Consider the following 55,316-nt stretch of genomic DNA (forward strand, 5'->3'; position numbering starts at 1 on the left):
GACAGGCTGTCCATCAAAACTTGCGGTGGAGACGCTGATCGGCTCGCGATTTTCTTCCTTGGAAATCGTAAGCCAACTTAACTTCAACATGTCCACGGCGCCGATCAAACCGGCGCCTAGGCAGCCGTCGTAACCGAGGACGATAACTTCCATGGTCGAGCCCGTTGCAGCCCGAAGCTGCGCCAGCGGCCCCTCCCTCCTCAGCGGCAGTTACCGCGGACGAGTTCAGGGGCGGCCTGGAGTTTATCGGCGAGAACGTCTATTTTCTCGATCGACGGCGGTTTGGCAAGGAGCTCCGGCGCTTTCGCCATCAGCGCTTTCGCGACTTCGCCGGAAAGATGCGCCGCGCGGCCCTCTTCGTCAGGAAAAACGTCGAAGATGGCGAAGGTGGAGGGCCCTGTGCGAACCGCGAACCATGCGGTGGTGTCGGGTTCTGCCTCGACCAGTTCCAAAGCGCCGATGAGAAACTGCGCCAGCTGCATTTCTTTTCCGTGTTGCGCCTCGAGCGTCACAAACAATCCAACCTTGGTCATCGCCTTACTCCCGCCGGTTGCGCGCCTCTTTGCCGCCCAAGCGCTTGTAGGCGACAAAAAACTCTCTAAGGGAAAAAGCCGTCATCAATCCCGCCGTCGCGAGACTGGCGGCGAGGAGAAAGCCGTTGCCGCCCACGCCCGCCGATTCATCGGCGATCGCATCGCTTGCGACGTAATAGGCGCATGCCCAGACGACGACGATCCAGATCAAGACGCCGGCCGCATACAAGGCGTCAACATTGATCCACTGGCTTCTGGCGTGTTGTTGTGACGCTTTGACCATCGCAACCTCCGCAGATGAATGAGGGGAACTGGCGTGGCGCGATCCTGTGTTTCAACGCCTTTCGGCGCAGTACGCCAGTTCTGCCAAAAACGGTGCAGAATGCGCCACTGCGAACTCGGGTCAGGAGTTTGGGCCTGCGCCGTTGAATTCTTTCGAGATGTTGCAGCCGGGGAGAAGGCCTACGGGAGCCTGTGCCCTACGGGAGCGCCTGTGCTATGGCGTCACTGCAATTCAGCGCAGTCAAAATTCCTTGGTCTAGCTCAATAGCTTTTGCTGTCGCAGAGCCCAAAAACGCAAAAAGCCCGCACTAAGCGGGCTTTCAAAGACCGACAAAGCGGCGGGATTAGCGAACCAAAGTATCGAGCGCGACGTCCATAGCGCGGACGAGCGCCACATTGCCGAAGAGAATGACCGCAATCGCGAGCGCGACGTAAAACACGTCCGTCACCGCAAGATGTCCAGCCGCACGCTCGGCGACGTCCCGTTCAGTCGGCTGCACATTCATCTGATCTTCCTTCCAGCGTAAAAATGTATCGTACTGGTCGCTTTTTGCACAAAACCCGCCCGCTTGATGTGCGAAAACACACAAGCGATGCTCAACGCTTCAGCAGCCGATTGGTTGCCTTAATAAACCCACAAAGATTGAAATTTTGTGACATTCGACCTCAAACTTCATCGCCAAGCGGTTCGCGTCCGCGACATGCTGCGACCGGCCCGGCTTTCGTTTCGGCGGAAAGCTCTATAAGTTCAGTGCTCGAACCGGCTGCAGGCTTATGCTTAGAACGGCCGGGCAAGGGTGGACAGCGCCACAGAGCGAAAGAAGGGAAGGGCCACACGTGAGCGGAAGCCTGAACATCAGCGGCCGTACGACCGAAAGCGTCAACGCTCTCGCGGGCGCGCTGGTCGACCGTCTCGTCGCCGGCGCGGCGAAATATCGAATCGCTGTTGAGCGCGGCAGTCTCGGCGAATTGCTGATCGACGCCGGCGCCAAGGTCCCGGGCGGCATAGAGGCCGGCCTGCTGCTGACCGAGATCTGCATGGGCGGACTTGGGCGCGTCGCCCTTTCTCACGCGCCGGCCGCGCCCAAATGGCCCTTTTGGCTGACTGTCACGAGTTCTGATCCGGTCGTCGCCTGCCTCGCCAGCCAATACGCCGGCTGGAGCCTGAGCCACGAGAAATTCTTCGCTCTCGGGTCGGGCCCAGGGCGCGCCCAGGCGCGGGCCGAAAAGCTGTTCGACGAGCTGACGTATCGCGATCTGGCCGACCGCGTCACCATCGTCCTCGAAAGCAGTTCGCCCCCGCCCAAGGAAGTCGTGGAAAAAGTCGCCGCGCGCTCAGGCTTGACGCCGGACAAAGTCGCCTTCATTTATGCGCCGACGCAGTCGCTCGCCGGCGGCGTGCAGGTGGTCGGCCGGGTGCTCGAAGTCGCATTGCACAAGGCGCATGAGCTGCATTTTCCGCTCGACGACATTATCGACGGCGTCGCCACGGCGCCGCTCTCGCCGCCCCACCCCGACTTCGTGCAGGCGATGGGCCGCACCAATGACGCCATTATTTACGCCGGGCGCGCGCATCTTTTCGTGAAGGGTTCGGCGGCGGCCGCCAAGGAACTCGCCGAAAAGCTGCCGAGCGACACCTCGCGCGACTACGGCCGGCCGTTCGCCGAAATCTTCAAGGCGTATAAGGGCGACTTCTATAAGATCGACGGCAGCCTGTTTTCGCCGGCCGAAGCGCTGGTGACGGCGGTCGAGACCGGAGAAACCTTCCGCGCCGGCGAGATCAATCTGGCGCTCTTGGATAAATCGTTTGGCGGGTGATCGCCGGGGCGTTTTGTGACTGCGTTCGACCTGCTCGATAGATCCGACCCTACCGCTCCTCCGCATGAGGATGGAGGGCCGCCGCCGCGCGTGGCGGTCTTCACCGACAAGCTCGACTGGCATGTGATCCGCACGCTCCGCGCCTTGCGCAGGCAGCGCGCAACGGCCGTCGCCGTAAGGCTCTCCGCCTGCAAGATCGAGACGGGCCGCGCCCAGGGCCTCATCATGCCCGGATTTCGCGACCTGCCCGATCTCGCCATCGTTCGCGCCATCGGCGACGGCTCGCTCGAAGCGATCACCATGCGGCTCGGGGTCCTGCACGCCCTAGAGGCGCTTGGCGTCCCTGTCGTCAACAGCGCGCGCGCGATCGAACGCTGCACCGATAAATCCATGGCGAGCTTTCTTCTGGCGCAGGCCGGACTGCCGACGCCGCAGACTTTCGCCGCGCAGACTCTCGCGCAGGCGCGCGCCATTGCGCGGCGCGAATGCGCCAAAGGCCCGCTCGTGTTGAAGCCGCTCTTCGGGGCGCAGGGCTGGGGCCTGCGATTGATCGAAGACGAAAGCGATCTGCCGTCGCTACAGGACGCGCGCGGCGTGTTTTATCTCCAGCGCTTCGTCGGCCCGGCGCGGCCGCCCTTCGAAGACATGCGCATTCTCGTCTCGGGCGGCGAAACCATCGCCGCCATGCGCCGGCGCTCGAGCCATTGGATCACCAATGTGCGGCAGGGCGCAAAGCCGCTCGCCGTCGAGCCATCAGAACGGGAAGCGGAGATCGCGCTCGCCGCGGCCGCGGCGCTCGGCGTCGACTTCGCCGGGGTGGACATCATCAATGATGAGCGCGGCGCGCCGCTTATACTTGAAGTCAACAGCATGGCGGGCTGGAGCGGACTGCAGCGGGTGACGCCCTTCTCGATCGCCGACAGAGTCGCCGCCGACGCGCTTGCGCAGATGACGCGCGCGCGACTTCGCGCCTGACGTGGCGAATTTCGCGGCCGACCCGCAGGAGATCGCGACCGCCTTCATCGCCGCCTGCGAGGCGGAGCTGCAGGCGCCCAAGCCTGGCAACGTCCATGTCTTCGCCGACGGCCATGGCATGACCACGGCGGATTTCCTCGCCAGCGCCGAGTCCGCCGCGCCTTTTCTCGCCGCGGCGCAATCGAGCGTCGGCGCGCGCATCGCCGGGGCGATCGAGGCGACGCGGGCGCGCGTCGGGCAAAACACCAATCTCGGCATCGTGCTGCTCTGCGCGCCGCTGGCGCAAGCCGCCGCGACCGCGCAAAGCGTCGATCTGCGCGAGGAGACCGGGCGCGTGCTGCAGGCGCTCGACATCAACGACGCGGACGCCGCCTTTCGCGCCATCGCCCATGCGCGGCCGGCGGGGCTTGGAGATGCGCCGCAGCATGACGTCCATGCGCCGGCGCAAACGACTCTCCTCGGAGCGATGCGGGCCGCCGCCGACCGCGACCGCATCGCCTGGCAATACGCCAATGGCTTCGCCGATATTTTCGACCTTGGCCTTGAGACCCTCGCGGAGGCGCGCGCGCGAAGCGCCGATGCGGCGCTCGCGACGCTCGCCGTCTATGCGGCCTTTCTCGCCGCTTTTCCGGATAGCCATATTGCGCGCAAGCATGGCCTCGCCGCCGCCGAGGCGGTCCGCGGCGAGGCGGCGCCTTTTACAAAGAGTCTCAAGAGCGCCAAAGGCCGCGCGGCGGCATTCGAACTGGCGTTGGACTTCGATCGCGCGCTGAAGCAGCGCGGGTTGAATCCCGGCACGAGCGCCGATCTGACCGTCGCGGTTCTTTTCGCCGATTATCTTGGGGCCATCTTGGCAAGGCCGCGCAAAAATGGTTGAGTCCGCCGCGCGCGGGATGGACTCGCGGCTATCTGACCACCGGTCGGATCGGGCTTTTTCGCTCGGCGCCGAAGAGGGGATAGAGTCGCTCGGGGCCGAATGGCGCGCGCGATCATGAGGAATTCTGGGAGGAACACATGGCTTTAATCAACAAAATGCTGGTCGGCGAGTCGCTTGTCGGCGACGGCAATGAAGTTGCGCATATCGACCTGATCATGGGGCCGCGCGGCTCGGCGGCCGAACTCGCCTTCGCCAATGCGCTCGTCAACAACAAGGACGGCTTCACGACGCTGCTCGCGGTCGTCGCGCCGAACCTGCTGTGCAAGCCCAACACGATCCTCTTCAACAAGGTGACGATCAAGGGCGCCAAGCAGGCGGTGCAGATGTTTGGCCCGGCGCAGCATGGCGTCGCCAAGGCCGTTGCGGATTCGGTCGCCGAGGGCGTGATCCCGGTCGACGAAGCCGACGACATCTTCATTGCGGTCGGCGTGTTCATTCATTGGGACGCTTCGGACGACAAGAAGATCCAGGACTACAACTATACCGCGACGAAGGAAGCGATCGCGCGCGCCGTCAAGGGCGAGCCGAAGGCTTCGGAAGTCGTCGCCAAGCGCAACGAAGCCAAGCACCCCTTCGCGCCGAACTGAACCACGTAGGAACATGCGCAGCGGGGAGCGGAACGCTCCCCGCCGCCGCGCTCGCAGCCGACCGACGCCGCCGCTCAAGCGGCCAAGCATCGACGCTGCAAAATGATGACGCCGCAGAGTTCTAGAGTCTGGCGCGCGGGGGCGGCCGCCAGCAGAAATTTCGTCTTCCCTGAGGGGAGACGCAACGAGCAATAGGGGCATTCCGCGCGCGCAAAGTCGAAGACGCCGCAGGGACGCGAACGCACCGGAAGGGATGGATTATGGCTTCGTTCTTTGAGAAAATACTGGGCGCGCTTTTTCCGAAGCCGTCATCCGGCTTCACGTCGAGCACCGGCAAGACCAGCGTCGGCGAATCGCTCGTCGGCGACGGCAATGAGGTCGCGCACATCGACCTGATCATGGGTCCGCGCGGCTCCGCCGCGGAGAAGGCCTTCGCCAACGGCCTCGTCAACAACAAGGACGGCTTCACGACGCTGCTCGCGGTCGTCGCGCCGAACCTGTTGGTGAAGCCCTATACGATGATGTTCAACAAGGTGACCATCAAGAACGCCAAACAGGCGGTTCAGATGTTCGGCCCGGCGCAATATGGCGTCGCCAAAGCGGTCGCCGACAGCCTCGCCGAGGGCGTCATTCCGATGAGCCAGGCGGATGATCTCTTCATTTGCGTCGGCGTGTTCATCCATTGGGACGCCAACGACGATCAGAAGATTCAGGACTTCAACTACACGGCGACGAAGGAAGCCATCGCCCGCGCGATGAAAGGCGATCCGAGCGCGCGCAGCGTGTTGTCGGCCCGCGTCACCGCGAAACATCCTTTCGCCGCCAACTGAGCTTTGGCGGTTCGCTTGCCAAGGGAGCCTCAGGGCTCCCTTTTTTTTTGTGCGCCGACGCAAAACGGTCGAGGTCGGCGCGCGTCAGAGCGCCATCGTGCAGCGCCGTCGCGACAAGCGCGCCAGCGGCGCCGATCGCCTCAAGCCGTTCAAGATCGCCCGCGCCGCGAACGCCGCCGGCGGCAAAAACGCGCCGATCGCCCGCACGCGCGATGATCTGCGAAACCCGCGCAAAATCGGGACCCGCGCCGACGCCGACGCGCGTGAGCGTCATGACGATGACCCGACGCGGCCACAGCCTGGGGCATTGGTCGAGCGCATCGGGACCCAAAAAAAACTCGTCGCGAAAATCAAGCGAGAGAACGACATTGGGGTCATTCTTGGCGACATGCAGGGAGTCACTGTCGGACAAAGATTCGCTGCCGATGACGCGCTCGACGCGCGCTGCGCTGCGCCGGTCGCAGGACGCGGCGCCGGCGTCGACCATGAAGCGCAGCGCAGGGAAGCGTTCGGTCAATGCGCCGATCTCGTGGCGATTGTCGCCGCGTCCCTCGATCGCGTCGAGATCGGCGATATAGATTTTTTCAAATGGATGAAGCGTCAGGAAACCGGCGACGACATCGGCGGGCGCGCTTGTCGACGCAAGACGCGTAGAGATTGGCTTGTAGCTGTCGCGGTCGCCGGCGCGGGCGCGCATGACCGCGCCGCTGCGAATATCGATGACGGGGATGATCTGCATGGGGCATTATAGCGCGTCGCGATCCTGCGACGTCCGGCGAGCCTCATGATTCATCGTAGCCTGCTTCTTGCGCTTTTTTTGCTCGTTTTCGCCGACGCCGCTGCGGCGCAGGCGCCGCCCCAACAAAGCCAGCCGGATTGGCCGTGCCGACAGGTGCGCGTGCCCGAGCTCGCGGTCGGGGGCGTCTGGGCCGGTCCGCCGCTCGACGCCGCTATGAAACATTGGCGCGATGATGCGGCGATCGCCGATCTCGTCACGCGCCTCGCGCAGCGACGCACGCAGATCGACGAAGCGGAGACGCTTATCGCGCAATTCGCCAAATCGGCGGGCGACAAGCGCAAGGAGCGCCTGACGACGCTGTTCGCCGGCGTCTATGAGCGCATGAATGACGAGCGGCGCGAGCTGGTCAACGGCCTCGATCGTTTTGGCCGGCGCCTAAAAGCCATGGCGGAGACGGCGCGCCAGGAGACGCAGACGCTGCGCGACCTGCAGGATCAAAAGCCGCCGGACCCCGAAGCGATCAAAAAGGCGAGCGAAGCCGTGCAGTGGCGGCTGCGGCTCTTCGAGGAGCAGCGGCGAATGGTCGGCTATGTGTGCGAGAGCCCGGCGCTGATCGAGCAGCGTTTCGGCGCGCTCGCGCGCGCCATCCAGCAGGCGATGGAGTGAAAGCTCCCTCATTGCGAGGAGCGTAGCGACAAAGCAATCCAAAAAATCCGCGCCAATCTGGATTGCTTCGCTGCGCTCGCAATGACGGCTGCGAGGCGCCCTACTCGCGCGGCTCGGGCTGGCGCTCCTCGAGCGGATGGCCGGCCTGCTCCCAGGCGTCGGCGCCGGGCGGATACCACAGCACATGCGTATAACCGAGGGTGAGCGCGCGTTTCGCGGCGTTCCAGGACGCCCAGCAATTGGTGCGGCAATAGAAGACGAGCGGCTTCGATTTGTCGCCGCCGCTTGCGCGCGCCACGCCTTGCTCGAAATAGCGCGCCATCGGCTCGGAGAGTTCGCCAAAGCCGGTGTCGGGAAGCCAGATGCTGCCGGGAATGTCGAAGCGCTTCGGATCGCGCCAAACCGCATTCTTCGGCAGGCCTTCCGGCTTTGGCGGCCGCGAAAGCGCGTCGATGAAAACCGCTTTCTTGCCGCTCCACAGGTCAAACGCCTGCGGGGTGTCGAGGACGGTCGCGCCCTTGAGCGTCGCCGGCGTCGGCGCGTGATAATTGTCGAGGCGGTAGCCTTCCGGCTCCGGCGGCGTTTGGGCGCTAGCCGACGCGGCGCAAAGCGCGACCGCCGCGCAGAGCGCGAGAACGCCGCGAGCCAAATGTTTCGCCGAACTCATCATGGAACCGTGATCGCATGTCCCGACTCGTCGAGCAACGGGACTCCATAATCGCGAAGAATGCGCTCCAGCTCGATCTTGTTTTGGGCGATCAGCGTATTGAGTTCGCGCTTCCAGTTCTGATCGGAATGGCGAACCCCGAAACCGATGCGGAAGGCCATGCGGGCGCCAGGCGTCTCCGGCAGCGGCGTCACATTCAGCTTCTCGCTCGAATGTTTGGCGTAGTAGCCGGCGATCGGCCCCCACAGCAGCGCCACGTCAATCTCGCCCTTTTCGAGATCATGCATCATCGCCGCGCCGGAGGATTCGACGCGCGTGTCGACCATCAGCGCATAGGGCTTCACCGACGCCATCAGACCATTCATCGCCAGAACATTGCCGGGCGGCGTGTTGGCGACAAGGCCGATGCGACGCGGCTTTTCCTTCAAACGGGGATCGTCGAGCGCCTTGACGCCGTCAAGCTCCGAGCCCGCCCGGGTCACGATGGCGTAGGTCGTCCGGTAATAGGGATTGGTGGTCTGCACGAGGTCATTGCCCTGCGGCATGCCGAGGATGACGTCGCAAAGATGCGCGTTAAGCGTATTGCGCACAAAGCCCGTGGCGCCCGGATAATAGGTATAGGCGAGATCCTTGCCGAGCTTCTTCGCCAGGAGTTCGGCGATCCTGTTCTCGAAGCCTTCGCCCTTGTCGTTGGAAAAGGGAAGATTGTTCGGATCGGCGCACACGCGCAACGTCTTGGGATCGACGAGTTCGATCGAACCCTGATTATCGTCGCCCTTGGCGCCGGCGTCGGGCCCCATATGCTGCGCCGAGGCGGGGGCCGCCACAAAGAGGATTGCGGCGGCCCAGCCCGTCGAGAGCAGCGCGGAAAAACCGCGCCGATGCGTGAAGCGGATCATGCGATCGTATGACGCTCTTACTTCTGATTCATGCACTCGGTCTCGGCCTTGGCGAAGGCCTCCGGGCGGTCTTCCTTCTTCCCCGGACGGCCGGGCTCGATGGCGCCGGTCGAGAGGGCGCGCAGATAGACGTAGAGATCGTCGATGTAGCAGGAGGCGTTCTTGTTTTCGGCGAAGGCCGGCATAACGCTGTTGCCGTTCTGGCGGCCGCCGATGACGATGCCGGCGAATTCGGCATAGTCGAACCGCTTCACCGAATCCTTGAGCGCCGGCGCATAGGTCGAGCCGCCGCCATTGGGGCCGTGGCAGACGTGGCATTCCGCGTGATAGCGGCGATAGCCGGAGAAGGTGTACCAGTCCACCTTGCCGTCGGGGCCGACGTTGAAGGTGGGGTCGCCTTTGGCGTCGAAATATTTGCCGTCGGTCGATTTGACGGCCTTGGGGTCTCCCGGCGCGTCGGCCATTGCGGAGCTTCCCACGCACATGATGACGCCCAGAGCTAACGCTCCGGCAAGCGACGATCTCATTACCTCTCTCCTTGGTCTCTTTTCTTCCCACACTGTGTAAACGCCGACGCTCGGCGGCACCTTGACGGTGCGCCGAGCGCCGGCTTTTAATTGCTTCGCGTCTCGCTTAGTTCGGCAGAGCGAAGACAGTCAAGACGCCGCCAAGAGCCGTATAGTTGGCCAGCGACGCGTAGTTGCCCACGGCGCCGAGTCCCTCGTTGCTCTTTGAGAGGCCAGCCGCCAAGCCGATGCCGGCCCAGCCGCCAACGCCCGAGAGCACCGCGACATACTGCTTGCCGCCGGACTCATAGGTGGTGACGTTGCCGATGATTCCCGACGGAGTCTTGTACTTATAGAGCTCCTTGCCGGTCTTGGTGTCGACAGCCTTCAGATAGCCCTCGAGCGTGCCGTAGAAGGTGACGCCGCCGTCCGTCGACGTCGCGCCGCCCCAAACCGAGAACTGCTCCTTATTGGACCAGACGATCTTGCCGGTCTTGGCGTCCCAGGCGATGAAGTTGCCGGTGTGGGTCTCGCCCTTGTCCTTGCCCGCCGGGAACATTTCCAGCGTCGCGCCGACGTAGGGCTGGCCCGCCGTGTAGCTCACGCGGAAGGGCTCATAGTCCATGCAGACGTGGTTGGTCGGGACCAGGAACAGGCCCGTCGCCGCGTCATAGGTCGCCGGCTGCTGGTCCTTGGAGCCAAGGGCCGCCGGGCAGACATATTGCGTGTTGACGTCTTCGCCGTTGTGCTGCGTCGAATATTTGTCGACGACCAGCGGACGGCCATAGGTCTTGGACGACTTGTCCATGTCGACCTTGCTCGCCCAGTTCACCGCCGGATCATATTTTTCGGCGACGAGCAGCTCGCCGTTGGTGCGGTCCAGCGTGTAGGCGAAGCCGTTACGATCGAAGTGGACGAGAGTCTTGCGCTTCTGGCCGCCCATGTCCTGGTCGGCGAGAATCATCTCGTTGATGCCGTCATAGTCCCACTCGTCGTGGGGCGTCATCTGGTAAACCCACTTCGCCTTGCCGGTGTCCAGGTCGCGCGCCCAGATCGTCATCGACCAGCGGTTGTCGCCCGGACGCTGCGAGGGGTTCCAGGTCGAGGGATTGCCCGAGCCGTAGTAGACGAGATTCAGGTCCGGATCATAGCTGTACCAGCCCCAGGTGGTGCCGCCGCCGATCTTCCACTGCTCGCCTTCCCAGGTCGTGATCCCTGAGTCCTTCTCGACCGGCTTGCCAAGATGGGTGGTCTTGCCCGGCTCGATCAGCGTGTCGGCGTCGGGGCCCATGGAATAGCCGCGCCACACCTGCTGGCCGGTCTTCACGTCATACGCCGTGATGTGGCCGCGCACGCCGAATTCGCCGCCGGCGATGCCCACGAACACCTTGTCCTTGAAGACATGCGGCGCCGCGGTCGAGGTCTGGCCCTTGGAGGGATCGCCGTTCTTGACCGACCAAAGGAGCTTGCCGGACTTGGCGTCGAGCGCGACGAGCGTGGTGTCGGCCTGCGCCAGGAAAATCTTGCCGTCGCCATAGGCGAGACCGCGGTTGACCGTGTCGCAGCACATCACCGGCACGACCGACGGATCTTGCTTGGGCTCATACTTCCAGAGGATCTTGTGGTCCGGATCCTTCAGGTCGAGCGCATAGACGTTGTTGGGGAACGGCGTATGCAGATACATGACGTCGCCGATGACGAGCGGCGCGCCTTCATGGCCGCGCAGAACGCCGGTGGAGAACTGCCATGCCGGCGCGAGCTTGCCGACGTTCTCGGTCGTGATCTGCTTAAGAGCGGAATGGCGCAGGTTGGCGTAATCACCCGTCGGCATCACCCACTGCTTGGGGTCTTTCTGCAGGGTCTGCAAATCGTCGGCCTTCGCCGCACCGGCGAGCGCGAGTACGGCCACCGAAGTCGACAACAACAGTTTATGCATGAGCTTTTCCTCCTGACGACGCCCGGGGCGCATTTTTATGCGCCGCCGCCGACGTCGTGCCTCCTAGGCGCCTCGACATTGGGAAGGCGATTTCCGTTTATGTCTCATGCCGGCGGGACAAAACGTCCGCCAGCGGCGAGAAGCTCCCGGTTCCCGTCCGGAAGACATCTTTTAACTCGGAAACGGCGGGATAATATGTCGCTAGCTCTTGAATCGCAATCGCAAAAAACAATGGCGTCGCCGTGCGATGCAGCGCATCGGCCTGCCCATGAAACAGTCAAGGCTAACAACATGTTGCGTCGCTTACTGGCGCTTGTCGCGGCGCTGGCGCCGCTTATCGCCGCGACCCCCGCCCGCGCCTTCTCCTTAAGTGAAATCGCCCCCGGCGTTTTCGCGCATCAGGGCGAAACTTCCCTCATGACCCGGGAAAATGCGGGCGACATCGCCAATCTCGGCGCCATCGTCGGGGACGAAGCGGTCGCGGTGATCGATACCGGCGGCAGCCTGGTCGAAGGCCGCGCCTTCCTCGCGGCGCTGCGCGAAAAGACGCGAAAGCCCATTCGCTACGTCATCAACACCCACGCCCATCCCGACCACACCTTCGGCAATGGCGCCTTCGTCGAGACCGGCGCGACCTTCGTCGGGCATAAAAATCTGCCGCGCGCACTCGCCGCCCGTGGCCCGCATTATCTTTCGGCCTTCCGCGCGCAGATGGGCGACGCGCTCGACGGCGTGACGATCGTGCCCCCGACGCTGACCGTCGACCAGACGCTGACGCTCGATCTCGGCCATCGCGAGATCGTGCTGCAGGCGTGGCGCACGGCGCATAGCGAATGCGATCTGACCATTCTCGATCCGAAAAGCGGCGTGCTCTTCTCCGGCGATCTGCTCTTTCTCCAGCATGTGCCGGTCGTCGACGGCAGCCTCCTCGGCTTTCTCGACGTCGCCGAGAGGCTCGCGGCGATCAAGGCGACGCAGGTCGTCGCCGGGCATGGCCCCCTCCCCGCGCCCTGGCCGAAGGCGCTCGAAGACCAGCGCGCCTATCTGATGCGGCTGACCGCTGACCTGCGGGCCGCGATCAAGAAGGGCGAGGGCGTCGCCGCCGCCGCGAAAACCGCCGGGACCGAGGAGCGGGAGAAATGGCGGCTCTTCGACGATTACAACGCCCGCAACGCCACGGCGGGATTCGCCGAGCTGGAGTGGGAGGGGCCGTGAGCATGACTTTGTCACGTGACGGCGAGCGTGGTTCGCGCTTATTCTTGCCAGTAGATCAGCGCTCCTGCCGTCATTGCGAGGAGCTTTATTCGAAGTCGGGTATACCCGACTTCGCAAGAAACCGACGCAGCAATCCAGAGCCGGGCGCCTTTCAATGGATTGCTCCGCTACGCTCGCAATGACGGACTTGTTTGGAGGATGCCGGATATGAACACAGCAGCCCGTTCCGCCGCCGGCGCCCTCTTCGCTCTCTTTGCGACCGCGGCCCTCGCCCAAACCGCGCCCGATCCCTGGCCCGAACTTGTCGTCGACATCTTTCACAGCCGCCCGATCGCGGCGGCCGACGGCGTTATCGCGCTCGACGCGCCGGCGCGGGCCGAGGACGCGGCGATTGTGCCGATGACCATGCGCTTCGCCGATCCCTCGCAGATCAAGGTGGCGACGCTGGTCATCGACCAGAACCCGATGCCGATGGCCGCGGCCTTCACGCTCGGCGACAAGTCCGGCGTCGGCTTCATTGAGACCCGCGTGCGGGTCAATTCCTACTCCAACGTCCACGCGGTGGCGGAAACGGGCGACGGCAAGCTTCGCGCCGACGCGAAATTCGTCAAAGCCTCGGGCGGCTGTTCGGCGCCGGCGGTCAAGGATCAGGACGAGGCGGTCGCCAATATCGGCAAGATGAGGTATCGCGAGTTCAAGAGCGCCGATCCGGCAAAACGCGAGGCGCAGATCATGATCCGCCATCCCAACGCCTCCGGCATGCAGATGGACCCGGTCTCGCGCGCCTATCTGCCGGCGCATTTCATCGACTCTGTCGAAGTCTTTCAGGGCGAGACGCCGATCTTCAAGATGGAAGGCGGCATCTCGCTCTCGGAAGACCCGACCTTCCGCTTCACCTATGCGCCGAATGGCGCGAAGACGATCCGCGTCGAAGCTCATGACAACAAGGGCGGCGTCTACAAGGGCGAATGGCCGATCGGCGAAGCGTCATAGAGCGCTTCCCGATCACATCGAACAATGTGATCGATAAGGAATCGCTCAAAATCATTGGAGCAGGTTCTCATCGAAAAAGTCTGTCAACTTTTTCGGTACCTGCTCAAGGCGGCGCTCAATAGGTCGCGGCGAGATAATCGACGATCGCGGCGGCGTCGGGCTCGTCGATCTGCGCATGATAGGACGCGACCATCTTCTTCACGACGCCTTCCCAGAACGCGCGGCCCATCTTCGGCGGCTGACGCTCGATATAGTCGACGGAGTGACAGACGGCGCAATTGCTCTGGGCGGTTTCCTGGCCCGGTCCGGGGCGCAGCGTCGCCGTCTCTTCCGGCAGCGAATAGGTCAGCGTCTCGGCGGCGCAGAGCGCCGGCGCGAGTGACGCGGCCGTCGCCATCAGGATGAGCGTTTTGCGAAAGCGCGGCATGTTTTCGTTAGACCGCCTCTATCCGAACCGTCTCCACCACGTGCCGCATATAGCCGGCGTGATTCCATAAGGGCGCCAAGGGCTGCGACTGTCCGGCGCGATTGACGGCGCGGGATTTCAAATGATGCACGCCGGGCCGCAGCGACAGCTCTGTCCGCCATTCGCGGAAGGAATATCGGCCGAGATCCTCGCCGAGCCGAGCCGCGGTCCAGCTCGCGCCGTCATCGGCTGAGAGCAGCACGGCTTCGATCCCATGGCCGCCGTCGAAGGCGATGCCCCTGACCTCGAAGGCGACATGCGCCGCGACTTTCCCGTCGTCGGCCGGCCGCGTAATAAAACTGCGAACTGTGAGGCGCTTGATCGGACGAGTCGCCCCCTTCGGCGCGCCGGGCGTGACGCAGGCGCAGTCATTGTCGGGGATACGATAGGCGCTCGACATCCAGAAGCCGCTAAAATCGCTGTCGAGCACCTCGATGTCGTTGAGGTGCTTCACCCAATAGGTCCCGTAACAGCCGGGAACCACCAGCCGCAACGGAAAGCCGTTGAGCCATGGCAGGTCTTCGCCATTCATGGCGTAAGCGAGCATCACCTCGCCATCGCCGGCGTGGCCGAGGTCGAGCGCCTTGACGAAATCCGGCGTCTCCGGCGCCACTGGAGAATCGAGTCCGTTGAAGGCGACGGACTGAGCCCCCGGCTTCGGGCCGGCCTTTTCAAGCAGCGTTTTGAGCGCGACGCCGCGCCAGCGGGCGTTGCCCATCGCGCCATGGCCAAACTGTCCGCCGCCGACGCGCGGCTCGACGAAGCCGCGGCTGTTGCCCGAACATTGATTGACGGCGACGATCTCAACCGGCTCGAAGTCGCGCTTCAGCGCTGCAAGCGAGAGCGACAGCGGCGTCTCGACATGGCCCCGCATCTCGAGGCGAAAGGCTTCCGGATCAATGCTGAGCGGAACGCCGGCGAGGTGATAGCGAACGAAAAAGGCGTCGTTCGGCGTCAACACGCCTTCGTCGTAAACGGAAAAAGGCGTTTCGAGCTGAGGCGGCCTGACGGTCTGCTCGATCAGCGCCCGCTTTCCGGGGTAGCGCACGAGGGGCCGGTCGCCATTGGCGAATCCCAGTCGCGCGCCTTCCGCCGAATACGCGCCCCGTCCGTCAAAAGAGGACAACGCTGCGAGGCCAAGGCTTGCGCCTCGCAGAAATGATCGCCTGCTCGTGACTCGGGGCATCATTCACGCCGCTCGCGGCCGGTCGCCTTGCAGCGACTGCGCGGCTAGACCGTCAGGAGCCCCAAATCGTCAGCGCCGCGCATAGCGCGAACGGCAGCGTCGCAAGCGCGAGAACGCTGGTAACGCACAAAAACCGCGCCGTTTCGCTCGCTTCTCTCGGAGCCGCCTTGTCCTGCCAGTTGATGAACGCCATCACGATCCCCTTACAATTCCACACGGGGCCGCTGCCTTTGGCTCAGCTAAAGACGCGCCCGCATAGAAACGCGCGAGGCGGCGAATCGTTGCAGCATCGTTAAAAAAGCTGAAGCGCCGGCTCTGTCACCGACGCGCGGCGGCGACCGGCGACCGGGTGCGGCGCTGGGTCGGCGGCGGCGCGGGCGCGGCGCTTTCGCTGAACAGTTCGGCGAGTTTTTCAGTCATGGCGCCGCCCAACTCCTCGGCGTCGACGATCGTCACCGCGCGGCGGTAGTAGCGGGTGACGTCATGGCCGATGCCGATGGCGATGAGTTCGACCGGCGACTTGCTCTCGATCTCGTGGATGATTTGGCGCAGGTGCCGTTCGAGATAGTTGCCGGCGTTAACCGAAAGCGTCGAATCGTCGACCGGCGCGCCGTCCGAGATCATCATCAGGATGCGCCGCTGCTCGGAACGCGCGAGCAATCGGCGATGCGCCCAATCGAGGGCCTCGCCGTCGATATTCTCCTTCAACAGCCCTTCCCGCATCATCAGGCCGAGGTTGCGTCTGGCGCGGCGCCAGGGCGCGTCGGCGGCCTTATAGATGATGTGGCGGATGTCGTTGAGGCGTCCGGGATTGGCCGCCTTCCCTTCGGCGATCCAGGCCTCGCGAGACTGGCCGCCCTTCCAGGCGCGGGTGGTGAAGCCGAGGATCTCGACCTTGACGCCGCAGCGCTCCAGCGTGCGCGCCAGAATGTCGGCGCAGGTGGCCGCGACCGTGATCGGGCGTCCGCGCATCGAGCCGGAATTATCCAGAAGCAGCGTCACCACCGTGTCGCGAAAGTCCATGTCCTTTTCGCGCTTGAAAGACAGCGGCTGCTGGGGGTCGATGATGATCCGCGGCAGTCGCGCGGGGTCGAGCATGCCCTCCTCGAGGTCGAACTCCCAGGAACGGCTCTGCTGCGCCATCAGCCGGCGCTGCAGCCGATTCGCGAGCCGTCCCACGACCGAGGAGAGATGCAGCAGCTGCTTGTCCAGATAGGCCCGCAGCCGGTCGAGCTCCTCGACGTCGCAGAGCTCCTCGGCGCGAATGATCTCGTCGAAGCGGGTGGTGTAGGCGTGATAATCGGCGCCGGCGCGCTCGGCGGCGTTCGTCGCCGGGTGAAGCGCCTCGGCGGCCTCTTCGGCGTCTCCGGCGTCGGCCTCTCGCTCGGTCTCGCCATAGGGCGCTTCCGCGGAGTCGCTTTCGCCTTCCTGCTGGGCGTCTTCGGCCGCGAGCGCCGTATCCATCTCGGCGGCGCTCTTGGACTCTTCGTCGTCCCGATCGTCGCTCTCGCTCTGGTCGGGATTTTGCGGCGCATCCTCGCTTTCCTCGTCGGCGTTCGTCTCGTCGGGCGCTTCGCCGCTCGCCATATCGAGATGCGAAAGCAGCTCGCGCACGATCTGGGCGAAAAGCTTCTGGTCCTCCACCGCCCCGGACAGTCGGTCAAGATCTGCGCCGGCGCGCTCTTCGACGGTGTCGCGCCACAGCTCGACGATTTTTTGCGCGTGCTGCGGCGGATTGAGTCCGGTCACGCGTTGGCGCGCGAGCAGCGCCAGCGCGTCTTCGAGCGGCGCGTCGTCGCGGCCTGAGATTTCATCGGCGTGGCTGCGCTGATAGCGGTCGTCGAGCATCGCGCTGATATTCGCCGCGACGCCGGGCATCCGCATTGCGCCGATCGACTCGCAGCGCGCCTGCTCCAAGGCGTCAAAGGCGGCGCGGGCGGCCGCCGGTTCCGGCGCATAGCGCCGATGCAGAGCGTCGTCGTGACAGGCGAGGCGCAGCGCCAGAGAATCCGCCTGGCCGCGCAGAATCGCGGCGTCCTTCACGTTCAGCTTGCGCGGCGGCTCCGTCAGCCGCGCCTTCGCCCCATCGGCCCCGGCGATGAGCGAGGGTCGCTCCGGGGCGAAATTCACTTCGAGCGCGGGCGAACGCGCCATGGCGCGCATGGCGCCGGCGACGGCGCGCTTGAACGGCTCCTGCGGCGGCTCTTTGGGCGAGGCGGGCCGTCGGTTTGTCGGTGCTGGCGGCATAACGGAACTATATGCGCGTGGCCAGGGGGAGCCGCAAGTCGAAACGCCGTATTGGCGGAAAGCTTACAATTTGCGTTCGGCCTTGCTGAAGTTCGACAGATCGCCCTCCGCCGCGGCGCGCCGACGCCAGGATTTCGCGATCGCGGGATATTTGATTTCCTTGGAGATGCGGGAAACCTGCTGTTGCAATTTCTCGCTTCCACAGGCGGGACAGGCTGGAACGTCCGATCCGCGCACCAGCAGTTCGAATTCCGCCGCGCAGGCGTCGCAGACATAGGCGTAAAGCGGCATGAACCCCTCGCGTCATATGCATTCGCCTCTACGCGAGCAATTTTCGTTCCGCATGTGAGGCTCGTGCTACGCGCTCGCGAGGTGTCGGTGCGCCTGTCGCGATTGGCGGCGGCGTTTCCAACCAAGCGGCTACTCGGTTGAGCGCGTCATGCCCCACCCCGCTTCGCGGGAGAGGGAGAAGATTGCGCATTTTACAAGAGATTGCGCGTAACGCCCGCCGGCCCCCTCTCCCGCTTCAGCGGGGGAGGCAGGGGGCCAAGCAACGCTTCTCTATGTCATCACCACATTCACGGCGCTTTCCGGCAGCTCCTTGCCGAAGCAGCGCTGATAGAATTCGGCGACGAGCGGACGCTCGAGTTCGTCGCATTTGTTCAAAAAGGTCATCCGGAAGGCGAAGCCGATGTCGCCGAAAATCTCGGCGTTCTCGGCCCAAGTGATCACGGTGCGGGGACTCATCACCGTCGAAAGGTCGCCGGCCATGAAAGCGTTGCGGGTGAGGTCGGCCACCCGCACCATCTTATTGGCGATGTCGCGGCCTTCCTTCGTGGCGCCATAGGATTTCGCCTTGGCGAGGACGATGTTCGTCTCTGCGTCATGCGGCAGATAATTCAGCGTCGCGACGATCGACCAGCGGTCCATCTGCGCCTGGTTGATCTGCTGCGTGCCGTGGTAGAGGCCCGACGTGTCGCCGAGCCCGACGGTGTTGGCGGTCGCGAACAGGCGGAACGCCGGATGCGGCCGGATGACGCGGTTCTGATCGAGCAGCGTCAGGCGGCCGGAGACTTCAAGCACGCGCTGGATCACGAACATCACGTCGGGCCGCCCGGCGTCATATTCGTCGAAACACAAAGCCACGCAGTGCTGCACCGCCCAAGGCAGGATGCCGTCGCGAAACTCGGTGACCTGCTTGCCGTCCTTCAGGACGATGGCGTCCTTGCCGACGAGGTCGATGCGCGAGATGTGGCTGTCGAGATTGACGCGCACGAAAGGCCAGTTGAGCCGCGCCGCCACCTGCTCGATATGCGTCGACTTTCCCGTGCCGTGATAGCCGGTCACCATCACGCGCCGATTCCTGGCGAAGCCGGCGAGAATGGCGAGCGTCGTCTGCCGATCGAAGAGGTAGTCCGGGTCGAGGTCCGGCACATGTTCGTTGCGCTCGGAAAAGGCGGGAACCTCCATATCGGAGTCGATTCCGAACACCTGGCGCACCGAGATCTTCATGTCCGGCGTGCCGTCAAGGCCCGTTGCGGCGTATTCTGCAGCGACCAAAATGCGTCCTCCTTGCGCGGACCGTTTCGTCCCCGCATGATTGCGCCGAATATGTCTGCGCCGCCGCGGAAAGCTTCGCGCGCGCGACGAGCGCTCAGACCAGGCGAGCGGCCCTCAGCGTCTTATAGGCATGGATGATTTCCCGCAATTTTTCCTCGCGGGAGCGGTCGCCGCCATTGGCGTCGGGATGATGGCGCTTGACGAGCTCTTTGTAGCGCGCGCGGATCGCCACGGCGTCCGCCGTCTCCTCAAGCCCCATGGCGACGAACGCCCTGATCGTCACGGGCGAATGTTGCGGCGCGCGCTGGGCGGCGGCGGGGTGCGGACGGCGGAAGCGCTGGCGATAGACGCCAAGCGGATCGGCCGCCGTCATCGTGTCCTCGCGAAAGCCCGCCTGTCCGCGCTTCGTCCCCATGGACCAGGTCGGGCGGTGCCCGACCGTCGCATCCTTCATGTAGCGGGCGACCGAAGCGTCATCCATGCCGTTGAAATAATTGTATGTGGCGTTGTATTCCCGGACATGTTCGAGGCAGAAGCAGAGATACTGCCCCTCACGCAGCCGGCCCATCGGCGCGCGGTGGACGCCCTCCGCCTCACAGCCGGGAGAATCGCACCGCGTCACGGTCTCGCGCCGAGTTTCGCGCGGTTGACGCTTGGTTCGGATGCGGTCGAAGAGGGGCGAATTCAGGTCCATTTCATTCCATTATGATGGCGCCGCAGCGCGCCGCAAGCGCAACCAAGCGCCAATGTGCTAAATCGGCGATCGAACCGGAGATAAACATGACGGATCAGGGTAAAGGCGTCGTCAAGACGCGCATCGCACAGAAACTCACCAAAGCCCTTGCGCCAGCGGCGCTCAACGTGATCGACGAATCGCACAGCCACGCGGGGCACGGGCATCACCATCCCGACGGCGAAACCCACTTCAGAGTGGAGGTGGTGAGCGCGGCTTTCGAGGGCAAGAGCTTGATCGAGCGGCACCGTCTCGTCAATGCGCTTCTCTCCGACGAGTTGGCCGACCGCGTTCACGCTCTGGCGATCAGCGCCAAAACTCCGCACGAAGCCGCGCCCGTCTAAGGCCGTCAACTGCGCAGCGGGCCGCCGTCAGCGCCGCAGTCAATCTCGGAAACGTCCTCGCCCATGGCGATGCGGGCGCGCGCCAGCGCGCCGCCGGCGTCATAGGCGTAATCGTGGCGCAGCTCCACTTCGCCATAAACGAGCTTCTCGCAACTGATGATCCTGCCCTCGGCGTCATAAGTCGCGCGAAAATACGTATTGCGGTTCTTAAGCTCGCTCGCCTCGAGCGGCCCCAGGAGCTTCAATGGCAACCGAACCCCGGAATAGGAAAGAAAATACCGGCATTCTTCTTCATTAGGCGCTTCATTAATCTCCGACATCATCGCTCTCCCCGGTCCCCGGCGTTTCTTTAAGCGACGCCGCGCAAGCTGGTACGAGAAAATCACGCCAACCTCATGGCTCCCCGACATGGCTCCCCGACATGGCTCCCAGAGTGCGCGACTGAAGCCAGCGGCTCTTGACGGTCGGCGGGGCAGCGCGTAGCGCGGACAGCGGCGGCGCCGCGCCGCAATGGAGAGGGCTGCATCATGGCCGCCGCCGACAAAATGGCGAAACCCGCCGCCAAGCCGGCTAATCCCAGCTTTTCTTCCGGCCCCTGCGCCAAGCGCCCGGGATGGGCGCTTAGCAATCTCGCCGGGGCGGCGCTCGGACGTTCCCACCGCTCGAAGGCGGGCAAACAGAAGCTGGCGCAGGCCATCGCGCTGACGCGGGAGATTCTGCGTGTTCCCGCCGATTACCGCATCGGCATCGTGCCGGCCTCCGACACCGGCGCCGTGGAGATCGCGCTCTGGTCGCTTCTCGGCCCCAGGAGCGTCGATGTCGTCGCTTGGGAGAGCTTCTCGAAAGACTGGGTCAATGATGTCCTGAACCAGTTGAAGATCGAAAAGGCGCGAAGCCTCGCCGCGCCGTATGGCGAATTGCCCGATCTGTCGCAGATCGACTTCGACAATGACGTCGTCTTCGCCTGGAACGGGACGACGTCGGGCGTGCGCGCGCCCAACGCCGACTTCATTGCGGCGGATCGCAAGGGCCTGACGATTTGCGACGCGACGTCGGCGGCCTTCGCGCAGCCGCTCGACTTCGCCAAGCTCGATGTGACGACCTACAGCTGGCAAAAGGTTCTCGGCGGCGAGGCCGCGCATGGCATGCTGATTCTCTCGCCGCGCGCGGTCGAGCGGCTCGAGAGCTATGCGCCGCCTTGGCCGATGCCGAAGATTTTCCGGCTGACCAAAAAAGGAAAGCTGAACGAAGGGATTTTCCAGGGCGAGACGATCAACACGCCCTCGCTTCTCGCGGTCGAAGATTATCTCGACGCGCTTTCCTGGGCGCAATCGATCGGCGGGCTTGAGGCGCTGTTTGCGCGCTCGAACGCCAATGCGCAGGCGGTTGGCGACTGGATTGGAAAGACGCCCTGGGTCGACTTCCTCGCCAAGGACCCCGCCACCCGCTCCAACACCAGCGTCTGCCTCATCTTCTCCGCGGAGAGCGCCGCGACAGACGCCGACGCGCAGGCGACGCTCGCCAAGAAGATGGTCGCGATGATTGAACAGGAGGGCGCGGGCTATGATTTTGGCGCCTATCGCGACGCGCCGCCGGGCTTTCGCATCTGGTGCGGCGCGACGGTGGAAACCGCCGACGTGGCGCTGCTGACCGAATGGCTCGACTGGGCCTATGCGCAAGCTTGCGCCGACGCCGCGCAAGCGGGGTGAGTTGATCACGCCCTTGGCGTGATATATTCGTTTAAGATATATCAGGAGGGGCGCGTGGATAAAGCCAAGGTTTTTTGGTCGGGGCGCTCGCAAGCTGTCCGTTTGCCTAAAGACTATCGCATCGAGGCCGATGAGGTGCGGATCAGTCGGCGCGGGGACTCAATTATCCTCGAACCTATTCCGAAAGATTGGTCCTGGCTCGATGCGATCATCGGAACCATGTCCGAGGACTTCATGGAAGAGGGTCGCGAGCAGCCGCCGATGCAGGAGCGTCCGCTACTCGATAAACTTTTCTAAGCGTGCGTTTTCTCCTTGATGCCAATGGGGTGATCGCAATTCTAAAGGGCGACAACTCGTCCCTGGCGTTGCGCCTGCGCCAACATCGGCCAGCGGACATATGCCTCTCGTCGGTCGTCACACATGAATTGTATTTTGGCGCATACAAGAGCGGGCGGGTTGAAGCCAACCTCGCTCGTTTGCGCGCGCTGCGGTTCGAGGTTTTGCCCTTCGATCTCGAAGATTCAATCGTCGCTGGCGAGATTCGTGCAAAGCTGCGCGCCAAGGGCGTTCCGATCGGTCCTTACGATCTCCTGATTGCCGCCCAGGCGCTCGGACGCGGATTGGTCCTCGTTACGGCCAATGTTAAGGAATTTTGTCGCGTCGACGGATTAAAAATCCAGGATTGGACCAACGCAGGCTAACCCCCAAGTGCGATCTACTCCTGAGATGCATCCTCTTACCGCGAGTATTTCCATGCCGCCGCGCGTTCTCATCTCAGACTCCCTTTCGCCGGCCGCCGCACAGATTTTCCGCCTGCGCGGACTGGAGGTCGATTTCGAACCGACGCTGGGAAAAGACAAGGACAAGCTTGCCGCCGCGATCGCCGACTATGACGGACTCGCGATCCGTTCGGCGACGAAGGTGACCGCCGACATCTTTGCGCGGGCGCCGCGGCTCAAGGTCGTCGGCCGCGCCGGCATCGGCGTCGACAATGTCGATGTCGCCGCCGCCACCGCGCGCGGCGTCATCGTCATGAACACGCCCTTTGGCAATTCCATCACCACCGCCGAACACGCGATCGCGCTGATGTTCGCCTTGGCTCGCGAAATTCCCGCCGCCGACGCCTCGACCCAGGCCGGCAAATGGGAAAAGAACCGCTTCATGGGCGTCGAGATCACCGGCAAGACGCTTGGCGTCGTCGGCTGCGGCAATGTCGGCGCGAATGTCGCCGAACGCGCGCTCGGCCTGAAGATGCGCGTGATCGCCTTCGATCCTTACCTCACCCAAGAGCGCGCCAGTGAGCTTGGCGTCGAAAAAGTAGACCTCGACGAACTCTTGGCGAGAGCCGACTTCATCACCTTGCATACGCCGCTCACGCCGCAGACGAAGAATATCCTCTCGGCGGAAAACCTCGCCAAGACATGCAAGGGCGTGCGCATCATCAATTGCGCGCGCGGCGGGCTGGTCGACGAAGACGCGCTGCGCAAGGCCCTCGACGACGGCCATGTCGCCGGCGCCGCCTTCGACGTGTTTGCGCAGGAGCCGGCGAACGAAAACCCATTGTTCGGGCATCCGCACGTCGTCTGCACGCCGCACCTCGGCGCTTCGACGAGCGAGGCGCAGGAAAAGGTCGCGCTGCAGATCGCCGAGCAGATGGCGGATTATCTCACCAGAGGCGCGATCGCCAACGCCGTGAATTTCCCCTCGATCAGCGCCGAAGAGGCGCCTCGGCTGAAGCCCTTCGTCGAGCTCGCCGAAAAGCTCGGTCTCTTCGTGGGTCAGGTCGCCGTCGCCGGCGTCGACACATTGTCGATCGTCTACGAAGGCGCCGTCGCGTTGCAGAAGACGCGGCCGATCTCGGCGGCTGCGATTTCGGGGCTGCTTCGCCCCATTCTCGAAGACGTCAATCCGGTGTCGGCGCCGATCCTCGCCAAGGAGCGCGGCCTGGCCATTGAGGAGATCACCCGCGAGGCGCAAGGCGACTATGAATCGCTTGTCACGCTCAGCGCGCATACCGCGCAGGGCGAAATTTGCGTTTCGGGTACGGTTTTCCACGACGGCAAGCCGCGTATTGTCGGCATCGGCGACATCGGCGTCGACGCCGAATTCGCGCCGTCGATGATCTATCTGACGAATGAAGACAGGCCTGGATTCATTGGCAGATTCGCCGGCGTGCTCGGCGAGGCCGAGGTCAATATCGCCACGTTCGCGCTCGGCCGCGACAGGCCCGGCGGCGGCGCGGTCGCGCTCGTCGCGATCGACGGCGAACTGCCGCCGCAGGCGCTCACCGCCCTGAAAAGCCTGCCCGGCGTGAAACAGGCGACGACGCTTAAATTCTGAATAACGCTCTTTGTTGATAATCCGTCGGCGCGCGGCGGCAGTGTTGCAAGTCTGCAACTATCCGGGAAGAAACGCGGCTTGTCCTGAGTTTCGCGCGTCCGCCCGCTTGCTTGCGCGAGCGGCCTGCGGGACTAATCATCAGCGCGTCTACGTCGCGAATTCGGATCGGCGCGACGTCAGCCCACACTTGGACAAGGGAAAATCATGCGGCGTCTTGCTCTTGCACTGATTTGCGCATTCGGCGCGCTCGGCGCCCTTTCGTCTCCGGCATCCGCGCGCAGCCCTGCGCCGCAGCCAGCGCCGGCGCCGGCGCCCGTCGTCGACCCTTTCACCGCGCTATTCGGCGGCGGCTCCTTCGCCCCGCAAACCAGCGACGGCCGCCCGCAGGCGGTCGCCGTTCCGCGCGAGACCGTCGCCTTCGACGCCAGATATGCGCCCGGCACGGTGATCATCGCCACCAATGAACGTCGACTCTATTATGTGCTCGGCAATGGCCAGGCGATCCGCTACGGGGTCGGCGTCGGCCGCCCGGGCTTCGAATGGGCCGGCACCCGCTTCGTCGCCCACAAGCGCGAGTGGCCCGATTGGACGCCGCCGGCGCAAATGCTGCGTCGCCGCCCCGACCTGCCGCGGCACATGGAGGGCGGCCTCAACAATCCGCTCGGCGCGCGCGCCATGTATCTCTCCGGCACGCTGTACCGCATCCACGGCTCCAACGAGCCCTGGACCATTGGACAGGCCGTGTCGTCCGGCTGCATCCGGATGACCAATGACGACGTGGTCGACCTCTACAACCGCGTCAAGGTCGGCACCCGCGTGGTCGTGACGCGGTAAATTTTTTACTGCTACGTTTTGAACGGCCGGCGCTCGCGTCGGCCGTTCTTATTTTTGATCATTTTTCTCCGGGCCGGTCGCGATCCAGCCCCTTCGCCGCAAGCTCTTCGAGATAGGATGAGAAGCGCTCCGACGCCGTCTCGCCAAGCTCGCGCAGATATCGCCACGTGTAGATTCCGGTGCGGTGCATGTCGTCGAAGTCGAGCCGCACGGCGTAATTGCCGACCGGCGCGACCGCGATGATCGTGACATTGCGCTTGCCCCCGATCGTTATGCGCTCCGCCGCGGAATGGCCCTGAACTTCCGCGCTCGGACTCTGCGTGCGCAACAGCTCGGCGCTGAGCGCGAATTGCGCGCCATCGTCGAAGGAGACGTTCAGCATCCGCCCGCCTTCCGAGAGGCGCAGTTCAGTTGGCCAGGGCTCCTGCCCCATGTGCGTCTCCAGGATTCTTGTTGGCGCGAGGCAATTTGCAGGCCGAGCTCCGGCCGTCGCCAAAGATTTCTATCGCCTTCGCGCCAAGAGCGCCAACATGATCCTCACTGAGGGCCAGCTTTCTCGCGCCACCAGTTCTCCAAAGTGAAGCCGAAGGGAAACATCGGAAAAAGCGGCGTGTGCGCGGGATGGCGGATCGCGGCGCTGTGCGCGCACCAGATGGCGTTCACATGCTGCAGCGGCACGAAATAGAATCCGGAGAGCAGTATGCGATCGAGCGCCCGCGCCGCCGAAATGCTGTCCGCCTTCGTCCGGGACGCGAGCAGAGTGTCGATCGCGGCGTCGAGCGCGGGCGACGCCGCCCCCGCGAGATTGAGCGAGTCTTCCCGGTCGAGGCTCGCGGCGCTCCACCGGTTCATCTGCTCCTGTCCCGGAACGGCGGCCGGCAGCCATTGCCCGGTCATCATGTCATATTCGAAGCGCTGACGCCGGCGCTGGTACTGGACTTCATCATAGACGCGCGGATTGGCTTCGATCCCGATGCGCTTCAACGAGGCCGCGAAATTGAGCGCAAGCCGCTCTTCGTCGCGATCTCGGATCATGATCTCGAAGACGAGAGGAACGCCATTCTTCTCTAGACGCCCATTCACGACGCCATAGCCCGCTTCGGCGAGAAGCGCTTGCGCGCGCCGCGCGACCGCGCGATCGCGTCCCGAACCGTCGTTCTGAACAGGTCGCCAGCGGCCTTCAAGAACATCGTCGCGAACGGCGCCGGGAAACTTCGAAAGCAAAGCGCGCTCGGCCGCGCTCGCGGGACGCCCGACCGAAGAATAATCCGATTCGCCGAAGTAGCTTTCCGTGCGGACGTATAGTCCGCTGTAGAAATTGGCGTTGATCCAATCGAAGTCATACATCATGGCGATGGCTTCGCGCAGCCGCACGTCGCGAAAGACGCCCTTGCGCAGGTTGAAGACGAAGCCTTCCATTCCCGTGGGGCGGCCGGGCCGCAGAGTTTCCTTCACAACGGAGCCGTTGCGAACGGCGGGGAAATCATAGCCCGTCGACCAACGCGCGGCGCTCGTCTCCTCGCGATAGTCGAGAAGCCCCGCCTTCAGCGCCTCGAACAACGCCGCGCTGTCGCGATAATAATCGACGTCGATCTCGTCGAAATTATAGAGTCCGCGTTGGCTGGGTATGTCGCGGGCCCAGTAGTCGGGGTCGCGGCGGAGAACCAGACGCGCGCCGGCTTTCGCTTCCGAGATCACATAAGGGCCTGAGCCAAGAGGAATCGTCATATCGAGATCGTCGAATCGCTCAATTTTCGTGGTTCTCTCCGACAGAACCGGCATCGCGGCGAGAATGAGCGGCGCTTCGCGATCCTTCACGCCAGTCAGATCGAAGCGCACGGTATGGCCGTCGAGCGCCACGGCGGACTTCACTAACGCAAAAATCGCGCGATGGTTCGGCCGACCTTTCGACTTGAGCAATTCAAAGGAAAATAGAACGTCCGACGCAAGGATGGGCGTCTTGTCGGAAAAGCGCGCCCGAGGGTCGATGTGAAATGTGACGTGTTCGCGCGCCTCGTCGATTTCGACGGATTGGGCGATCAGCGGATAGAAGGAATAGGGTTCGTCCTGCGAACGCATCATCAGACTTTGCAGCACATTGTCGATGATGAGTTGCGGCGCGTCCCCAAACCTCGCGTTGAACGGATTGAGACTCGCAAATCCGCCGCGCTGGCCGAGCCGCAGCCTCCCGCCTTTCGGCGCCTCAGGATTGGCATAGGGAAGATGATCGAAATCCTTCGGCAGCGCCGGGTCGCCATAAAGCGCCAGGCCATGCGTGGCGAAAGCTTGCAGAGGATTATCGGCAAGCGCCGAAACTGACGGCACCGCGATGACATGGATCAACGCCGCGAGCCCTGCGGCGCCGATCATGCGTCCGACTGCGTGGCCAGCGCGAAGCATTGATCGCTTCCTTCGCCAGATCGGCGGACTGAAACTATTCGGCCCGGGCAGACTCCAATTCGAAAAAAATGCTGATCGCGCTTCGCCGATAGGCGCGCGCCTGGCGGGCGTCGCCCCGAATGAACGAGGCGACGCCACACCGCGTCAGAACCTGAACTTCACGCCTCCGGTGAACGCGCGCGGCTGGCCGGCGATAATGCCTGCGCCTTGCGCCGTCACCAGGCCGCCGGTCGGCCAGACCAGCGGCGTTTGTATCGGTGTGCCCGCGAGAAGCGAATTGGCCACCACGAATGCGCCGGCGACGTAGGTCCGATTGAAGATGTTCGAGGCTTCGAAATACAGCTCGATATTCTTGAAGTAGAAGTTGTCTATGTCGCGATTATAGTGCGCATTCAAATTGAACACGCTGTAGCTCGGTAGAGTGGTGAAATTGGCGTTGTCGATCGTATAATCGCTCTTGAAAATATATTCGGCGTAAGCGCCGAGACCGGCGAGATCGCCATAGGGTTGATCATATCCATAGCGCATCGTCACAGTATGCGCCGGCACGTTGGGAATTCTGTTGCCGGCGCGGTTGTAACGAGCAGCAGCGCCGCCAGCCAGAGCAACGGGTGGGAAGCCGGCCGTAACCGACCCGAGATCGTCCCAAAAATTGGTGAAGAACTGATTGTTGAACGTATAGGCCGCGATCAGCCGCCATCCGTCAAAAGGCCGCCAATCGGCGTTGAGTTCGACGCCGCGGTGGAGAGTGGAGGGAATATTTTGCGAATAATTGGTGAGCCCATTGTTCAGCGTCAGAATCTCATTGCGATGCCATTCGTTGAAGCCGGTTACGCTGACGGTGAGGTCGGGGCGCGGCGTCCAGTCGATCCCAAGATCGACGCCCATGTTCGTCTGGGCCTTCAGGGGGTTCTGTCCGACTCCGTTTCGGGTAGTGGTGAGAAAGACGAATGTCGGCGTGCTGTAGCCCGTCGCATAGCGGGCCCTCACTTGCCACTCGGGGCTATAGCGATAAGTGAGCGACGCTTCCGGCGCCGTGTTCCAATAATCATTGTCGACGGCGACCTGAGTCGGAAATCTGGGCGCCAGATTGGCGGGGTAGTTATAGGCGGTACTGACGCCCCAAACGCGATTCCAATTGGAGCTGAACCCGATGACGCCAGTCAGACCGGGAGCAAGAGCAATCTCTTCACGCGCGCGCAGACCGATGTTTGACGTATAGTAATCCAACTTGCCGACCTGGGCGCCGATTGCGCCGCTGTACCATCTATTCGCGATCTGATTAAACAGCGGATTGGTGGTTTTGGCGTTGTTATAGAAGAACTGGAGAAAATGCGTCGCCGGGAAGCCAAACAGATCGGTGTGGCTGGTAATGTCGGTCTGCGCGGTGATGCCCACCGTTGGACCCCTCAAGCCGACCGGGCCGCCCTGGCCGCCCGGGCCAATGATCGGCGGCGGCCAAGCTCCGTTGATGTTATCGAGATAGTCGTAAGTGAATTGCGATCGCCAGGTGGTGGCGTTGTCGAAGTCATGCTCGAACTGAACGCCGCCGATCTGTCTGAGAGAGTTCGTATGAGTGCCAAGCTGCCAGACGCTTTGACGGAGGAGCGCGCCGGATATGCCATTCGCCGGCACGTTCAGATTGTTGCACAAGTTGAGATTCAGAGAGGTCGGGATGGCGCAGCCTTGTTGAAAGGGATTGAGGTAGAACACATTGATATTTTCTCGGTTGATGAACTCCGATCTCAAATTGTTGGCGATATATTTCACGATGACACGATCGGTAGGGGTCACGTCCCACCTGCCGAGAATCTTCGCTTGTTTGCCTGAGAAAGAATTGCGGGTATAGCCGGTGCTGTTGGCGTCGGAGGCGAAAAACGACAGATCGAAGGCGCCGAGCACGCTGTCCTTCACCGCCTTGCCGACCCGGACGTAATTGTTGACATAGCCGAAGCTGCCAAATTCCGAACCGGTGTGGACGCCGTCGATTTCGGCGCCGGAAAAGGTGCGGAAATTGATCGCGCCCGCATAGGCGTAATTGCCGAAGAGAGCGGACGATGGCCCTCGGTAGACGTCGACGGCGGCGTAGGAATGCGGATCAAGCAGGTCGGTGCGGCCATTGCCGTCGGCCGTCGTGATCGGGAACCCGTCTTCGTACATCATGATGTTGCGAACGCCAGTTGGAAAACCGACGCCAAGCCGATTGCCGGAGCCGCGAATCGAGATGAACAGATCGCGCGGATTGTTGCCTTGCTGTATGGAGACGCCGGGGCTGTATTCCAGCACTCTCCGGACATCTGCTAGGGGCGTCGGGCTCAGGAACTTTGTGTTGACGGTCGTGACCGTCTGCCCAGGGGGGTCGCGGTAGATTGGCAATTTTGCGCGGATGGGATTGAACCCCGGCGCATATCCGGGATCGCCCGTGCTCGCCTCGCTCACGGCCGGCGTCGCCACGGCCGGACCGCGAGGAGCGATTCGGACCGGACCTGTGCGGAGCCGGCCGCCGATGTCGATCGTGGGAAGCGACTGCTGCGCATGGACAATGGGTGCGGAGGACAATAGCGCGAGGGCGCCGAGCGCGACTCCGTGCATCAATTTCGACCGGGAGCTCATTTTCTTTGCTTTCCTGATGGGGTGAAACTCAGTGGGAGGACGCACGCGATGGCCCGCTTGCCGTCGACGCCGGTTTCCAGGGGTCGGCGAAACGTGGAGATGTCAGCAACGACTCGTCGGTCAGCGTTTTCAGAAAGGCGATCAGATCGCTCTTTTCCTGAGGCGACAGATCGATGGGAACGATCAACGCGCTTTTGTTTGCGTTGTATCGACCGTCGCCCTTGAGTGGACCGCTCGTGACATTGCGTCCGCCGGCCGCGTAAATGTCGATCACGTCATCGAGCGTCGCGACGCTGCCATCGTGCATGTACGGCGCGGTGACAGCGATATTGCGCAGGCTCGGCGCGCGAAACGCGCCCATCTCAGCGGGGTTATGCGTGTTCTCGAAAACGCCGCGATTGGGCTCGGGATAGGCGCCCTTTCCGTCGAGATCATAGAGGCCGGTGTTGTGAAACGGCGTCTCGATCTCGCGCGTTTTGGCGTGGTAGAACTGATCGTCGAAATTCACGCTGCCGTGGCAGTGATGGCACTCGGCCTTCTCGCCAAAGAAGAGATCCTTGCCGCGCGTCTCTTCAGGAGAGAGCGTCGCCTTGCCTTCAAGATAGAGATCATATTTCGAGGACGCCGAGACGACGCCGCGCTCGAAGGCGGAGATCGCCTTAATGACGTTGCCGAAGCTGATCGAGTCAGCCTCGCCGGGAAAGGCGGCCGCGAAGTCGCGGCGATATTCCGCGTCACTGTCGAAACGCGCGAGGATCTCTTTGCGGTTCTTGTCATTGACGCCCATCTCGATCGGCTCTTCGCCAAAGAGCGGGCCTTCCATCTGCCTTTCGAGGGTCACCATCGCCGGATTCGCCCAGGTGAGCGTGGCGCGCCAGGCGGCGTTGGCGATGCTGGGCGAATTGCGCGGCGTATGCTGGCCCGTGGCGCCGACGGCGACCGGGCGGCCATCGGTGAACGCCAGGCGTTGCTCGTGGCACGAGGCGCAGCTCTCCTTGCCGTTTCCGGATAGACGCGGGTCGTAGAAGAGTTTGCGCCCGAGCTGAAAACGCGCCTCCGACATTGCGTTGTCAGCGGGAACCCGTGGCGGCGGCATGAAGTCGGGCAAGGTCCAGCGCCAGGACTCCGCGCTGGGGATGGCGTCGCCTTGCGCGCCGCCTGCGATCAGACTCGCAGCGAAGAGGAGAATGAGAGCTTCGCGCTTCATTTCGTGACCTCCGCGCGGAAAATCTTCGTCGACGCGCCGGAGGACTGGCCGGCGTCATTGGCGTCGGGCGCGGTTTCCTTGAGCCGAAGCCCGAGATTTTCGAACATCGGCGTGCATTCCGGATCGGCCGGACCGCTCATGCAGCCGGTCGAGAATCCCTGGTCTTTGCCAAGATCGATGCCGGCGAAGAGCGGCTTTAAATCGAGCACGACGCGCTGCCGCGCGGGGTCGAAGGACGCGAGCTTCACGGGAACGCGATTTGGATTGGCGCAGGAGGTGATTTCGCCCTTCGTCGCGTCGCCGCGACAGCCCGTCGAACCGAGGTGCAGCATCCAGGTGGAGACGGTGATCGTCCCATCCGAGTTGACGCGCAGCGGCGCCGTCTTCGGCGCGTCCGCCATCGGCGGCGGACCGTCAGTCTTGTCGCCGGCGGGCGCGCCGGGGCCATTGGCGGCCAGGGCGGGGTTTTTCGCTGGGGGCGGCGGTCGGGTCACGCCGCCATCGGGATCAACTTCGATCTTTATGAATTTGCGGCCCGCCTGCCAGTTCCACGTCATCGACTGAAGATCGAGCGGCGCGGGAGCGGTGGCGAAATTCGAGTGGTTGAGAATAACGTCCTTGCCTTCCTTGTCCTGGACGACGCTCGGCACGCCAACGACGAAGCTGAATCCTTTGTAACGGCCGCGCGGCGCCGATCCCTTGATCGTGTCGTTGACGTCGGCGCTGCCGACGCATTTGCCAGTCTTGTTTTCGAAATCGAGCAGCGCGAGATTGGCGTATTGCCAGTCGTTTTGTTCCAGTTCGATGGGAACTTCGCGCCCGGCGGCGTCGATCAGCGCCGGCGCGGCGATGTAGAACCTCGCGTCGTGGAGCTGCGCCGGTTGTCCGCCGGTTCCAAGGCCCGCGATGTCGCGGCCGCATTCGACCGGCTGATCGCCCGCCGTCAGCGAAAAGCGTATCGCGACCTGCTGCCTTTCGGCGCCGTCGCCCTTCGCCGCCGCCTGCGCGCCGCCAACGGCCGCGAGACCGGCGATGACGGCCGTAAATCGAGTGAATGCGCGCATGATTCCTCTCCTGTCAGCACGATTTTTTTGAGATGTGTGTTGGCCGCACGCGTTCGCGACGCGTGTCGGCGACGCGCGTCAGAGACGCGCGCGAAAATCAAACGCGAGGGAAATGGCGAGTGAGGGGTCGAAGACCCGGCAGCCGACCGTTAACGCGCTCTCTTAGGAGAGAAGCGACGGGGGTGCGCGAGAGAGCCTGTTGCGGGGCCACTGCGTGGTCGACGGCGCGAGATCGCGCTCTTCCGGCCAAAGAGGAGGAGCCTCAGACACGGGCGCCAGCACGAGGACGACGGCGGATAAGAGAACCTTTGCTCCGAGGTCGTCGTTTCGGTCGCTTAGAAAGCAAGCCATGCAGTGCATGTGCTGAACATGCGGGGCCTTGCCGTCGCCATTGGCTTGATCGGCGCAAAGCTCGTTCGCCATCGCTACGGGAGAGCTTAGGAACGCGCCGAAATCGCCGCCGTAGCGGCCGTGAGAAAAAATAAGACCCAAAGCTTGCTGAAACAGCAGACAAGCGACAGCGGCCGCCACGATCGGACGCATGAACCGCCGCATTTTTGTCTTGTCTTGCCGCATAACGAATTCTGAGTGCACGAGGATTAACTTGTCAACGACGGTTAGCGCCCAAATTTTGCAATAATTTAAACTGTTGCGCTGCAGCCACACTTGGTCTTTGCAATTTCGCTTTGTCTTTCAGTTGGCGGGCGCGAAGACGCCTTGCGCTCCGACATCAATCCAAATGGCGCGCGCGACGGCGGGCTGAGCGCGCACCGCAATGAAGATGCTGTGGCGGCATGAGACAGTGAAGCAGGCTCGCCGATCCTTGCCGTTTGTCAACGCGCCTTCGCCTCACCGGACCCTCGTCGTTCCGCCATGCGCGCGTCGTATAAAGAGTTTTCGTATTGCCGCAAGATTGTTTCGCGCCTATGATCCGCGCACCGTAGGCAATGGTTGGCGGCAATCCATGCTCGTTCGGGTCATTCTTTTCGTTGCGATATTGCTGCAAGTCGCTGGCGTTTCGACTGTCGCCGCGCGCGCGCAATCTCATTCTTTGGCGTTCCGCGCCCTTGTCTGCAAAAGCGATGCGAGTCCCGCGGCGCCTCACGCGCCGCGCGAACACGATGGCTCTTGCTCGGACTGTATCGCGTGCTGCGACGCTCAGCCGCAGATCTTATGCGCCTATGATCAGATTGCGCGCCTGTCCTTTCCAACGGCGCGACTCATCGTTCGCGCTCTTCCCATCCATCCCGTGTCCCGAACGGGATCGGCGACCCCGCCGGCGCGCGCCTCCCCCGTCTAAAGACACGGCCGCACATCCGCGCGTTCGGAAGCAATGACGTCCGCGGATCGAAACCACGCATCGCCGATGCCCTAGGGGCCGCTCGGCGTGATGCGTTTTGGATAATCGGCGCGCTTGGAGACAAGCGGGGAGGCGCTGATGCAGAAGTCCCATGAGACGATCGACCGACTGTTTAGAAGCCATCATCGCGATCTGATAACGCGGGCGCGCCGCGTGATCGGCTCGGGAGACGCCGAAGACCTGGTCCAGGAAGCCTATCTAAAAATGCTGGAGAGCGACCGCGGCGAACTGATTTCGAATGCGCGCGGCTATGTGACGAAGATGACGTGCACGCTCGCGATCGACAATCTTCGGAGGCAAAGAACGCATGCCAGAGCGCTGGCCGAAGACGGCGCATGGTTCCAGTCGCCCGCCGCAGACACGCGTATCACGTCGGCCCTCGACGCATTCGGCCTGGCGTCTGACGTTCAAGCGGCCTTGATGCAATTGCCGCGATGTTGTCGTCAGATATTCTTGATGAGCCGAATCCTGGGCTTCAGCCATTCCGAGATCGCGCAGGAAATCGGCGTTTCCTTGAGAACGGTCCACCGCAGCCTCGGTCGAGCGCTCGAGCATTTCGATCGCGCCTTCGAGGTCGCGCCCTCAAGCGTCCTGAAGAACGCGCCTTACGAGTCCTCTGCCAAAGTGCCCGTGCCGCGCCCTCGACATGCGCCAAACATCGAAATCTCGACGTCTCGAAAAAATTCTCTCCCCAAGTTGTCCGATTTTTGCGGCCTCGCTCGTCATACCATTCGGGTCCCGCGTTCTGCGGAGCCCGTCTGGTCTCTCCAGACGAAATCAAAACAGGAGGCCTTCATGACCATCCGTATCGCCAAGCGCATCACCCTCAATGTCATTGGCCGCGCCAGCGCCCGCTGCGCGTCGACCTGCGCCGCCACCAACGGCTAAGGACGATTTGTTTGCGCCGTTGGCCCCCCGGGCCAGCGGCGCAAACGACGTTCGGCGCGTCAAGACGAAGGCGACAAAGAGATGCGACTTGGCTTCAATTTCACGCTCGGCGACACCTATGACATGGCTCAGAGGCTGATCGCCGAAGGGCACATCGATTATTGCGAATTTCTTATCGACAATTTTTTCTGCGTCGATCCAGACGAATTAGCCAAGGCGTTCGATTGTCCAGTCGGGTTGCACATTATGTATTCGAAGTTTCTCGAAGCCGATCGGCCGACGCTCGTCGATTTCGCCGCTCGGCTTCGAGATTACATCGACGCGCTGAACCCGATTTACGTCTCCGACCATATTCTGCGCTTTTCTCACGAGGGGCGCGCCTTCTTTCACTTAGGCGAAATCGACTATGCCGCCGAATATGAATCGGTGCGCGACAAGGTCGTGCAATGGCAGGAGATCGTCGGACAGCGCATTCATTTTGAGAATTACCCGTCCATCATGGATGGCGGTCTGGAAGCCCCCGCTTTCTTCGAGCGCCTCATGAAAGAAACGGGCGCGGGCGTGCTGTTCGACGCCTCCAACGCCGTCTGCGCCCATCGCAACTGCGGGACGCCGTTCGAGGCCTGGCGCAACGTCATCGCCAAAGCCCAGCATTTCCACGTCGCCGGCTACCGGCAATCCTTGATCGAGCCCTTCATTTCGCTCGACACCCATGCCGAGGCGCTGGCCCCGGACACGCTGGCCTTCCTTCGCAATTTTCGATCGGTCTTCGACAAGCCGGGCGCAACGATGACCTATGAGCGCGACGATCAGATCGAGTTCGACGATATCGTCGTCGATCTGAAGGCGTTGCGCGATCTGTTCGGCCAACCAGAAGAAACGCGTCATGACCTTGCTCTCACTGCCTAGTCGGACTGATCGCGACCTCTACCCTGCGCTGATGTCGCCGCAGCTGAACGCAAAATATCCTGCGGACCACAAGGCGTTCGTGCGGATCGACGTGAGCCTGCGCATCTATTGGCACACGCTCTTCGACATTTGCCCAGAACTGCTGGAGCTTTCCGGTCCGGACGGCATGTCGATTTTCCGGCCTTTCATGGCCTGGGCTGAGGAAAAGAAGCTCGCCTTCGACTGGTCCTATTATCTTTGGGTCTATGTTTGGCTGCGCCAATCGCCGTTCAAGGAACGGCTGTTGGCGGACGACAAATATCTCCGATCGATCATGGCGGCCTCCGCCGCGCGGTGGGCGATCCTCGATCGTGGTCGAAGCCGCGGGATCGTGATCGGATGCGCTGATACGGCGGATCTCGTCATCGGCTGGAAATGCCGTAACGTTCGCCTCGGACGAGAGATCGAGCTTATCGAACCCGAGGAGCCGTTGCCGGCGCCTTCAGACCTGTTCGGCTATTTTACGCTGCCGAGCTTCGAACTCGACATATTTCCGGGGTGGCAGAGCCTCGCGCGATGACAAGCGCGCCATTGTGGCGCGGATACTGGTTCCTGTTCGCCAGCACGTCCGCAGCCGCCTTCATCATGCAGATCGATCTCGCCATGGTCGCGAGATTGGGCGGCCGTGCTTCAGGGGCCTATGCGATTCTGATGCGCATCACGCTGCTGGATGTCGCGGTCACCATCGCTTCCGCGGCCGTTGCCGCCATCGCGCTCGGCCATGCACAAAAGAAGGGCGAGACGGCCGACGCGATCGAAAAGAGCTGCGCGCTCTCCCTCGCGCTTGGCGTCGCGACAGCGATTTTCGGCTTCTTCGCCTATCCGATCTTCCTCGACGCTCTGATGGGCGACGCCGCCGCCGCTCCCTATATCGGCGCCCCGATCCTTTGGCTCGTCGCCGGCGCGCCGTTCCGCGTTCTTTCGAACACGCAAGGATTCCTGTTGCACGCCCTCGGCCGCGGCGGCTCGGTTCTCACATGGAAGCTCACCGAAATTCCAGCCAAAGTCGGAGCCAACGTCCTGTTCATGCAGACCTTCGGATTGGGTTTTACCGGCTGCTTTCTCGCGAGCTGCATCGTCGCCGCCGCCTCGTCTTTTTGGTTATGGACTCGGCTGCACGCGCATGGCGCGCGCAAATTGCGCCTTCCCGAACTCGCCTTTGCGCGCTCCTTTATGAGCGGAACCTTCTGGGAAGCGCTACGGGTGCTGTCGCCACAGGCGGCGATGCTCTTCTCGCTGACGCTCTTCTCACTCCCCTGGCATTACGCCGCGAACGGCCAACGCCTCGACTCCTACGCGGCCGCGCAAACCTTCATGCTGTTCATTCTTGGGCCGCTCATTACGCTGATGCGCTATCTCGCCATTTACCTTCCCAAGCAATCTCTTGAGGATTGGACGCCAGCCCTTGCGCCGGTGATGCGCGTCGGCGCGCCAATCGCGCTGACGGCCGCCGTCTTGCTGCTCTTCGGGCGCGACTGGGTCGGGGACGCTCTCTACCGCCAACACGGACCCTGGTGGTCCGTTTTCGTCGCCTGCTTGGCGCTTTCCATACCCATCCGATTCATCGGAAGCATCGTCCGAGGACTAACGCTCGCTCGGAGCGCCTTCGCAGAGCTGACCTCCGTCGATGTGCTTGCGCAGTGGCTCATCGCGCCGCTGTTCATTCTGTTCGGTCTCTCGGTTAACCGTCCGGAGATCGCCTACCAATCACTGATCTGGCCTGAAATCGTCGCTGTTTTCTTGCTCTGGCGCGGACTTCGATCCGCGCCCGAAGAGCCTCTTGGCGTCTCGTGGCCCTCCAAAGGACATGTGCAATGAGCGTGGAGCGAGTGCCGGTTCTGATTGTCGGCGCCGGCTATGCCGGTCTGACTGCGGCGACGCTGCTTGCATGGCGCGGCGTCCCCTGCCGTCTCGTCGAGCGACGCGCCTCAACGTCGCGACTGCCGAAAGCGCATGGGATCAACCGCCGCAGCATGGAAGTTCTGCGCGTCGTTCCCGGCTTGGAGGATGCGCTGTTTGCGGCAAGCCGCGCCGGCGCCAATGAGTCCACGCTCATCGTCGCGGAGTCGGTCACGGGCCCGGCGATCGAAACGCTCGTGACCAAGACCTCGCTCGACGCAACGCCCGTGTCTCCCAGCAAAATATGCACAGCCGGCCAGGACCGGGTCGAACCCGTGCTGCTGCGCTTCGCCCGCGAGAACGGCGCCGACGTTCGATTTTCGACGGCGCTGGCGCGCTTCTCGCAGCGAAGCGACGGCGTCGAAGCGATCCTGCGCGATGAAGCGTCGGGACAAGAGACGGCGGTTTTAGCCGACTACATGATCGCGGCGGACGGCGCCGGCGGAACGATCCGCGACGCGGGCGGCGTCAAGATGGAAGGCCCCGGCGCTCTCGCCGATACGATTTCTGTGCTGTTTGAGGCCGATCTCGACGCGATCCTGCCGAGCGACGGTTTTGCGCTCTATTATCTGCGCAACCCGGCGTTCAGCGGCGCCTTCGTCACCTGCGACGACCCCAATCACGGCCAGATCAACATCGAATATGATTCCACGCGCGATCAGGCGTCCGATTTCGACGAAGAACGATGCGAAGCGCTCGTGCGACAATCTCTTGGCGTCGCCGACCTTGCGGTGAAGATTCACGACATTCGACCCTGGCAAATGGCCGCTCTTCTCGCCGATCGCATGTCATTTGGCCGGGTGTTTCTTGCGGGCGACTGCGCGCACATCACGCCGCCCGTGGGCGGGCTCGGCGGACAGACCGCGATCCAGGACGCCGCAGATCTGGCGTGGAAACTTGCGCTCGTCATCAAGGGCCAGGCCGCGCCATCGCTGCTCGACAGCTATGCGATCGAGCGTAGGCCCGTGGCGCGGATCGCGATCGCGCGATCCATCGCCAATTATGTCGAACGCCTCCTGCCCGATCGGCAGGACATCCGCATTCGGGAAGACGAATACGGTCTTCTCGAAACCTCTATGGGCTATCGCTATCGCTCCGACGCAATCATCGCTGATGAATTCGACGACGGCGCATGCGTCGAGGATCCTCTTCGCCCGAGCGGCGCGCCCGGAACGCGCCTCGCGCATGTCTGGTTGCGGCGCGGCGAGGAGACGATCTCCTCTCACGATCTGATCGGACGCGATTTCATGCTTTTTACCGGTCCCGACGGCGGCCCCTGGATTGAAGCGGCGCGGCGCATCGCCCTGCGTTCGAAAGCGCCGCTTGGCGTCTGCCGGCTCGGCTTCGACGTCGATGATCCGGAAGGGCTGTTTCTGCCGCGCCTGCGCATTTCGCCTGAAGGCGCGCTCCTCGTGCGTCCCGACGGCTACATCGCCTGGCGTTCGCGCGGCGGAAACCCCGATCCGCTCGCCACGCTCGAAGCGAGTTTTGCGCGCGTGCGCGGTTTCGACACGCGCCAATCCAGCGGCGGTCATGCGGCGACGTTCGCCGACGCAAGCTAGGCGCACCGCCTCATCCTGCTCCAAAAATCTTCGTAAAGGAGAGTGGTCGAATGTCCATGCTTTCGCCGGAACTCCACGCGCCTTTCCGGTCAGAACCGATCCTGGCGGTTGATCCGAAGCGGCTCGAAACGATCCAGGCTCCCTACCAGGACTTCAACCGCCTGTCGCGGGCCAGCGGCGTTTTGGACGCCCTGCCCCTTCGGGCGAAGCGTCAATTCCGCTCCTATTATTTTTTCAATCCGCCAAAATGGCGGGTCTGGGCGCGTTCGGTCGGCTCCGGCGAACGCATGGCGCCGTCCTTCGCATCGATCGGCGCGGTGCGCTCCGGCACGTCTTTCCTCTCCTCTTATATTTTCCAGCATCCGCATGTCGTGCTGCCGCTATCGAAGGAAATCTCCTTCACGGAGACGATGCGCGAACTCATGGCGCATTTCCCGACCATCGCGGCGCAAAGGGCGGCGGAGCGGCGCAACGGCGGCGCGATCACCGGCTACTGCACGCCGGTCATGCCCAATCCTCTTTGGATATTTCTGGCGCAGTCGATGTTTCCAGACATGCGGATCATCTGCGTTCTGCGCGATCCGGTGGCGCGCACCTTTTCGCATTGGCGATGGGATCAGAAGCGGTTCATCAGCCGCAAGTCGCAGGACCCGCACTGGAAGGGCTTTCCGGACCTTCAAACCTTGATCGAAGCCGAAATGGCGACGATACGCGGCGGCGGCATGGAGCCGCACGCGTTTTCGGGCGCGCGCGCGGGCTATTTGCGGCACAGCATCTACGCGCCCTTTCTGCGCCTGCTGTTCGAGAAATTCGGCAGAGACCGCGTTTTCATCGTCGATGCGGCGGAGTTTTTTCGCGACCCGCGATCGACCGCGAAGCAAATCTACGGGTTCCTTGGCCTGCCTGAAGTCGAGCCGCTGGTGATCGAGGAGCAAAATCCGGGTCCGCCCGGAACGCTCGAGGACGGACTTCGGGAGAATTTGGCCGAGTTCTTCCGGCCTTACAATGAAGAGCTCTATGCTTTGCTGGGCAGGGATTTCGGCTGGGGCGCCGGCCAATAAGAGGCGACATTCCGCTGCAAACCTCTCCTTGCTCCAGGTCCGCCCCTGGGGTCCCGGCCTTGGCGTACGCGACGGGTGGGCTTCACGCGACCGCGTTCCGGCAATATATGGAGGACGCCGAATTTCCGCCGGTTCGAGGTAAGGATGAACGCCCACGCCAGAGGGCCTGCAATTGCGACGCCCGCGGCCGCCGCGCCGGCGCCGCTTGTCGACCCATACGGACGGACGATCTCCTATCTGCGCGTCTCCGTCACCGATCGGTGCGATTTCCGCTGCGTCTATTGCATGTCGGAACATATGCAATTCCTGCCGCGGCGCGACCTGCTGACGCTTGAGGAGCTCGACAGGCTGTGCTCCGCCTTTGTCGCGCGCGGAACCAAGAGGCTGCGCATCACCGGCGGCGAGCCGCTGGTGCGTCACGACGTGATGAAGCTGTTCTGCGCTCTGTCGCGCCACCTCCTGTCGGGCGCGCTGGAGGAGCTGACGCTCACCACCAACGGCTCGCAGCTTGCGCGCTTCGCGGCGGAACTCGCCGATTGCGGCGTCAAGCGCGTCAATGTCTCCCTCGACACGCTCGACCCTGATCGTTTCAAGGCGCTGACCCGCACCGGCGCGCATGCGCAGGTTCTGGCGGGCATCGCCGCCGCCCGCGCCGCGGGCCTCAAAGTGAAGCTCAACGCGGTGGCGCTCAAGGGCGTCAACGAGGACGAGTTCGCGCCGCTCGTGCGCTTTGCTCACGACAGCGGGATGGACATGACCTTCATCGAAGTGATGCCGCTCGGCGAACTTGATGGGCCGGAACGCGCCGATCAATATCTGCCGATGCAGGAGGTGCGCGATCGATTGAGCGAATCTTTCACGCTCGACGAGATCGACTATCGCACCGGCGGCCCCGCGCGCTACATGCGTGCGCGCGAAACCGGCGGGCGCATCGGCTTCATCACGCCGCTCACCCATAATTTCTGCGAAAGCTGCAATCGCGTGCGCGTCACCTGCACGGGGACGCTGTATATGTGCCTTGGCCAGGAGGACGCGGCCGACCTTCGCGCGCCGCTGCGCGAAAGCGCCGACGACGCGCTGCTGCATCAGGCGATCGAGGCCGCGATTCTGCGCAAGCCCAAGGGCCATGATTTCATCATCGACCGAACCGCGCCGGCGCCCGCCGTCTCCCGCCACATGAGCATGACGGGCGGCTGAGCAATGGAGCCCACATCCGTCGCTTTTATCGGCCTTGGCGTCATGGGCTATCCCATGGCCGGCCATCTTCATCGCGCCGGCCATAAGGTGCGCGTCTATAATCGCACACCCGCCAAGGCGGAGAAATTCGTGGCCGAGTTCCCCGACGCCGAAGCATTCTCGACTCCCGCCGAAACTGCGAACGGCGCGGAATTCGTCTTTTCCTGCGTCGGCAATGACGACGATCTGCGCGCGGTGACGATCGGCGACGGCGGCGCCTTCGCGGGCATGTCGGCGGGCGCGATCTTCGTCGACCATACGACGGCGTCGGCGGAGGTCGCACGGGAGCTCCACGCCGCGGCGGCCGAGCGCGGGTTCGGCTTCATCGACGCGCCCATTTCCGGCGGGCAGGCCGGAGCCGAAAAGGGCGCGCTGACCGTCATGTGCGGCGGCGATCCCTCGAGCTTCGCCAAAGCGGAGCCGGTGATCGACTGCTATGCGCGGGCCTGCCGGCTGATGGGGCCGCCGGGCGCGGGGCAACTCACCAAGATGGTCAACCAGATCGCCATCGCCGGCCTGATCCAAGGTCTGGCGGAGGCGCTGCATTTCGCCAAGGCGGCGGGCCTCGAACCCGAGAGCGTCGTCGATCTCCTCAAGAACGGCGCGGCGCAATCGTGGCAGATGGAAAATCGCACGAAAACAATGGCGGCGAATGAATTCGACTTCGGCTTCGCCGTCGAATGGATGCGCAAGGACCTCGCGATCTGCCTCGGCGAGGCGCGGCGCAACGGCGCGCGGCTGCCGATCGCGGCTCTCGTCGACCAGTTCTACGCCGAGGTGGAGAAGATGGGCGGGCGGCGCTGGGACACGTCGAGCCTCATCGCCCGGCTAGAGCGATAGGGCGGATTTAAGGCAAGTCTTAAAATTTTATGACTACGGCGGAACCATTAGCGGGGCCGCTGCGTTTCTCCCCGGCAAAAGAGGAAGCGTCCAGGTTCGCATCGTTCGAGTAGCGAGCCGGGGAAAAATTCCCGATCACCCTGTGGGAGCCCTATTAATGGCCGTTTCGCGCGAAAGCCCTTTCGCAAGCCGCACGTCCCGGATCGTCCTCGGATTCACAGTCGCCATCTGCGCGGTTGCTGCTGTCGCAGCTGCGCCCTCAGCGTCTGATCCGAAGACTCAGTCCGCCGCCACTGGCGTCCAAGCCGCCGTGAGCCTTAGTGACGTCGGCATGCGTCCGCTTGCGCGCGGACCGGCAATCCGAGTGGGGCGCGCTTACGGCGCCGAGGATGAAGATTGCACGCTCGTCATCACGCCGAAAGCTGACGAGCGGGGTCGCGTCCGTTACATGCGTAGCGTCTCCTGCGCCAATTGACGCCGAGAGTCGCGCACCCGGATTAGGCCAAGGGGCTGGCCTGAGGCGAGGATCGTTCGGAAACGAACGTCTTCGCCTTTTTCTTTTTGAGCCGCCGCTTCCCTAAAATATCGTCTGCAGACGCAGGCCGAGATAGCTCGCCCGCGCCCGCAGCGGATTCCACGGATCGATGATCTGGACGTCGCCGGAGAGCCGCAGCCATCGGGTCACCGCGAAATTGTAGAAGGCCTCGACGCCGCCTTCGCTGCGACGATTGATCCGCCGCGCCGCCAAGCCGGAAAGGAGTGGCTGGGTCAGTCCGTAATGGTAATAGCCGACGCCCCACCGATCGTCCTCACGGCCGGTCATCAGATTGTAGCCGGCGAGACCGACGAGCATGCTCCATCTGACCGGATTGGGATTGCCGTCCGACAGCGTCGCGAGCGTGAACAGACCCCAGCCGAGTTTGGGGTCCGTGGCGCTCTGCACGAAATATTGCTGGACGGCGTAGGAGACGAACCAAAAGCCCTTCTTCGTCAGGCCGCGCAGGCGGGCAATCGCCTGACGCCTCTCTCCAATGTCGTCGAGGTCGAAACCCCGCGCATTGCTGTAAGCGAAGCGCAGCGTATGGAATCCGTTGAGGCCGCCGATCTCGACGGGGACGGTCGCCATCAGACCGGCGCCGACGCCGCGCTCGAACGGCCGCGTGATGACCCGCGCCTGCTGAGCGTTGCGCGGATCGGCGACCATGACCCTGAGGTCGAAATATTTGGTCTTGAGCGCGGCGACGCCGCCCAAGAGATAGGGCGGCGCGATAATCAGACGGTCGGCGACGCTTTCCGGCGAGCTGACGCCGATGCCGGTCGACGGCAGCGCGAAGGCGCGGTTCATGAAGGTGTCGATGCCGCCGCCGCCGACGAGCGGCGTCTGCGCGGCGAGCGTCAGCATGTTGAACTTGCCGATCGTCACCGAAAGCTCTTCGCTGAGCTCCTGCGTCAGCGTCATCGACAGCGCCGAGTGATAGCCGTCGCGCTCGATGAACGCCTGGGCGACGTTGACCGGAAGCAGCGCGAGATCCTGGCGGTTCACGTTGCGGCCGAAGTAATGCTCATATTGCGCGTTGAATTTGAGCCCCTTCCAGAAGCCGAGCTTTTCGCCGTCGAGGCGCAGAAACATGTCCATCTTGCCGCCGTAGCGCGCCGTCCGGTCGATCGCGCCCGCGGGAATGCCCTGGAAGAACTGGGTGACCCAGACGTTGACGTCGATGCCGAGCCGGCGCAGCTCATCCTTGGGGCCGCCCGGCGTATCGGTCAGCGATTTCTGCTTGGCCAGCGAGACGAGACCGTCTTCCGCAAGGGTCGGCGCGCCCATCGTCGCGACGAGGGCTGCGAGGCTGGCGCCGACCGCGGCGATCAGGCTGCGCGCTCGCGCGCGTCGCCTTTTCGGGGAGGCCGGCCCGCTCCATTCCCTCCGCCGCCACATCTCTCTTCGGCCTTCCCGCCAGCCAGATCGGTGAATCACATGCGCTGTCGAGCTTAGCGCCATGACCGCGCTTGTCCATCCAGCCAAAGCCCCTTCGAAAGAAGGGCGCAAATACCTCCCCCTTGCGGGGAGGTCGCTCGCCGAAGGCGAGCGGGTGGGGGAGCTGCTGCGCGCTTCGAGAAATCACCCCACCCGGTTCGCTTCGCGAACCACCCTCCCCGTCAAGGGGAGGGAGTCGCGCCTCTTCTTGCTTCAATCGGATTGTTTTGACGCTGCTTCTTCCTCGTTGACGCCCCGAGCCCCTCTCCCTACTGTGCCGCGCTTCCCGCTCAGATTGGCCAGTTCGCATCCCATGTCCGCACCGCTCCTATTGTCGCCCGAACTCGTCGAAGCCGCGTGCGTCTCGCCCGCCTGGCCGTTCGAAGAGGCGCGAAAGCTCGTCAAACGGGTCGAGGCGAGCGGTCAGAAGAGCGTGCTGTTCGAGACCGGTTACGGCCCTTCCGGCCTGCCGCATATCGGCACCTTCGGCGAAGTCGCCCGCACCAGCATGGTGCGCCGCGCGTTCGAAGTCATGACCGAGGGCAGGATCGCGACGCGCCTCCTCGCCTTCTCCGACGACCTCGACGGGCTGCGCAAGGTCCCCGACAACATCCCGAATAAAGAACTCGTCGCCGCCAATCTCGGCAAGCCCTTGACGCAGGTGCCGGACCCTTTCGGCACGCATTCGAGCTTCGGCGCGCATAATAATGCGCGGCTGCGCGCCTTCCTCGACGCCTTCGGCTTCGAATATGAATTCGCGTCGTCGACGGAATATTACAAGAGCGGCCGCTTCGACGCCGCCTTGAAGCATATGCTCGCGCGCTACGACGCGGTGATGAAGATCATGCTGCCGAGCTTTCGCGAGGAGCGCGCGGCGACCTATTCGCCCTTCCTGCCGATCCATCCGAAGACCGGCATCGTCATGCAGGTCGCGTTGACAGGCTATGACGCAGAAGCGGGCACGATCTCCTGGACCGATCCCGATACGGGCGAGGCCTTCACCACGCCCGTCACCGGCGGCCATTGCAAGCTGCAATGGAAGCCTGACTGGGCGATGCGCTGGTATGCGCTCGACGTCGATTACGAGATGGCCGGCAAGGACCTCATCGATTCGGTGAAACTGTCCGGCGCGATCGTGCGGGCGCTCGGCGGGCGCCCGCCGGAAGGCTTCAACTACGAACTCTTTCTCGACGAGAAGGGCCAGAAGATTTCGAAGTCGAAGGGCAATGGCCTGACGATCGAGGAATGGCTGACCTACGCCAGCCCCGAGAGCCTGGCGCAATTCATGTTTCAAAAGCCCACCGCGGCGAAGCGGCTCTATTTCGACGTGATCCCGCGCGCGGTCGACGACTATCTGAATTTTCTCGACGCCTATCCGCGCCAGGACTGGAAGAACCGCCTCGGCAATCCCGTCTGGCACATCCACGCCGGTGACCCGCCGCAGGCCGAGACGCTGGCGCATGAGGGCGACGCCAAGGGCGTGAGCGTCTCCTTCTCGATGCTGCTCAATCTCGCCGCCGTCGCCAACGCCGAAGATCCGGCCGTGTTATGGGGCTTTCTGCGCCGCTATGCGCGATCCGCGACGCCCGAAAATCATCCGCGGCTCGACAGGCTCGTTGGCTACGCCGTCGCTTATTTCCGCGATTTCGTGAAGCCGGCGAAAACCTATCGCGCCGCCGACGAGGTCGAGCGCGAAGTGCTGCAAAAGATCGACGAGACGCTGCGTGGCATAGACGTCGCCAGCGCCGAAGAGATTCAGTCGGCGCTTTACGACGTCGCCCGCGCCGCGCCGCGCTACCAGGATTTTGCCGCCAAGGGCGCGACGCCGGAGCGCCCCGGCGTCTCCAATGATTTCTTCAACATGCTGTATGAGGTGCTGCTCGGCGAGAAGAAGGGCCCGCGCTTTGGCTCCTTCATCGCGCTTTACGGCGTCGCCGAGACGCGCAAGCTGATCGAGGACGCGCTCAACGGCGCCTTTGTGGCGCGCGAAACCGCCTGATGCGCGCAGCCGACGCCGACATTCTCATCGTGCCGGGGTGGAGCGACTCCGGCCCCGAACATTGGCAGACGCGCTGGCAGGCGAAACTGTCGACAGCCAGGCGCGTGACTCAGCGCGACTTCGAGAAGCCGATCCGCGCCGAATGGCAAGAGGCGATCGCGCAAGAGGTTCTCGCGAGCGCGCGGCCTGCGGTGATCGTCGCGCATTCGCTCGGCGTCATCGCGGCTCTGCATGCGGCGCAGCGCGTCGGCGACAAGATCGCCGGCGCCTTTCTCGTCGCGCCGCCTTCGGAGGCGGTGATCCGCGAAATGCCCTCCGTCGATTCCGCCTTTCTACCGATTCCCCGCGCGCGGCTTCCCTTCCCCGCGGCGCTGGTCGGCAGCAGCGACGATCCCTACGCCGATCTGCTCTTTGCGCGCGATCTCGCGCAGGATATCGGCGCGCGCTTCATCGACGCCGGCGCCGCCGGCCACATCAATGTCGATAGCGGCCATGGGCCATGGCCGGAAGGGTCGCTCGCCTTCGCCAATTTCATGGCGAAACTCTAACGCGCGTCATCAGTTCGGAGTATTGACACGCTACTGGCGATCGTCGACCCTGACGCAATGCGCTGTTCCCAAGCGTTTTTGCGTCGGCGTGGACGCGATTTTGTAACGGCCGTTCATTGAGAAGATTGCAAGATGAGCATCACCAAGACATTCCGCTCCGCTGCGCTTACTGTCGCCATTCTGTTCGCAGGCGCGCCGGCTTCGATGGCGTTGGAACGCGTCGAACAGCCCTCCTCCATTCCGGGCGCAGGCCCTTGGGACGAAAAGGCCTGGAACGACTTTTACCGTACGAGCCAAGGCTCCCGCCTCATCCCCTGGGACTGGATCAAAGCGCTCAAGCAGGCTGACGGCCAACCCTTTCTTGCCGATGGACTCGCCCGCTACGGCTATCTGGCCAACCCCGCGAGTCCGACGCCGGGGCTGCCGGTCGGCTTCGTCGTCGCCGACGGCGTCCTGGGACCCAGCTGCGCCGCCTGCCATACGCGGCAGATCGACGTCGAGGGCAAGGCCTATCGCATCGACGGCGGGCCGGCGCTCGCCGACATGGGCGCGCTTTGGGCCGATCTCGATACGGCGGTCGGGAAGGTTCTCGCGGATGCGGCGTCTTTCTCTGAATTCGCCAAGACCGTTCTCGGAAACGGCTACGATCCGCAAAAAGAGACCAAGCTGCGCGCCGAAGTCGATCTCTGGTATGCGCGCCACCACGCCATCACCGAGGCGGGCCTGCCCAAAGACAGGCCCTGGGGCGCCGGACGCATCGACGCCGTCGGCATGATACTCAATCGCGTCACTGGCCTCGATATCGGACCCGGCCCGACGCATGTCATTTTGGGAAACATGCGGAAGGCGGACGCGCCGGTGCGCCCGCCGTTCCTTTGGAACGCGCCGCGGCAGGATCATACGCAATGGCCGGGCTTCGCCGACAATGGCGACCGCATTCTGGCCATGGCCAGAAATGTCGGACAGGTCTACGGCGTCTTCGGCGAATTTTTCCCGGAGAAAGACGCCACGCATCTCCTGGGCTTCAATTACGTCAAAGCCAATTCGGTCGACTTCAAAGGGCTGATCGAATTGGAGCGGCTCGTCGAGCGGATCGGCCCGCCGAAATGGCCGTGGCCCCTGGACACGATGCTCGCTGCGCAAGGCAAGCTCATCTATGAGCGTCCCTATGAAGAGGGCGGATGCGCCGATTGCCATGGGATCGACAAAGGACAGCCGCGTCTGCTCAATCCCGACACCTGGTGCACGCCCGTTCAGGACGTCGGCACCGACGCGCGCGAATATCAATATTTCGCGCCGGAGTGGAAGGTCGACACCGGCGCGCTGACGGGCGCCTTCATTCCTTTCGTGTCGGAGCCGCTTGGCAGAACCGACGCGCCCGTCTCGGTGCTGGCGACCGCGGCGCGCGGCGCAATCCTGCAGCACTTTATTCCTGTCACGGTGAATTCGGTCGAGCGTCAAAGGGCCGACGTGGCGCTGGCGCTTCTGCGGCCCTTGGTCGAAGAACTAAAGGGCGTCTACAAGATGCCGGGCACGCCGGGCGCAGGACGATGGGCTTGCCGCCGCGCGCCCGAGACGCCGGGCAAACTCAAATTTGAATCACGCGTCCTCGAAGGCATATGGGCGGCGGCGCCCTATCTGCACAACGCCTCGGTTCCGTCGCTCGCCGAACTCCTGAAGCCGCCACAGGACCGCGTCACGGATTTCAAAGTCGGCCCGGCCTATGACATTTCCGCTGTCGGCTTGGCCATTGAGCAGCCGAAATCGACCTTCCTGATGAAAACGGATTGCAACAGAGGCTCAGGCGTCAGCCATTGCGGCCACGACTTCGGAACGGCGCTGAGCGAGACGGACAAGCGCGCGCTGCTCGAATATCTCAAGACGCTGTGACGCTTTCTAGCGACGCGGCGCCTTTTTCCTAAATCTGCTTTTCCGCGCGACGGCGCCGCCTATATCGACCTTGGGGACGGCGCGCAATTCCTGGCCACCGTTCACCCTTCCTCTCTGCTACGTTTGAAGGATGAATCGGATAAGCGCCAGGCGTGGCGAGACTTCCTCGCCGATCTTCGCAAGATCGCCCGCTGGATTGAAAGGGACGCGCGCACGAATTAGAGGCGCCGCGCTCGTCGGGTCGCTGGCGCTCGTGGGCGCGGCGCATGCCGAACTGCTGACATTCGAGACGCGTCCCGACGGCGCCGTCGAAACTGTTTCCGCGACCGTGAAGCTCGACGGAACGTCTTACGACATCGCCGGAACGCTCGCGAAGCCGGCAAAGCCGCCAAGCGGCGCAAAGGCGCTTCTGATCGAGACGCAACCGAGCGAGGACATAAAACCGCTGGCCCTCGAGCGCGGCCTTGCCGTGCTGACGTTCGATCTTGGCAAGCTCCCCGATAAAGCTCGAGCGCCGGCCTTGCGCGATGTCCTCGGCCATCTTCGCGGCGCGCTCAAAATGAAGCGCGTGCTCGGCCGGGCGCAGGGCTCGGACGCCGACGCGATGTCGGGCGCCTCATCCGCATTCGACGGCCTGTTGCTCCATGACGCGAGCCGCGAGCCCGCCGCCCCGACGCGCTTTATCGCGAGTTGGGGCGCCGACGCCTATTGGCGCGAGAAGCCGCGCGTCGAATTCGCGAACGCCGCGCCGCCGAACGGTCGGCGCTTCTATCTTGCCGGAATCGCCGCTTCGACGACGGCGACGAATTGCGTAGCGCCTACTAACGCGCGCCCCTCGGCCCCCGCGCAGCGCGCGCTGTTCGCCGCGCTCGACGAGTGGACGGCCAAGGGCGTCGCGCCGCCTGCTTCACGCGCGCCTCTCGACGGCGATCTAGCACCCTCGCAGGATCTGAAATGGCCGAAAATTCCCGCCCTGCCCGCGCCGCCTGAGGGCGCGCGCCGCGTTCCTAAGATCGACGCCGACGGCAATGAGATCGCCGGTCTGCGCCTGCCCGACCTTGCGCTCCCTGTCGCCACCTTCACGGGCTTCAACGCGCAAAAGGCCAGGAAAGGACCGGCTTGCGCCGCAGGCGCCGCGATTCCCTTCGCGGCGACAAAGTCGGATCGCGAGAAGAACGCCGACCCTCGTTCCGCGCTCGTCGAGCGCTACGGATCGCGCGCCTATTTCGTCGCGACGATGCGCGTCATCGCCGACAAGCTCGTCAAAGAGCGGTTGCTGCTGCAGCAGGACGCCGACGCCTATGTCGCCAAGGCGCGTTCGGCGCCCTTCTAGCGATTGAGGACAAATATCCCGGCGTCGAGATAGGTCGCGAAGGCCACCCAGAAGGCGGTTGGCGCCAGAGAATATCCCGCGACGCGATCAAGCCGCCAGAACAGGACGATCGTGGCGACGAGAAGCGCCGCCATCGGGAAAATGACGACGAGTCCGAGCTGGGGGCTTCGCGCGGAGAAAAAGGCGAATGACCAAGCCGCGTTCAGAACGAGCTGCGCGAAAAAGACGAAGATCGCGCCGCGCCGGCCCGGCGTCGTCGGCTCGAGCCGTAGAATCCGGTAGAAGGCGTAAGCCATCAATATGTAGAGAGCCGTCCAAGCCGGGCCGAACACCCAATTCGGCGGATTCAGCGGCGGCTTAGCGAGCGTATCGTACCAAGGGATGTTCGGCGTCGTTGCGAAACTGCCGAGCACCGCGGCGACGAGCACAGGCGCCGCGGCGACGACTCCTGAGACGAGCCGCGACGGCCGCCGATCCGAAAAAGACGTCGAACTGCTCATTGCGCCTTCTCGCGCCTCCTCACGCTGCGTCCCGCATATCGGGCGCAGCGCGGCGGCTTCAAGGCTGCTGCAGGGTCGGGTAAAAGACGGGCGTCGCGCCGACGCGAACGCTGTTCTGCGACGCGAACATGTCGTCCTTCAGCCAATTGGGCAGGTCGTCTTCGCGGTGTCGGCTGATGAGAGTCTTGTCGCTCTCGCCGAGATAGATGCGAATGCCGCCCCAGACCGCCTTATAATCATTCTCGCCCACGCGGCTTTCGATGAAGCCGGTGATCGCGGAATGGCCGAGATTCCAGATGAGCGCCTCGCCGCTGAGCGCGGCCGCATGCCGCCCTCCGACGTAACGATGGCCGACCGAGATTTTGACGTTATAGGTCGGATAGACGCTGATATCGAACATGTCGAAGAAGCGCCCGCGCCGCGGCTGCCAGTGATAGGCGAGATATCCGGGTCCATAGCCCAGCGGCGTGAAGAAATGGCCCGCGCTCTCCTCATAGCCGGCGATGCTGGTGAGCGAGAACGGTCCATAGTAATAGGCGCTTTCAGCGCCGACGCGGAAACGCGTGTCGTCGAGACGCTTGTCGTGAGCGATCGCTCCATAGCCGCCGAGGAGACCCACGCTCGGATCGCGCCAGAAGGCGTGTCCGGCGCCGCCGCTCACGAAGAAGCCGCGATGCCCCGCCGCGATCGCGTCGACCTGAAGGCCGAAACGGTCGCCGACGGGGGCCGTGATCGACCCCATCCCGCCGGCCGAGGCGTTGTTCAAACGCGCGAAGCCCACCCAGTCAGAGCCGCCGCCAAAACCTTCGAGCTTGCCGTTGACGCCGTCGACGGCGCGCTTGGGTCCGGGGTTTTCCGAGAGCGGAGCCTTCCACCAGGTCGGACCCTCGGCGCGCGCTGAAGACGCAGCGAGGGCGACCGCCAGAACGGCGAGAAGCTGACGCTTGTATGACATTGCTATTGAAGTCCCGTGCGGTGATCGTCGCGAGCGGTTGACCCTAGCGGGCTTCAGCGTCGCTGGCTGTGACATTGCGGCAACAGCCCTCCAAAATAGGGTCCTCAGACGCATCGAATTCACAGCTGCGTTAAATTAATATTGCGGATCAAGCTTTTGACCGGCGGCGCCCAGATGTTCGCTCAAATTCTCGCGAGTCGCCGGATCGACAATGGCGAAGGGCGCAGCGACCGCCGCCCCGGCCACGCCGCCGACCGCCGAGACCGCCCCCGCGGTCGCGATTCCAAGGTGATCGCCGATGCCCGCCTGTCCGTCTCTTAGCGGCTGACCCTGCGCCAGCCTGGCGCCGATCGAGCGCACGACCTGGGGGGAGGACGCGAACTTGCTATGCTCCAAAGGATCGCTGGTGGCGATGCCCGTCAGATCGACGACCTTCACCCGATCCCGGTCGAGGACTTCCTGATAGGGGGACGCCTTCGGATCGACCGCGCCCAGACGCGTATTGCCCCAGAAGCGGCGGGATGCCGCCAGCGCGTCGTCGTCGCGCGAGGCGAACAGCGTAAAGATCGAAGGTCGAACGCCGCCGATTTCCGCGATCTGGCGGCGGAACACGTCAAAATCGACGTCCGGCGAGGCGAGCATGACGTTCTGGATTTTCGATCCGATCTGGCCGTTGCGGATCGCCATCTGGCGCAGCGCTTCGAGCGTCACCCAATTGCCCATGGAATGCGCGAGGATCGAAATCTCGCCGACGTCGCGATCGCGCTGCAGCGCCTGCAGCACAAGTTCCAGGGCGTCGCGCGAATAGCTGGCGCTCTCATGGTCGTAGCCATATTGCAGCAGCCGGCCGCGGGAGGGCCAGGTGAACAGCACGGGCGTCACGTCGGCGCGCGAGTCGTGGACGATCTGCGCAAAACGATAGACGGCCTCTTCGAAACGCGTGTTGAAGCCGTGCACAAAGACCAGCACTTGCCGCCTGGGAGTCTTGCGGATGCGGGCGTTGAAGGCCGCGAGCGCCGCCTCCCGACTCAGCACATCGGCATGAACGGTGGTGAACTGGGTGGCGGGATCGGGTGTCGGGGCTTGCGGCCACTGCACGTCGCCGACCGCGCGATTGGCGTCGGGCGGAATGGAGACCGCGATGTCGGCGAAATGGACGCCATGCCCGCGTTCGCCCGAGAACATGACCCCCGGCTCTGACTGATCCGGCTCTCGGGTGGTGACGACCAGAAGATCGACGACGCTGGCGCCGGGCGCGACCTGATGCGTGGCGACAAGGGTGCCATGCGGCCGGCTCGAACAAGCGCTGAACGCGAGCGCCAGAAGCGCCGCCAAGATGATACGCCCGCGCCCCATACGCCGCCCGTGCTCAAGTGTTTTACGCGGCGTCGCCGCTCAGGCGAAGCCAAACACGCTCCGTCCCGCATCATTGCGGCTCAAATGCGACGGTTTGACCGTGTTGTGCGCAGCCGCACTGATTTCTTGAGAGGAATGCGCCATTATGGCCACGCTCGCACGAGAGTCGAGCGTCGGGGGCGGGGCTGGGACGAATCGCCTTCGACTGCGCAGGGGAAAGCTCAAAACTTTCCCCTGCCTTTCAGCCGCGGGTCAGCGCCTTTTCGATATCCTTGAGCGGATGGCGGGTCAGGTCCTTGGCGAGTTCCCCCACGACCTTGCTTTGCGCCTTGGCGGACAGCTCCTTGCGGATTTCGCCGAGCGCCTTTGGCGGCGCGACAATGGCGATGGCGTCCAATTCTCCTGATTCCGCCGCCTGATTGATGCGGTCCGCCATGGCGCGGGCGAAGCGCTCCTCCTCCAGCTCATGCCAGTCGGTGTTTTGCATGGCGCTTCGGCCAGGCGAGAAGGACGCGAAGCTGCGGCCGGGACGATCCGTTCCTTGCTCATGCGTCGGCGGATTGTCGTCGACGCGCGTTTCGACGACGCGAAGGTCGAGGAGTTCGGCGTCGCCATGGTTTTGAAAAAAGAGCGCCCGGCGACCGTCGCCGACCAGGACCCAGGCGCCATTGCCGACGGAAAATTCGCTCATGATGCTCCCTCGCCTTCCAACAGCGTTCTCAACACTCTGGACGTCAGGCGAGGCCGCTCGGCTGCGGCGGGCGCAGCCGCGTCATGCGGGCGTCATATCCTCGCGGGAGTTGGGTCACAAGCCCGACAGCCATTACGCGCCCCTTTGCGAAGAGCGCTCTAACGCAAGGATAGCGCGCGGCCGGGCGCGTTCAATCCGCGCTTGGCCGCATCACGCCGCGAGCTTTTCTTTCTTGTCTTCCTCGACGGGCGCCCGCGTCATATCCCGCAGCGCCGCGTCGCGCGACTCCGCGCAGCTTTCCGCCTTTACGGCCCTTGCCCGCAGGCGTGCGGCTTTGCGCTTGATCGCGCGCTCATTGAACGCCCAGACCAGCCAGCAGACGCCGGCGATGCTGATGAGCGCCGTATAGGGTTCGCCAATGGCGAAAGACTTGAGGAAGGAAAAGTCGGGGGCGCATTCCTTGGCGTATTCGCAGGCGTCCGACCAGTCCTGAAACCACTGTTTGACCGATTCCATCATGACCTCCTCGCCGCGCGGACAGTTCGACGGGCGCGCGCCCCGCCGGTCGAATCGTGTAGCGCAGCCTTATGGCGAACATTGTGCGTTGCAGCATATCGCACGTCAACCGGCCGGCGCTCGGTCAAAATGGCGCACCGCTTTGATTTAGTTTGAAAAGCCCGCAGCGCCGGTCTCGTCGCGGACGTCTGTGCGTTCCTCTCCATGTGATGCGCGCGCGGATCACGGCCATGGGAGCAAAACACGCGCCATTGTCACAAGCCGAAAACCCAGCGATTCAGGGGGGCGCGCGTGGAATTTTTCTGACAAAAGCGCACGTCAATCAAGGACAGGAATGATGCGAACGCTACGCGTCAAATTGATGTTGCTAATCGCGATTGTTTTGGCGCTCTCGGGCTGCGGCGTGAACTATCATGTCAATCCGGGCCCACGCTCCTGGCCCGCCGCGCCGAACGCGCCCAATAAGTAACATCGCGCATCACACGGGGAAGATCATGGCCACGGTTCGACTGCTCGCCGACGAAGACCTCTCGCCCGAAGCGAGGGCCGTCTTCGCCGACATTCGCGCGACGCGCAAAAGCGACTTCGTCAATAATTTCTGGCGCGCGCTCGCGCATGATCACGTGACGCTGAAGCGGACCTGGGAGAGCGTGAAGCAGGTGATGGGTCCGGGCGTCTTGGAGCCGAAGGTCAAGGAGATGCTCTACATCGCCGTCTCCATCGCCCACGCCTGCCCCTATTGCATCCATTCGCACACGGCGAGCGCCCGCGCGAAGGGCATGAGCGAAGAGGAATATCGCGAAGTGCTGGCGATCGTCGGCATGGCGTCGGAGACGAACAGACTGGTCGCCGCGCTCGGCGTGCCGATCGATGAGGAGTATGAGGTGGTGTGAGCGCGCGATAGGCGCGGGCCGCGCTGGAGTTACGCCAATAAGCAGTCCTCATTCTGAGGAGGCTCCGCAGGAGCCGTCTCGAAGGACGAGGACTGCGGCGACTAGAAATTTTCGTCACGGGAGTCGCCCCTCGTCCTTCGAGACGCGCGCTTCGCACGCTCCTCAGGATGAGGGGCTTGGGTTGCACAATTGAAATTCGCGGCAGTCTTAGCGAAGGCGATATTTTTCCAAGTCTTTTTTTGTGCATACAAAATACAGCTTTCGCAAATCCATTACAATGTCACTCAATTCTGACATCGCATAACCTGGAAAAGCCTCTAAATGCCGTCGGTCGTCCTGATCATCAGTCTCTATGAAGTGAAGTAGACTGTCGCGGACATGCTGCATTTCCTTGATCGAGTCGTAAGCGGCCTCAAGGTTTTCAAACAGCTGCTTGTCGAGTTCGGCCACATCTTGCAACACGTTACTCATCAAATTCAACTTGGCTGCTGGAAGCGGCCAGGACGAGTGACGGCTATCCTCGAACTCCCGAGAAAATATAGGATCTCCTGAGGAGTGACGTCTAATCTTGTACGTCAGC

Annotated in this window: 58 protein-coding genes (2 of these 58 running past the window's edge); 28 read left to right on the top strand and 30 right to left on the bottom strand. The window is 63.3% G+C overall.

The window, feature by feature from the left end:
- The 4 genes from IYX23_RS14950 to IYX23_RS14965 form a co-directional block, all read right to left on the bottom strand.
- Positions 1 to 153: the 5' portion of a helix-turn-helix domain-containing protein gene (locus IYX23_RS14950; protein ID WP_196393686.1), read on the bottom strand. It extends 822 nt beyond the left edge of the window; 153 of the gene's 975 nt are visible here — the first part of the coding sequence; the start codon lies at positions 151 to 153; its stop codon lies beyond the left edge, outside the window.
- 47 nt (positions 154 to 200) lie between these two features.
- On the bottom strand, positions 201 to 533 hold the full coding sequence (locus IYX23_RS14955) for an antibiotic biosynthesis monooxygenase (protein ID WP_196393685.1): 333 nt from the start codon (positions 531 to 533) through the stop codon (positions 201 to 203).
- A gap of 4 nt (positions 534 to 537) precedes the next feature.
- On the bottom strand, positions 538 to 816 hold the full coding sequence (locus IYX23_RS14960; RefSeq protein WP_196393684.1) for a hypothetical protein: 279 nt from the start codon (positions 814 to 816) through the stop codon (positions 538 to 540).
- 343 nt (positions 817 to 1,159) lie between these two features.
- Complete coding sequence (locus tag IYX23_RS14965; protein WP_196393683.1) at positions 1,160 to 1,321, bottom strand: hypothetical protein; 162 nt, start codon at positions 1,319 to 1,321, stop codon at positions 1,160 to 1,162.
- Positions 1,322 to 1,652: 331 nt separating this feature from the next.
- Here IYX23_RS14965 and mch point away from each other — a divergent pair, with 331 nt between their 5' ends.
- The 5 genes from mch (at position 1,653) to fae (IYX23_RS14990) (ending at position 5,962) form a co-directional block, all read left to right on the top strand.
- A complete protein-coding gene (gene mch, locus IYX23_RS14970) occupies positions 1,653 to 2,633 on the top strand; it encodes a methenyltetrahydromethanopterin cyclohydrolase (protein WP_196393682.1) in 981 nt (326 codons plus the stop codon).
- Between the two features lie 15 nt (positions 2,634 to 2,648).
- Positions 2,649 to 3,608: a RimK family alpha-L-glutamate ligase gene (locus tag IYX23_RS14975; protein WP_348643670.1), complete on the top strand. Its 960-nt coding sequence runs from the start codon at positions 2,649 to 2,651 to the stop codon at positions 3,606 to 3,608.
- A 1-nt stretch (position 3,609) separates the two neighbouring features.
- Complete coding sequence (locus IYX23_RS14980) at positions 3,610 to 4,485, top strand: triphosphoribosyl-dephospho-CoA synthase (protein ID WP_196393681.1); 876 nt, start codon at positions 3,610 to 3,612, stop codon at positions 4,483 to 4,485.
- A gap of 137 nt (positions 4,486 to 4,622) precedes the next feature.
- Positions 4,623 to 5,132, top strand: a complete 510-nt coding sequence (gene fae, locus IYX23_RS14985; RefSeq protein ID WP_018406101.1) for a formaldehyde-activating enzyme — start codon at positions 4,623 to 4,625, stop codon at positions 5,130 to 5,132.
- 260 nt (positions 5,133 to 5,392) lie between these two features.
- On the top strand, positions 5,393 to 5,962 hold the full coding sequence (gene fae / locus IYX23_RS14990) for a formaldehyde-activating enzyme (RefSeq protein WP_018406102.1): 570 nt from the start codon (positions 5,393 to 5,395) through the stop codon (positions 5,960 to 5,962).
- Here fae (IYX23_RS14990) and IYX23_RS14995 read toward each other — a convergent pair.
- Complete coding sequence (locus IYX23_RS14995; RefSeq protein WP_196393680.1) at positions 5,931 to 6,701, bottom strand: HisA/HisF-related TIM barrel protein; 771 nt, start codon at positions 6,699 to 6,701, stop codon at positions 5,931 to 5,933. The two genes, fae (IYX23_RS14990) and IYX23_RS14995, sit on opposite strands and share 32 nt — an antisense overlap.
- Positions 6,702 to 6,746: 45 nt before the next feature.
- Here IYX23_RS14995 and IYX23_RS15000 point away from each other — a divergent pair, with 45 nt between their 5' ends.
- On the top strand, positions 6,747 to 7,367 hold the full coding sequence (locus tag IYX23_RS15000) for a hypothetical protein (protein WP_196393679.1): 621 nt from the start codon (positions 6,747 to 6,749) through the stop codon (positions 7,365 to 7,367).
- Between the two features lie 100 nt (positions 7,368 to 7,467).
- Here the strand turns inward: IYX23_RS15000 and IYX23_RS15005 are convergent, their stop codons facing one another.
- From IYX23_RS15005 to xoxF5, 4 genes are all read right to left on the bottom strand, one after another.
- Positions 7,468 to 8,034 carry a PQQ-dependent catabolism-associated CXXCW motif protein gene (locus IYX23_RS15005; RefSeq protein WP_196393747.1) on the bottom strand — a complete coding sequence of 189 codons (567 nt, stop codon included), beginning with the start codon at positions 8,032 to 8,034 and terminating at the stop codon, positions 7,468 to 7,470.
- The gene (locus IYX23_RS15010; protein ID WP_196393678.1) at positions 8,034 to 8,933 is read right to left on the bottom strand and encodes a substrate-binding domain-containing protein; all 900 of its coding nucleotides are present in this window, start codon (positions 8,931 to 8,933) and stop codon (positions 8,034 to 8,036) included. The genes IYX23_RS15005 and IYX23_RS15010 overlap by 1 nt, the downstream gene beginning before the upstream one ends.
- 17 nt (positions 8,934 to 8,950) lie before the next feature.
- Positions 8,951 to 9,418 (bottom strand): c-type cytochrome, methanol metabolism-related, encoded by a 468-nt coding sequence (locus IYX23_RS15015; protein ID WP_196393746.1) that lies wholly within the window; start codon positions 9,416 to 9,418, stop codon positions 8,951 to 8,953.
- Positions 9,419 to 9,566: 148 nt separating this feature from the next.
- Positions 9,567 to 11,375: a lanthanide-dependent methanol dehydrogenase XoxF5 gene (gene xoxF5, locus IYX23_RS15020; RefSeq protein WP_196393677.1), complete on the bottom strand. Its 1,809-nt coding sequence runs from the start codon at positions 11,373 to 11,375 to the stop codon at positions 9,567 to 9,569.
- A 291-nt stretch (positions 11,376 to 11,666) separates the two neighbouring features.
- Between xoxF5 and IYX23_RS15025 the strand changes: the two genes are divergently transcribed.
- Together IYX23_RS15025 and IYX23_RS15030 are read left to right on the top strand one after the other, a co-directional pair.
- The gene (locus tag IYX23_RS15025) at positions 11,667 to 12,590 is read left to right on the top strand and encodes a quinoprotein relay system zinc metallohydrolase 2 (RefSeq protein WP_196393676.1); all 924 of its coding nucleotides are present in this window, start codon (positions 11,667 to 11,669) and stop codon (positions 12,588 to 12,590) included.
- Positions 12,591 to 12,788: 198 nt separating this feature from the next.
- Positions 12,789 to 13,583, top strand: coding sequence for a quinoprotein dehydrogenase-associated SoxYZ-like carrier (locus IYX23_RS15030; protein WP_196393675.1), 795 nt, complete (start codon positions 12,789 to 12,791; stop codon positions 13,581 to 13,583).
- A 115-nt stretch (positions 13,584 to 13,698) separates the two neighbouring features.
- Here IYX23_RS15030 and IYX23_RS15035 read toward each other — a convergent pair whose 3' ends face one another.
- The 7 genes from IYX23_RS15035 to IYX23_RS15065 all read right to left on the bottom strand — a co-directional run bounded on the left by IYX23_RS15035 (position 13,699) and on the right by IYX23_RS15065 (position 19,736).
- Positions 13,699 to 14,010 (bottom strand): cytochrome c, encoded by a 312-nt coding sequence (locus IYX23_RS15035; RefSeq protein ID WP_196393674.1) that lies wholly within the window; start codon positions 14,008 to 14,010, stop codon positions 13,699 to 13,701.
- A gap of 7 nt (positions 14,011 to 14,017) precedes the next feature.
- A complete protein-coding gene (locus IYX23_RS15040) occupies positions 14,018 to 15,238 on the bottom strand; it encodes a molybdopterin-dependent oxidoreductase (protein WP_196393673.1) in 1,221 nt (406 codons plus the stop codon).
- A gap of 49 nt (positions 15,239 to 15,287) precedes the next feature.
- On the bottom strand, positions 15,288 to 15,428 hold the full coding sequence (locus IYX23_RS15045; protein ID WP_164479398.1) for a hypothetical protein: 141 nt from the start codon (positions 15,426 to 15,428) through the stop codon (positions 15,288 to 15,290).
- Between the two features lie 125 nt (positions 15,429 to 15,553).
- The gene (gene cobT / locus IYX23_RS15050; protein WP_196393672.1) at positions 15,554 to 17,482 is read right to left on the bottom strand and encodes a cobaltochelatase subunit CobT; all 1,929 of its coding nucleotides are present in this window, start codon (positions 17,480 to 17,482) and stop codon (positions 15,554 to 15,556) included.
- Positions 17,483 to 17,545: 63 nt separating this feature from the next.
- Positions 17,546 to 17,773: a zinc ribbon domain-containing protein gene (locus IYX23_RS15055; protein WP_018406116.1), complete on the bottom strand. Its 228-nt coding sequence runs from the start codon at positions 17,771 to 17,773 to the stop codon at positions 17,546 to 17,548.
- 270 nt (positions 17,774 to 18,043) lie between these two features.
- Positions 18,044 to 18,994 carry a cobaltochelatase subunit CobS gene (gene cobS, locus IYX23_RS15060; protein WP_192879556.1) on the bottom strand — a complete coding sequence of 317 codons (951 nt, stop codon included), beginning with the start codon at positions 18,992 to 18,994 and terminating at the stop codon, positions 18,044 to 18,046.
- A 142-nt stretch (positions 18,995 to 19,136) separates the two neighbouring features.
- Positions 19,137 to 19,736: a J domain-containing protein gene (locus IYX23_RS15065; protein ID WP_196393671.1), complete on the bottom strand. Its 600-nt coding sequence runs from the start codon at positions 19,734 to 19,736 to the stop codon at positions 19,137 to 19,139.
- Between the two features lie 86 nt (positions 19,737 to 19,822).
- Between IYX23_RS15065 and IYX23_RS15070 the strand changes: the two genes are divergently transcribed.
- Positions 19,823 to 20,119 carry a BolA family protein gene (locus IYX23_RS15070; RefSeq protein ID WP_196393670.1) on the top strand — a complete coding sequence of 99 codons (297 nt, stop codon included), beginning with the start codon at positions 19,823 to 19,825 and terminating at the stop codon, positions 20,117 to 20,119.
- A gap of 5 nt (positions 20,120 to 20,124) precedes the next feature.
- Here IYX23_RS15070 and IYX23_RS15075 read toward each other — a convergent pair whose 3' ends face one another.
- Positions 20,125 to 20,439, bottom strand: coding sequence for a DUF6156 family protein (locus tag IYX23_RS15075; RefSeq protein WP_348643671.1), 315 nt, complete (start codon positions 20,437 to 20,439; stop codon positions 20,125 to 20,127).
- A gap of 207 nt (positions 20,440 to 20,646) precedes the next feature.
- Here IYX23_RS15075 and IYX23_RS15080 point away from each other — a divergent pair, with 207 nt between their 5' ends.
- The 5 genes from IYX23_RS15080 to IYX23_RS15100 all read left to right on the top strand — a co-directional run bounded on the left by IYX23_RS15080 (position 20,647) and on the right by IYX23_RS15100 (position 25,002).
- Positions 20,647 to 21,828, top strand: a complete 1,182-nt coding sequence (locus IYX23_RS15080; protein ID WP_196393668.1) for a phosphoserine transaminase — start codon at positions 20,647 to 20,649, stop codon at positions 21,826 to 21,828.
- 54 nt (positions 21,829 to 21,882) lie between these two features.
- Positions 21,883 to 22,125, top strand: a complete 243-nt coding sequence (vapB, locus tag IYX23_RS15085; RefSeq protein ID WP_196393667.1) for an antitoxin — start codon at positions 21,883 to 21,885, stop codon at positions 22,123 to 22,125.
- A gap of 2 nt (positions 22,126 to 22,127) precedes the next feature.
- The gene (locus tag IYX23_RS15090) at positions 22,128 to 22,529 is read left to right on the top strand and encodes a type II toxin-antitoxin system VapC family toxin (protein WP_196393666.1); all 402 of its coding nucleotides are present in this window, start codon (positions 22,128 to 22,130) and stop codon (positions 22,527 to 22,529) included.
- Between the two features lie 52 nt (positions 22,530 to 22,581).
- Positions 22,582 to 24,168, top strand: a complete 1,587-nt coding sequence (serA, locus tag IYX23_RS15095; RefSeq protein WP_196393665.1) for a phosphoglycerate dehydrogenase — start codon at positions 22,582 to 22,584, stop codon at positions 24,166 to 24,168.
- A 204-nt stretch (positions 24,169 to 24,372) separates the two neighbouring features.
- A complete protein-coding gene (locus IYX23_RS15100) occupies positions 24,373 to 25,002 on the top strand; it encodes a L,D-transpeptidase (RefSeq protein ID WP_196393664.1) in 630 nt (209 codons plus the stop codon).
- A gap of 58 nt (positions 25,003 to 25,060) precedes the next feature.
- Here IYX23_RS15100 and IYX23_RS15105 read toward each other — a convergent pair whose 3' ends face one another.
- The 6 genes from IYX23_RS15105 to IYX23_RS15130 form a co-directional block, all read right to left on the bottom strand.
- Positions 25,061 to 25,435 (bottom strand): DUF971 domain-containing protein, encoded by a 375-nt coding sequence (locus IYX23_RS15105; protein ID WP_196393663.1) that lies wholly within the window; start codon positions 25,433 to 25,435, stop codon positions 25,061 to 25,063.
- 104 nt (positions 25,436 to 25,539) lie between these two features.
- The gene (locus tag IYX23_RS15110; protein WP_196393662.1) at positions 25,540 to 27,402 is read right to left on the bottom strand and encodes an extracellular solute-binding protein; all 1,863 of its coding nucleotides are present in this window, start codon (positions 27,400 to 27,402) and stop codon (positions 25,540 to 25,542) included.
- A gap of 144 nt (positions 27,403 to 27,546) precedes the next feature.
- On the bottom strand, positions 27,547 to 30,015 hold the full coding sequence (locus IYX23_RS15115; RefSeq protein WP_196393661.1) for a TonB-dependent receptor: 2,469 nt from the start codon (positions 30,013 to 30,015) through the stop codon (positions 27,547 to 27,549).
- Positions 30,016 to 30,043: 28 nt separating this feature from the next.
- A complete protein-coding gene (locus IYX23_RS15120; protein WP_196393660.1) occupies positions 30,044 to 31,222 on the bottom strand; it encodes a methanobactin export MATE transporter MbnM in 1,179 nt (392 codons plus the stop codon).
- Positions 31,219 to 32,286: an MbnP family copper-binding protein gene (locus IYX23_RS15125; protein ID WP_196393659.1), complete on the bottom strand. Its 1,068-nt coding sequence runs from the start codon at positions 32,284 to 32,286 to the stop codon at positions 31,219 to 31,221. The genes IYX23_RS15120 and IYX23_RS15125 overlap by 4 nt, the downstream gene beginning before the upstream one ends.
- 162 nt (positions 32,287 to 32,448) lie before the next feature.
- Positions 32,449 to 32,829 (bottom strand): hypothetical protein, encoded by a 381-nt coding sequence (locus IYX23_RS15130; RefSeq protein ID WP_246716839.1) that lies wholly within the window; start codon positions 32,827 to 32,829, stop codon positions 32,449 to 32,451.
- A gap of 895 nt (positions 32,830 to 33,724) precedes the next feature.
- On the opposite strand from IYX23_RS15130, the gene IYX23_RS15135 reads away from it, so the two are divergent.
- From IYX23_RS15135 to IYX23_RS20305, 9 genes are all read left to right on the top strand, one after another.
- Positions 33,725 to 34,534, top strand: coding sequence for a methanobactin precursor domain-containing sigma factor (locus IYX23_RS15135; protein WP_196393657.1), 810 nt, complete (start codon positions 33,725 to 33,727; stop codon positions 34,532 to 34,534).
- Positions 34,535 to 34,615: 81 nt separating this feature from the next.
- Positions 34,616 to 35,443 carry a methanobactin biosynthesis protein MbnB gene (gene mbnB, locus IYX23_RS15140; protein WP_196393656.1) on the top strand — a complete coding sequence of 276 codons (828 nt, stop codon included), beginning with the start codon at positions 34,616 to 34,618 and terminating at the stop codon, positions 35,441 to 35,443.
- Positions 35,421 to 36,002 (top strand): methanobactin biosynthesis protein MbnC, encoded by a 582-nt coding sequence (gene mbnC, locus IYX23_RS15145; protein ID WP_196393655.1) that lies wholly within the window; start codon positions 35,421 to 35,423, stop codon positions 36,000 to 36,002. Before mbnB ends, mbnC begins: the two co-directional genes overlap by 23 nt.
- Positions 35,999 to 37,300: a multi antimicrobial extrusion protein MatE gene (gene mbnM, locus IYX23_RS15150; protein WP_196393654.1), complete on the top strand. Its 1,302-nt coding sequence runs from the start codon at positions 35,999 to 36,001 to the stop codon at positions 37,298 to 37,300. The genes mbnC and mbnM overlap by 4 nt, the downstream gene beginning before the upstream one ends.
- Positions 37,297 to 38,943 carry a methanobactin biosynthesis FAD monooxygenase MbnF gene (gene mbnF / locus IYX23_RS15155; RefSeq protein ID WP_196393653.1) on the top strand — a complete coding sequence of 549 codons (1,647 nt, stop codon included), beginning with the start codon at positions 37,297 to 37,299 and terminating at the stop codon, positions 38,941 to 38,943. Before mbnM ends, mbnF begins: the two co-directional genes overlap by 4 nt.
- Before the next feature lie 50 nt (positions 38,944 to 38,993).
- Positions 38,994 to 40,004 carry a sulfotransferase gene (locus IYX23_RS15160; protein ID WP_196393652.1) on the top strand — a complete coding sequence of 337 codons (1,011 nt, stop codon included), beginning with the start codon at positions 38,994 to 38,996 and terminating at the stop codon, positions 40,002 to 40,004.
- Between the two features lie 144 nt (positions 40,005 to 40,148).
- Complete coding sequence (moaA, locus tag IYX23_RS15165) at positions 40,149 to 41,201, top strand: GTP 3',8-cyclase MoaA (RefSeq protein WP_196393651.1); 1,053 nt, start codon at positions 40,149 to 40,151, stop codon at positions 41,199 to 41,201.
- Positions 41,202 to 41,204: 3 nt separating this feature from the next.
- Positions 41,205 to 42,080 (top strand): NAD(P)-dependent oxidoreductase, encoded by an 876-nt coding sequence (locus IYX23_RS15170; RefSeq protein WP_196393650.1) that lies wholly within the window; start codon positions 41,205 to 41,207, stop codon positions 42,078 to 42,080.
- A 310-nt stretch (positions 42,081 to 42,390) separates the two neighbouring features.
- Positions 42,391 to 42,555 carry a hypothetical protein gene (locus IYX23_RS20305; protein WP_244471446.1) on the top strand — a complete coding sequence of 55 codons (165 nt, stop codon included), beginning with the start codon at positions 42,391 to 42,393 and terminating at the stop codon, positions 42,553 to 42,555.
- 102 nt (positions 42,556 to 42,657) lie between these two features.
- Here IYX23_RS20305 and IYX23_RS15180 read toward each other — a convergent pair whose 3' ends face one another.
- Positions 42,658 to 44,079, bottom strand: a complete 1,422-nt coding sequence (locus IYX23_RS15180; protein WP_246716840.1) for a carbohydrate porin — start codon at positions 44,077 to 44,079, stop codon at positions 42,658 to 42,660.
- 289 nt (positions 44,080 to 44,368) lie between these two features.
- On the opposite strand from IYX23_RS15180, the gene IYX23_RS15185 reads away from it, so the two are divergent.
- The 4 genes from IYX23_RS15185 to IYX23_RS15200 all read left to right on the top strand — a co-directional run bounded on the left by IYX23_RS15185 (position 44,369) and on the right by IYX23_RS15200 (position 49,825).
- The gene (locus IYX23_RS15185; protein WP_196393648.1) at positions 44,369 to 46,054 is read left to right on the top strand and encodes a lysine--tRNA ligase; all 1,686 of its coding nucleotides are present in this window, start codon (positions 44,369 to 44,371) and stop codon (positions 46,052 to 46,054) included.
- Entirely contained in the window at positions 46,054 to 46,602 is a 549-nt protein-coding gene (locus IYX23_RS15190; RefSeq protein ID WP_196393647.1) for an alpha/beta hydrolase, read from the top strand. The genes IYX23_RS15185 and IYX23_RS15190 overlap by 1 nt, the downstream gene beginning before the upstream one ends.
- 132 nt (positions 46,603 to 46,734) lie before the next feature.
- Positions 46,735 to 48,492 (top strand): di-heme-cytochrome C peroxidase, encoded by a 1,758-nt coding sequence (locus IYX23_RS15195; RefSeq protein ID WP_196393646.1) that lies wholly within the window; start codon positions 46,735 to 46,737, stop codon positions 48,490 to 48,492.
- A 196-nt stretch (positions 48,493 to 48,688) separates the two neighbouring features.
- Entirely contained in the window at positions 48,689 to 49,825 is a 1,137-nt protein-coding gene (locus IYX23_RS15200; protein ID WP_246716841.1) for an alpha/beta hydrolase domain-containing protein, read from the top strand.
- Here IYX23_RS15200 and IYX23_RS15205 read toward each other — a convergent pair.
- The 5 genes from IYX23_RS15205 to IYX23_RS15225 form a co-directional block, all read right to left on the bottom strand.
- Positions 49,822 to 50,325 (bottom strand): TspO/MBR family protein, encoded by a 504-nt coding sequence (locus IYX23_RS15205; protein WP_196393645.1) that lies wholly within the window; start codon positions 50,323 to 50,325, stop codon positions 49,822 to 49,824. The genes IYX23_RS15200 and IYX23_RS15205 overlap by 4 nt on opposite strands.
- Before the next feature lie 58 nt (positions 50,326 to 50,383).
- The gene (locus IYX23_RS15210) at positions 50,384 to 51,280 is read right to left on the bottom strand and encodes a hypothetical protein (protein WP_196393644.1); all 897 of its coding nucleotides are present in this window, start codon (positions 51,278 to 51,280) and stop codon (positions 50,384 to 50,386) included.
- Positions 51,281 to 51,415: 135 nt separating this feature from the next.
- The gene (locus IYX23_RS15215; protein ID WP_348643672.1) at positions 51,416 to 52,615 is read right to left on the bottom strand and encodes an alpha/beta hydrolase; all 1,200 of its coding nucleotides are present in this window, start codon (positions 52,613 to 52,615) and stop codon (positions 51,416 to 51,418) included.
- Positions 52,616 to 52,877: 262 nt separating this feature from the next.
- On the bottom strand, positions 52,878 to 53,327 hold the full coding sequence (locus IYX23_RS15220) for a host attachment family protein (protein WP_196393642.1): 450 nt from the start codon (positions 53,325 to 53,327) through the stop codon (positions 52,878 to 52,880).
- 210 nt (positions 53,328 to 53,537) lie between these two features.
- A complete protein-coding gene (locus IYX23_RS15225) occupies positions 53,538 to 53,843 on the bottom strand; it encodes a hypothetical protein (RefSeq protein ID WP_196393641.1) in 306 nt (101 codons plus the stop codon).
- Positions 53,844 to 54,337: 494 nt separating this feature from the next.
- Here IYX23_RS15225 and IYX23_RS15230 point away from each other — a divergent pair, with 494 nt between their 5' ends.
- Entirely contained in the window at positions 54,338 to 54,736 is a 399-nt protein-coding gene (locus IYX23_RS15230) for a carboxymuconolactone decarboxylase family protein (protein ID WP_196393640.1), read from the top strand.
- A 207-nt stretch (positions 54,737 to 54,943) separates the two neighbouring features.
- On the opposite strand, the gene IYX23_RS15235 is transcribed toward IYX23_RS15230, so the two are convergent.
- Positions 54,944 to 55,316, bottom strand: the 3' portion of a protein-coding gene (locus IYX23_RS15235) for a hypothetical protein (protein ID WP_196393639.1). It continues 230 nt past the right edge of the window; only the last 373 of its 603 coding nucleotides appear in the window; its start codon lies beyond the right edge, outside the window — the gene reads right to left on this strand; the stop codon is at positions 54,944 to 54,946.

This window comes from Methylocystis sp. L43, from assembly GCF_015709525.1.
Classification (GTDB): domain Bacteria; phylum Pseudomonadota; class Alphaproteobacteria; order Rhizobiales; family Beijerinckiaceae; genus Methylocystis.

Coding starts and splice junctions, on each gene's coding strand:
- mbnB (WP_196393656.1), top strand. CDS start 34,616: ATGCGACTTGGCTTCAATTTCACGCTCGGCGACACCTATGACATGGCT.
- IYX23_RS15030 (WP_196393675.1), top strand. CDS start 12,789: ATGCCGGATATGAACACAGCAGCCCGTTCCGCCGCCGGCGCCCTCTTC.
- IYX23_RS15080 (WP_196393668.1), top strand. CDS start 20,647: ATGGCCGCCGCCGACAAAATGGCGAAACCCGCCGCCAAGCCGGCTAAT.
- IYX23_RS15100 (WP_196393664.1), top strand. CDS start 24,373: ATGCGGCGTCTTGCTCTTGCACTGATTTGCGCATTCGGCGCGCTCGGC.
- IYX23_RS15130 (WP_246716839.1), bottom strand. CDS start 32,829: ATGCGTCCGATCGTGGCGGCCGCTGTCGCTTGTCTGCTGTTTCAGCAA.
- IYX23_RS15040 (WP_196393673.1), bottom strand. CDS start 15,238: ATGATGCCCCGAGTCACGAGCAGGCGATCATTTCTGCGAGGCGCAAGC.
- IYX23_RS15185 (WP_196393648.1), top strand. CDS start 44,369: ATGTCCGCACCGCTCCTATTGTCGCCCGAACTCGTCGAAGCCGCGTGC.
- IYX23_RS15125 (WP_196393659.1), bottom strand. CDS start 32,286: ATGCGCGCATTCACTCGATTTACGGCCGTCATCGCCGGTCTCGCGGCC.
- mbnC (WP_196393655.1), top strand. CDS start 35,421: ATGACCTTGCTCTCACTGCCTAGTCGGACTGATCGCGACCTCTACCCT.
- IYX23_RS15120 (WP_196393660.1), bottom strand. CDS start 31,222: ATGAAGCGCGAAGCTCTCATTCTCCTCTTCGCTGCGAGTCTGATCGCA.
- IYX23_RS14995 (WP_196393680.1), bottom strand. CDS start 6,701: ATGCAGATCATCCCCGTCATCGATATTCGCAGCGGCGCGGTCATGCGC.
- IYX23_RS15170 (WP_196393650.1), top strand. CDS start 41,205: ATGGAGCCCACATCCGTCGCTTTTATCGGCCTTGGCGTCATGGGCTAT.
- IYX23_RS15225 (WP_196393641.1), bottom strand. CDS start 53,843: ATGGAATCGGTCAAACAGTGGTTTCAGGACTGGTCGGACGCCTGCGAA.
- IYX23_RS15005 (WP_196393747.1), bottom strand. CDS start 8,034: ATGAGTTCGGCGAAACATTTGGCTCGCGGCGTTCTCGCGCTCTGCGCG.
- IYX23_RS15205 (WP_196393645.1), bottom strand. CDS start 50,325: ATGAGCAGTTCGACGTCTTTTTCGGATCGGCGGCCGTCGCGGCTCGTC.
- IYX23_RS15070 (WP_196393670.1), top strand. CDS start 19,823: ATGACGGATCAGGGTAAAGGCGTCGTCAAGACGCGCATCGCACAGAAA.
- IYX23_RS15110 (WP_196393662.1), bottom strand. CDS start 27,402: ATGCTTCGCGCTGGCCACGCAGTCGGACGCATGATCGGCGCCGCAGGG.
- IYX23_RS15000 (WP_196393679.1), top strand. CDS start 6,747: ATGATTCATCGTAGCCTGCTTCTTGCGCTTTTTTTGCTCGTTTTCGCC.
- fae (WP_018406102.1), top strand. CDS start 5,393: ATGGCTTCGTTCTTTGAGAAAATACTGGGCGCGCTTTTTCCGAAGCCG.
- cobT (WP_196393672.1), bottom strand. CDS start 17,482: ATGCCGCCAGCACCGACAAACCGACGGCCCGCCTCGCCCAAAGAGCCG.
- IYX23_RS15010 (WP_196393678.1), bottom strand. CDS start 8,933: ATGATCCGCTTCACGCATCGGCGCGGTTTTTCCGCGCTGCTCTCGACG.
- IYX23_RS15015 (WP_196393746.1), bottom strand. CDS start 9,418: ATGTGCGTGGGAAGCTCCGCAATGGCCGACGCGCCGGGAGACCCCAAG.
- IYX23_RS15210 (WP_196393644.1), bottom strand. CDS start 51,280: ATGTCATACAAGCGTCAGCTTCTCGCCGTTCTGGCGGTCGCCCTCGCT.
- cobS (WP_192879556.1), bottom strand. CDS start 18,994: ATGAAGATCTCGGTGCGCCAGGTGTTCGGAATCGACTCCGATATGGAG.
- serA (WP_196393665.1), top strand. CDS start 22,582: ATGCCGCCGCGCGTTCTCATCTCAGACTCCCTTTCGCCGGCCGCCGCA.
- IYX23_RS15180 (WP_246716840.1), bottom strand. CDS start 44,079: ATGGCGCTAAGCTCGACAGCGCATGTGATTCACCGATCTGGCTGGCGG.
- IYX23_RS15195 (WP_196393646.1), top strand. CDS start 46,735: ATGAGCATCACCAAGACATTCCGCTCCGCTGCGCTTACTGTCGCCATT.
- fae (WP_018406101.1), top strand. CDS start 4,623: ATGGCTTTAATCAACAAAATGCTGGTCGGCGAGTCGCTTGTCGGCGAC.
- IYX23_RS15025 (WP_196393676.1), top strand. CDS start 11,667: ATGTTGCGTCGCTTACTGGCGCTTGTCGCGGCGCTGGCGCCGCTTATC.
- IYX23_RS14960 (WP_196393684.1), bottom strand. CDS start 816: ATGGTCAAAGCGTCACAACAACACGCCAGAAGCCAGTGGATCAATGTT.
- IYX23_RS15115 (WP_196393661.1), bottom strand. CDS start 30,015: ATGAGCTCCCGGTCGAAATTGATGCACGGAGTCGCGCTCGGCGCCCTC.
- moaA (WP_196393651.1), top strand. CDS start 40,149: ATGAACGCCCACGCCAGAGGGCCTGCAATTGCGACGCCCGCGGCCGCC.
- IYX23_RS14965 (WP_196393683.1), bottom strand. CDS start 1,321: ATGAATGTGCAGCCGACTGAACGGGACGTCGCCGAGCGTGCGGCTGGA.
- IYX23_RS15075 (WP_348643671.1), bottom strand. CDS start 20,439: ATGTCGGAGATTAATGAAGCGCCTAATGAAGAAGAATGCCGGTATTTT.
- IYX23_RS15190 (WP_196393647.1), top strand. CDS start 46,054: ATGCGCGCAGCCGACGCCGACATTCTCATCGTGCCGGGGTGGAGCGAC.
- IYX23_RS15220 (WP_196393642.1), bottom strand. CDS start 53,327: ATGAGCGAATTTTCCGTCGGCAATGGCGCCTGGGTCCTGGTCGGCGAC.
- IYX23_RS15135 (WP_196393657.1), top strand. CDS start 33,725: ATGCAGAAGTCCCATGAGACGATCGACCGACTGTTTAGAAGCCATCAT.
- IYX23_RS15055 (WP_018406116.1), bottom strand. CDS start 17,773: ATGCCGCTTTACGCCTATGTCTGCGACGCCTGCGCGGCGGAATTCGAA.
- mbnM (WP_196393654.1), top strand. CDS start 35,999: ATGACAAGCGCGCCATTGTGGCGCGGATACTGGTTCCTGTTCGCCAGC.
- IYX23_RS15105 (WP_196393663.1), bottom strand. CDS start 25,435: ATGGGGCAGGAGCCCTGGCCAACTGAACTGCGCCTCTCGGAAGGCGGG.
- IYX23_RS15065 (WP_196393671.1), bottom strand. CDS start 19,736: ATGGACCTGAATTCGCCCCTCTTCGACCGCATCCGAACCAAGCGTCAA.
- IYX23_RS14955 (WP_196393685.1), bottom strand. CDS start 533: ATGACCAAGGTTGGATTGTTTGTGACGCTCGAGGCGCAACACGGAAAA.
- mbnF (WP_196393653.1), top strand. CDS start 37,297: ATGAGCGTGGAGCGAGTGCCGGTTCTGATTGTCGGCGCCGGCTATGCC.
- IYX23_RS15230 (WP_196393640.1), top strand. CDS start 54,338: ATGGCCACGGTTCGACTGCTCGCCGACGAAGACCTCTCGCCCGAAGCG.
- IYX23_RS15035 (WP_196393674.1), bottom strand. CDS start 14,010: ATGCCGCGCTTTCGCAAAACGCTCATCCTGATGGCGACGGCCGCGTCA.
- IYX23_RS15045 (WP_164479398.1), bottom strand. CDS start 15,428: ATGGCGTTCATCAACTGGCAGGACAAGGCGGCTCCGAGAGAAGCGAGC.
- IYX23_RS15160 (WP_196393652.1), top strand. CDS start 38,994: ATGTCCATGCTTTCGCCGGAACTCCACGCGCCTTTCCGGTCAGAACCG.
- xoxF5 (WP_196393677.1), bottom strand. CDS start 11,375: ATGCATAAACTGTTGTTGTCGACTTCGGTGGCCGTACTCGCGCTCGCC.